The 42,394-nt window shown below is 67.0% G+C and carries 44 protein-coding genes and 1 tRNA gene (1 of these 45 cut by a window edge); 31 read left to right on the forward strand and 14 right to left on the reverse strand.

Going from position 1 to position 42,394, the window contains the following annotated elements; all coding sequences use genetic code 11:
- Positions 1-261, reverse strand: the 5' end (the start) of a protein-coding gene (locus ACIA76_RS23635; RefSeq protein ID WP_397154111.1) for a Zn-ribbon domain-containing OB-fold protein. It extends 702 nt beyond the left edge of the window; only the first 261 of its 963 coding nucleotides appear in the window; its start codon is at positions 259-261; the stop codon falls past the left edge of the window.
- Positions 262-367: 106 nt separating this feature from the next.
- Between ACIA76_RS23635 and ACIA76_RS23640 the strand changes: the two genes are divergently transcribed.
- The 4 genes from ACIA76_RS23640 (at position 368) to ACIA76_RS23655 (ending at position 5,884) form a co-directional block, all read left to right on the forward strand.
- The gene (locus tag ACIA76_RS23640; RefSeq protein ID WP_397154113.1) at positions 368-1,405 is read left to right on the forward strand and encodes an LLM class F420-dependent oxidoreductase; all 1,038 of its coding nucleotides are present in this window, start codon (positions 368-370) and stop codon (positions 1,403-1,405) included.
- Between the two features lie 30 nt (positions 1,406-1,435).
- A complete protein-coding gene (locus tag ACIA76_RS23645) occupies positions 1,436-2,977 on the forward strand; it encodes an acyl-CoA synthetase (RefSeq protein ID WP_397154516.1) in 1,542 nt (513 codons plus the stop codon).
- Positions 2,978-3,154: 177 nt separating this feature from the next.
- The gene (locus tag ACIA76_RS23650) at positions 3,155-4,807 is read left to right on the forward strand and encodes an acyl-CoA synthetase (RefSeq protein WP_397154115.1); all 1,653 of its coding nucleotides are present in this window, start codon (positions 3,155-3,157) and stop codon (positions 4,805-4,807) included.
- Positions 4,808-4,891: 84 nt separating this feature from the next.
- Positions 4,892-5,884, forward strand: a complete 993-nt coding sequence (locus ACIA76_RS23655) for a sigma-70 family RNA polymerase sigma factor (protein ID WP_397154117.1) — start codon at positions 4,892-4,894, stop codon at positions 5,882-5,884.
- Here the strand turns inward: ACIA76_RS23655 and ACIA76_RS23660 are convergent.
- The 5 genes from ACIA76_RS23660 to ACIA76_RS23680 form a co-directional block, all read right to left on the reverse strand.
- On the reverse strand, positions 5,881-6,288 hold the full coding sequence (locus ACIA76_RS23660) for a VOC family protein (protein WP_397154119.1): 408 nt from the start codon (positions 6,286-6,288) through the stop codon (positions 5,881-5,883). The two genes, ACIA76_RS23655 and ACIA76_RS23660, sit on opposite strands and share 4 nt — an antisense overlap.
- Positions 6,289-6,371: 83 nt before the next feature.
- A complete protein-coding gene (locus ACIA76_RS23665; RefSeq protein ID WP_397154121.1) occupies positions 6,372-6,776 on the reverse strand; it encodes a type II toxin-antitoxin system death-on-curing family toxin in 405 nt (134 codons plus the stop codon).
- Positions 6,773-7,012 (reverse strand): type II toxin-antitoxin system Phd/YefM family antitoxin, encoded by a 240-nt coding sequence (locus tag ACIA76_RS23670; protein ID WP_397154122.1) that lies wholly within the window; start codon positions 7,010-7,012, stop codon positions 6,773-6,775. Before ACIA76_RS23670 ends, ACIA76_RS23665 begins: the two co-directional genes overlap by 4 nt.
- 71 nt (positions 7,013-7,083) lie before the next feature.
- A complete protein-coding gene (locus tag ACIA76_RS23675; protein WP_397154124.1) occupies positions 7,084-8,184 on the reverse strand; it encodes an acyl-CoA dehydrogenase family protein in 1,101 nt (366 codons plus the stop codon).
- A gap of 21 nt (positions 8,185-8,205) precedes the next feature.
- Positions 8,206-9,399, reverse strand: a complete 1,194-nt coding sequence (locus ACIA76_RS23680; protein WP_397154126.1) for an acyl-CoA dehydrogenase family protein — start codon at positions 9,397-9,399, stop codon at positions 8,206-8,208.
- Positions 9,400-9,664: 265 nt separating this feature from the next.
- Here ACIA76_RS23680 and ACIA76_RS23685 point away from each other — a divergent pair, with 265 nt between their 5' ends.
- From ACIA76_RS23685 to ACIA76_RS23740, 12 genes are all read left to right on the forward strand, one after another.
- Entirely contained in the window at positions 9,665-9,853 is a 189-nt protein-coding gene (locus ACIA76_RS23685; RefSeq protein ID WP_397154128.1) for a ferredoxin, read from the forward strand.
- Positions 9,854-9,897: 44 nt separating this feature from the next.
- Entirely contained in the window at positions 9,898-10,803 is a 906-nt protein-coding gene (locus ACIA76_RS23690) for a 3-oxoacyl-ACP reductase (protein WP_397154130.1), read from the forward strand.
- A 278-nt stretch (positions 10,804-11,081) separates the two neighbouring features.
- Positions 11,082-11,846, forward strand: a complete 765-nt coding sequence (locus tag ACIA76_RS23695; protein ID WP_397154132.1) for an MlaE family ABC transporter permease — start codon at positions 11,082-11,084, stop codon at positions 11,844-11,846.
- 4 nt (positions 11,847-11,850) lie between these two features.
- Positions 11,851-12,702: an MlaE family ABC transporter permease gene (locus ACIA76_RS23700; protein ID WP_397154134.1), complete on the forward strand. Its 852-nt coding sequence runs from the start codon at positions 11,851-11,853 to the stop codon at positions 12,700-12,702.
- Positions 12,703-12,707: 5 nt separating this feature from the next.
- Positions 12,708-13,925 carry an MCE family protein gene (locus ACIA76_RS23705; protein WP_397154136.1) on the forward strand — a complete coding sequence of 406 codons (1,218 nt, stop codon included), beginning with the start codon at positions 12,708-12,710 and terminating at the stop codon, positions 13,923-13,925.
- Positions 13,922-14,953, forward strand: a complete 1,032-nt coding sequence (locus ACIA76_RS23710; RefSeq protein WP_397154138.1) for an MCE family protein — start codon at positions 13,922-13,924, stop codon at positions 14,951-14,953. Before ACIA76_RS23705 ends, ACIA76_RS23710 begins: the two co-directional genes overlap by 4 nt.
- Complete coding sequence (locus ACIA76_RS23715; protein ID WP_397154140.1) at positions 14,950-16,017, forward strand: MCE family protein; 1,068 nt, start codon at positions 14,950-14,952, stop codon at positions 16,015-16,017. Before ACIA76_RS23710 ends, ACIA76_RS23715 begins: the two co-directional genes overlap by 4 nt.
- Positions 16,014-17,267: an MCE family protein gene (locus ACIA76_RS23720; protein ID WP_397154142.1), complete on the forward strand. Its 1,254-nt coding sequence runs from the start codon at positions 16,014-16,016 to the stop codon at positions 17,265-17,267. The genes ACIA76_RS23715 and ACIA76_RS23720 overlap by 4 nt, the downstream gene beginning before the upstream one ends.
- A gap of 116 nt (positions 17,268-17,383) precedes the next feature.
- Positions 17,384-18,607 (forward strand): MCE family protein, encoded by a 1,224-nt coding sequence (locus ACIA76_RS23725; protein ID WP_397154518.1) that lies wholly within the window; start codon positions 17,384-17,386, stop codon positions 18,605-18,607.
- A complete protein-coding gene (locus ACIA76_RS23730; protein ID WP_397154144.1) occupies positions 18,604-20,010 on the forward strand; it encodes an MCE family protein in 1,407 nt (468 codons plus the stop codon). The genes ACIA76_RS23725 and ACIA76_RS23730 overlap by 4 nt, the downstream gene beginning before the upstream one ends.
- Positions 20,011-20,032: 22 nt before the next feature.
- Complete coding sequence (locus tag ACIA76_RS23735) at positions 20,033-20,728, forward strand: hypothetical protein (RefSeq protein WP_397154146.1); 696 nt, start codon at positions 20,033-20,035, stop codon at positions 20,726-20,728.
- Positions 20,725-21,213, forward strand: coding sequence for a h domain protein (locus ACIA76_RS23740; protein WP_397154148.1), 489 nt, complete (start codon positions 20,725-20,727; stop codon positions 21,211-21,213). Before ACIA76_RS23735 ends, ACIA76_RS23740 begins: the two co-directional genes overlap by 4 nt.
- 9 nt (positions 21,214-21,222) lie before the next feature.
- Here the strand turns inward: ACIA76_RS23740 and ACIA76_RS23745 are convergent, their stop codons facing one another.
- Both ACIA76_RS23745 and ACIA76_RS23750 read right to left on the reverse strand, forming a co-directional pair.
- Positions 21,223-22,761, reverse strand: coding sequence for a trehalose-6-phosphate synthase (locus ACIA76_RS23745; RefSeq protein WP_397154150.1), 1,539 nt, complete (start codon positions 22,759-22,761; stop codon positions 21,223-21,225).
- 44 nt (positions 22,762-22,805) lie between these two features.
- Positions 22,806-22,973: a hypothetical protein gene (locus tag ACIA76_RS23750; RefSeq protein WP_397154152.1), complete on the reverse strand. Its 168-nt coding sequence runs from the start codon at positions 22,971-22,973 to the stop codon at positions 22,806-22,808.
- 194 nt (positions 22,974-23,167) lie between these two features.
- Here ACIA76_RS23750 and ACIA76_RS23755 point away from each other — a divergent pair, with 194 nt between their 5' ends.
- The 5 genes from ACIA76_RS23755 (at position 23,168) to ACIA76_RS23775 (ending at position 26,943) form a co-directional block, all read left to right on the forward strand.
- Positions 23,168-24,007: an alpha/beta fold hydrolase gene (locus tag ACIA76_RS23755; protein ID WP_397154154.1), complete on the forward strand. Its 840-nt coding sequence runs from the start codon at positions 23,168-23,170 to the stop codon at positions 24,005-24,007.
- Between the two features lie 111 nt (positions 24,008-24,118).
- Positions 24,119-24,361 carry an MbtH family protein gene (locus ACIA76_RS23760; protein ID WP_019931522.1) on the forward strand — a complete coding sequence of 81 codons (243 nt, stop codon included), beginning with the start codon at positions 24,119-24,121 and terminating at the stop codon, positions 24,359-24,361.
- A 97-nt stretch (positions 24,362-24,458) separates the two neighbouring features.
- A tRNA-Thr gene (locus ACIA76_RS23765) sits at positions 24,459-24,530 on the forward strand.
- Positions 24,531-24,703: 173 nt separating this feature from the next.
- Positions 24,704-25,438: a response regulator transcription factor gene (locus ACIA76_RS23770; RefSeq protein WP_397154156.1), complete on the forward strand. Its 735-nt coding sequence runs from the start codon at positions 24,704-24,706 to the stop codon at positions 25,436-25,438.
- On the forward strand, positions 25,435-26,943 hold the full coding sequence (locus ACIA76_RS23775) for a sensor histidine kinase (protein ID WP_397154158.1): 1,509 nt from the start codon (positions 25,435-25,437) through the stop codon (positions 26,941-26,943). The genes ACIA76_RS23770 and ACIA76_RS23775 overlap by 4 nt, the downstream gene beginning before the upstream one ends.
- 114 nt (positions 26,944-27,057) lie before the next feature.
- Here the strand turns inward: ACIA76_RS23775 and ACIA76_RS23780 are convergent, their stop codons facing one another.
- The gene (locus ACIA76_RS23780) at positions 27,058-27,483 is read right to left on the reverse strand and encodes an HIT family protein (RefSeq protein ID WP_397154160.1); all 426 of its coding nucleotides are present in this window, start codon (positions 27,481-27,483) and stop codon (positions 27,058-27,060) included.
- 91 nt (positions 27,484-27,574) lie between these two features.
- Here ACIA76_RS23780 and purD point away from each other — a divergent pair, with 91 nt between their 5' ends.
- Complete coding sequence (gene purD, locus ACIA76_RS23785) at positions 27,575-28,852, forward strand: phosphoribosylamine--glycine ligase (RefSeq protein ID WP_397154162.1); 1,278 nt, start codon at positions 27,575-27,577, stop codon at positions 28,850-28,852.
- On the opposite strand, the gene ACIA76_RS23790 is transcribed toward purD, so the two are convergent.
- Positions 28,849-29,109, reverse strand: a complete 261-nt coding sequence (locus tag ACIA76_RS23790; RefSeq protein ID WP_397154164.1) for a hypothetical protein — start codon at positions 29,107-29,109, stop codon at positions 28,849-28,851. The genes purD and ACIA76_RS23790 overlap by 4 nt on opposite strands.
- A 5-nt stretch (positions 29,110-29,114) precedes the next feature.
- Entirely contained in the window at positions 29,115-30,080 is a 966-nt protein-coding gene (locus ACIA76_RS23795) for a M23 family metallopeptidase (RefSeq protein WP_397154165.1), read from the reverse strand.
- 124 nt (positions 30,081-30,204) lie between these two features.
- Here ACIA76_RS23795 and ACIA76_RS23800 point away from each other — a divergent pair, with 124 nt between their 5' ends.
- The 4 genes from ACIA76_RS23800 to ACIA76_RS23815 all read left to right on the forward strand — a co-directional run bounded on the left by ACIA76_RS23800 (position 30,205) and on the right by ACIA76_RS23815 (position 34,054).
- Positions 30,205-31,371, forward strand: coding sequence for a pyridoxal phosphate-dependent aminotransferase (locus ACIA76_RS23800; RefSeq protein ID WP_397154167.1), 1,167 nt, complete (start codon positions 30,205-30,207; stop codon positions 31,369-31,371).
- A gap of 174 nt (positions 31,372-31,545) precedes the next feature.
- Positions 31,546-32,190 (forward strand): TetR/AcrR family transcriptional regulator, encoded by a 645-nt coding sequence (locus tag ACIA76_RS23805; RefSeq protein ID WP_397154169.1) that lies wholly within the window; start codon positions 31,546-31,548, stop codon positions 32,188-32,190.
- A gap of 11 nt (positions 32,191-32,201) precedes the next feature.
- Positions 32,202-33,623 (forward strand): adenylosuccinate lyase, encoded by a 1,422-nt coding sequence (gene purB, locus ACIA76_RS23810; RefSeq protein WP_397154171.1) that lies wholly within the window; start codon positions 32,202-32,204, stop codon positions 33,621-33,623.
- A gap of 8 nt (positions 33,624-33,631) precedes the next feature.
- Positions 33,632-34,054, forward strand: coding sequence for an HIT family protein (locus ACIA76_RS23815; protein ID WP_397154173.1), 423 nt, complete (start codon positions 33,632-33,634; stop codon positions 34,052-34,054).
- Between the two features lie 49 nt (positions 34,055-34,103).
- Here the strand turns inward: ACIA76_RS23815 and ACIA76_RS23820 are convergent, their stop codons facing one another.
- The gene (locus ACIA76_RS23820; protein WP_397154175.1) at positions 34,104-34,319 is read right to left on the reverse strand and encodes a DUF397 domain-containing protein; all 216 of its coding nucleotides are present in this window, start codon (positions 34,317-34,319) and stop codon (positions 34,104-34,106) included.
- 574 nt (positions 34,320-34,893) lie between these two features.
- On the opposite strand from ACIA76_RS23820, the gene ACIA76_RS23825 reads away from it, so the two are divergent.
- Together ACIA76_RS23825 and ACIA76_RS23830 are read left to right on the forward strand one after the other, a co-directional pair.
- Positions 34,894-35,109, forward strand: coding sequence for a hypothetical protein (locus ACIA76_RS23825; RefSeq protein WP_397154177.1), 216 nt, complete (start codon positions 34,894-34,896; stop codon positions 35,107-35,109).
- A 71-nt stretch (positions 35,110-35,180) separates the two neighbouring features.
- Positions 35,181-37,316 (forward strand): S9 family peptidase, encoded by a 2,136-nt coding sequence (locus ACIA76_RS23830; protein WP_397154178.1) that lies wholly within the window; start codon positions 35,181-35,183, stop codon positions 37,314-37,316.
- Positions 37,317-37,319: 3 nt separating this feature from the next.
- Here the strand turns inward: ACIA76_RS23830 and ACIA76_RS23835 are convergent, their stop codons facing one another.
- The gene (locus ACIA76_RS23835) at positions 37,320-37,613 is read right to left on the reverse strand and encodes a hypothetical protein (protein ID WP_397154180.1); all 294 of its coding nucleotides are present in this window, start codon (positions 37,611-37,613) and stop codon (positions 37,320-37,322) included.
- Positions 37,614-37,756: 143 nt separating this feature from the next.
- Here ACIA76_RS23835 and ACIA76_RS23840 point away from each other — a divergent pair, with 143 nt between their 5' ends.
- From ACIA76_RS23840 to ACIA76_RS23850, 3 genes are all read left to right on the forward strand, one after another.
- Positions 37,757-38,458 (forward strand): DUF2334 domain-containing protein, encoded by a 702-nt coding sequence (locus ACIA76_RS23840; protein ID WP_397154182.1) that lies wholly within the window; start codon positions 37,757-37,759, stop codon positions 38,456-38,458.
- A 209-nt stretch (positions 38,459-38,667) separates the two neighbouring features.
- On the forward strand, positions 38,668-40,122 hold the full coding sequence (locus ACIA76_RS23845; RefSeq protein WP_397154184.1) for an APC family permease: 1,455 nt from the start codon (positions 38,668-38,670) through the stop codon (positions 40,120-40,122).
- 29 nt (positions 40,123-40,151) lie between these two features.
- Positions 40,152-41,522, forward strand: a complete 1,371-nt coding sequence (locus ACIA76_RS23850; protein WP_397154186.1) for a dipeptidase — start codon at positions 40,152-40,154, stop codon at positions 41,520-41,522.
- 6 nt (positions 41,523-41,528) lie between these two features.
- Here ACIA76_RS23850 and ACIA76_RS23855 read toward each other — a convergent pair whose 3' ends face one another.
- Positions 41,529-42,173: an MBL fold metallo-hydrolase gene (locus tag ACIA76_RS23855; RefSeq protein WP_397154188.1), complete on the reverse strand. Its 645-nt coding sequence runs from the start codon at positions 42,171-42,173 to the stop codon at positions 41,529-41,531.
- Between the last annotated feature and the right edge of the window lie 221 nt (positions 42,174-42,394).

The following is a 42,394-nucleotide window of genomic DNA, read 5'->3' on the forward strand; positions in this document are numbered from 1 at the left end:
CGGCAACGAGTCTCGCACCCACGACCAGGTCTGCACCGTGCCGACGTCGGCGACGTCGACGAATTCGGTGAGCCGCGCGGAGGTCCCCGGATCGAATTCGGCCGGTGGCACGAGCACTCGGCCGTCCGAGCCGCGGACCCCGACGATGCGCCCGGCTCGCAGGCCGGTGAGGAACCGCCCGATGGTCGGCCCGACCGAGCGGGTGTAGTCGAACTTCATGCGCAGTTCTGCGGCGAGGATATCGGGAATTGTGCCGGTCATGGTGTTCCCCTGAGTCACGATATCGAGTAGAACAGGTTCTTATTCTGGTGGCAAGACTACGCCCCGGCGAGGAGAATGCCGGGGACTGGACGTTGGGAGACCGGTAATGCGATTCGGATTGCAGCTCGGCTATTGGGGCGCGCAGCCACCGGCGAACGCGCCGGAATTGGTGGCCGCCGCCGAGGAGATCGGGTTCGACGCGGTGTTCACCGCCGAATCCTGGGGTTCGGACGCGTTCACCCCGCTGGCCTGGTGGGGTGCGGCGACGTGGCGGGTGCGGTTGGGCACCTCGGTGGTGCAGATGTCGGCGCGCACACCCACCGCGACCGCGATGGCCGCGCTGACGCTGGACCATCTCAGCGCGGGACGGGCCGTACTCGGCCTGGGCGTCTCGGGTCCGCAGGTGGTCGAGGGCTGGTACGGGCAACCGTTCGCCAAGCCGTTGCAGCGGACGCGCGAATACGTCGATATCGTCCGGCAGGTGCTGGCCCGCGAGGACAAGGTCACCAGCGCGGGGCCGCACTATCCGCTGCCGTATCGAGGCGCGGGCGCGACCGGACTCGGTAAGCCGCTCAAGCCGATCACCCATCCGCGACGTGCCGATATCTCGATCTGGCTGGGTGCCGAGGGTCCGAAGAATGTCGCGCTGACCGCCGAGATCGCGGACGGCTGGCTGGCCATCTACTACACGCCGCGGCTGGCGGGCATGTACGACGAATGGCTCGACGAGGGCTTCGCCCGGCCGGGTGCCCGTCGTTCGCGGGAAGACTTCGAGATCGCCGCGAGCTGTCAGGTCGTCATCACCGACGACGCCCGCGGCGAGCTCGATCGAATGAAGCCGGTGCTGGCGCTCTATATCGGCGGCATGGGCGCGGAGGAACTGAACTTCCACGCTCAGGTGTATCGGCGGATGGGCTACGGCGGCGTGGTCGACGAGATCACCGGGCTGTTCCGGTCCGGCCGCAAGGCTGAGGCCGCGGCGGCGGTGCCGGATGAGCTGATTCTGGACACCACGATCATCGGCGACGAGGCGCAGGTCCGCTCCCAGCTTCGGGTCTGGGAGAAGGCGGGGGTCGGCATGCTGCTCGTATCCGCTCATTCGGCCGAACAGTTGCGCGGGCTCGCCCCCCTTGTTCATATGTAGAACGCGTTCTAGATTCGAGAGGTGACTTCGATGGAGCCGGCGCAGCAGCTGGGACTGTGGAATATCGCTGCCACTGCACCCGAACGGATCGCGGTCGTCGATCCCTCGGGGCGGGAGATCAGCTACGGAGATCTGGCCGGACAGGCCGATCGCATCGCAAGGGGGTTGCAGGCCAAGGGATTACGTCCCGGAGACGTACTGGTCTCGATGGTGCACAACTGCGTCGAGGCGCTGGCGGTGTACTTCGCGGCCTTCGAATCGGGGTTGTACATCGTCGCGGTGAACTGGCATCTGACCGCTCCGGAGATCGCCTACATCCTCGATAACAGCGAGGCCAAGGTGTTCATCGCCGACGAGCGCTTCGGCCAGGCCGCCCGGCTCGCCGCGGATGAGGCGAAAGTGCCTGTCGCGGACCGGTATTCGGTGGGATCGATCGAGGGCTTCCGTCCGCTGGCGGAGTTGGGAGCGGGGGAGACCGGCCGCCCGGACATCCGTACCACCGGCGCGCCGATGCTCTACACCTCCGGAACCACGGGGCGCCCCAAGGGAGTTCGGCGACAGCTCACCGGCGCGGATCCGGATGTCGTCGCGCAGGCGGCGACCGGCTACTTCGGCCTGTTCGGCCTGAAGCCGTTCGACGACCATGTGCATATCTGCGGTTCGCCGCTGTATCACACCGCGGTGCTGAACCATTCCGCCATCTCGATCCAGTTGGGGCACACGGTCGTTCTGATGGACAAGTGGGATCCGGAGGAGATGCTGCGGCTGATCGACAGGTACCGCGTGACCCACAGTCATGTGGTGCCTACCCAATTCCATCGGCTGCTGGCGCTGCCGGGGGAGGTGCGGGCGAAATACGACGTCTCGTCGCTGCGCTGCATGATCCACGGCGCCGCGCCGTGCCCGCAGGAGACCAAGCGCAGGATGCTCGAGTGGTGGGGCCCGGTCGTCACCGAGTACTACGCGGCGACCGAGGGTGGCGGCACGATGATCACCGGCGCGGAGTGGCTGCGCAAACCGGGTTCGGTCGGTAAGGCGTGGCCGTATTCGGTGGTCAAGGTGCTCGGCGACGACGGGCAGGAGTTGCCGCCCGGCGAGACAGGCCAGGTCTACATGAAGATGGGCGGCTCCAGCTTCGAGTATCACAAGGACAAGGCCAAGACCGACGACTCCCGCGTCGGTGACCTGTTCACCGTCGGCGATATCGGGCATATGGACTCCGACGGCTACCTGTTCCTGCACGACCGTCGCTCGGATCTGATCCTGTCCGGCGGGGTGAACATCTATCCGGCCGAGATCGAGGGCGAGCTGATCACCCATCCCAAGGTCGCCGATGTCGCGGTTTTCGGTATCCCGCACGCGGATTGGGGTCAGGAGGTCAAGGCGGTCGTGCAGCCGGCCCCCGGTGTCGAGGGCAGTGCGGAGCTCACCCGGGAGCTGCTGGAATTCGCCGCCTCGCGGCTGGCCAAGTACAAGCTGCCGCGCAGTATCGACTATCTGGCCGAGCTGCCGCGCGATCCGAACGGGAAGCTGTACAAGCGCAAGCTGCGTGAGCGGTATGTGACCGCATAGGGGTGGTAAACCCCTCGCCCGCCTGGCATGCCAGGCGGGCATTCGGCGTTCGGCGGCAAATGCTTTCGCCATTTCCGGGACGCGGGGATCTGTCAACGGTTATGTTTGTCTGTTGAGATTCGTAAACGGTGTGAATTGAGGCTTGTCAGCCATGAGAACGCGTTCTATTTTTGACCTGTGAGCTACAACATAGCGGACCTTGTCGAACACACCATCGACCTCATGCCCGACCGCGTCGCGCTGGCCGACGACACCCGCTCGGTCACCTACGCGCAGTTGGAGGACCGGGCCAACCGCCTCGCGCACTACCTGCAAGAACAGGGTGTGCGACCGGGTGACAAGGTCGGTCTGTACTCGCGCAACACCCTCGCGGCCGTCGAGGCCATCGTGGCGATCTTCAAAGCGCGCGCCGTGATGGTGAACATCAACTACCGATACGTCGAGAACGAGTTGCAATACATCTTCGACAATTCGGATATGGTCGCGCTGATTCACGAGCGTCGATACAGCGATCGAGTCGCCGGCGTGCGCCCGAACACGCCGAAACTGAAGACGGTCGTCGTCATCGACGACGGTACCGAGGATCGGTTCCCGACCGCAGCCGATTCGGCGGAATACGAAGGGGCGCTGGCCGCCTCGTCGGGCGTGCGGGACTTCGGCGATCGCTCACCCGACGACATCATCATGATCTACACCGGCGGCACCACGGGCATGCCCAAGGGTGTGATGTGGCGCCACGAGGACTGGTGGCGAGTCCTCGGCGGCGGAATCAACTTCTACAACGGCGAATTCATCTCCGATGAATGGGAACAGTCGAAGAAGGGCGCGGGCAATCAGCAGATGGTCCGCTATCCGATTCCGCCGATGATCCACGGCGGCTCGCTCACCGCGACGTTCCACAGCCTGTTCGACGGCGGTAAGGCGATCATGCTGCCGGAGTTCAGCGGGCACGGCGTGTGGCAGGCCATCGACCGGCACGGCGTGAACATGGTCTTCATCACCGGCGATGCGATGGCCCGGCCGATGCTCGACGCATTGAAGACGGGTAACTCGGAAACCGGTGAGCCGTACCAGCATTCGAGCCTGTGGTCCTTCGCCAGCAGCGCCGCGCTGTTCTCGCCCGCGCTCAAGGACGAGTTCATCGATCTGCTGCCGAATACGATGATCGTCGACTCCATCGGCGCCACCGAGACCGGCTTCGGCGGGCTGGCCGTGGCCACGAAGGGCGCCACACATACCGGCGGGCCGCGCGTGAAGATCGATGCCTCCACCGAGGTTCTCGACGACGACGGCAATCCGGTCGTGCCCGGCTCCGGTCAGGTCGGATTCCTCGCCCGCCGGGGCAACATTCCGGTCGGCTACTACAACGATCCCGTCAAGACGGCCGCGACCTTCAAGGAGTTCAACGGGATTCGATACTCCATCCCCGGCGACTACGCCCGCGTGGAGGAGGACGGGACGGTCACCATGCTCGGCCGGGGTTCGGTGAGCATCAACAGCGGCGGCGAGAAGATCTATCCGGAGGAGGTCGAGGCCGCGCTCAAGGGGCATCCGGATGTGTTCGACGCCTTGGTGATCGGCGTTCCGGACGAGCGCTGGGGTCATCACGTGGCAGCGGTGGTGCAGTGCCGCGGCGATAAGCGCCCCACCCTCGACGAGCTGCGTCCGGTGCTGACCAAGGAGATCTCGTCCTACAAGCTGCCGCGCAGCCTCTGGTACGTCGGCGAGATCAAGCGCTCCCCGGCGGGTAAGCCCGATTACAAGTGGGCCCACGCCCATGCCGAATCGCGTCCGGCCGACGAGGCCGCCCCCGCGCCCGCGACGAAGTGACGTTAGGTTCCAGCTGGTAGGACCCGTTGCGGGACATCAAGTTCGGACTGTTTCTTGTCGGTGCCCTATGCCATGGTGTGTGGCATGAGCAAGTCGGGCGGTTCCGCCGGCGCCGTGGACGAGGTGCTGGTGCGGTTCGAGGGGTACCGGCGGGAGCTGTGCGCTTACGCCTACCGGATGTTGGGGTCCTCGTTCGAGGCCGAGGATGCCGTGCAGGAGACGTTCACCCGGGCGTGGAAGGCCTACGACTCGTTCGAGGGCCGGGCCAGCGTGCGTTCCTGGTTGTACAAGATCGCCACGAACGTCTGCTTGGACATGCTGGACGGGCCGCAGCGCCGCGCCCGGCCGATGGATCTGTCCGGACCCTCCACCCCGGACAGTCCCATGCCCCCGCCGCAGCCGGACTACGTCTGGATCGAGCCGATCCCCAACGGCCTGGCCTTCGGCGCGGATCCGGCCGAGCACACCTCGACCAAGGATTCACTGCGCCTGGCGTTCGTGGCCGCGGTGCAGCATCTGCCCGCCACCCAACGCGCGATCCTGATCATGCGCGAGGTGCTGCGGTTCTCGGCCAACGAGACCGCCGACATGCTGATGATGTCGCCCGCCTCGGTGAACAGCGCCCTGCAGCGGGCGCGCGCCACGATGTCGAAGGTGCGCCCCAGCGAGTCGGGCGCCTACGACGAGCACGACGAGCGGCAGCGTGAACTCGTCGACGGCTTCGTGCGGGCCTTCGAGTCCTACGATATGGACGCGCTCACCACCCTGTTGAAACAGGATGTGGCGCTGTCCATGCCGCCGCTCGAGCTGTGGATCTCCGGTCCCGACAACGTGGCCGCGTTCATGCTGTCGGAGGGCCCGTCGGCCTGCCGCGGCTCGCGCCTGATTCCACTGGATGGCGCCAACGGTCTGCCCGCCTTCGGCCAGTACAAGCCCTCCGCGGTGCCGGGTGTCTTCACGCCCTGGTCGATCACCGTGCTGGAATTCGACGGCGACAAGATCAGCGGCCTGAACTTCTTCCTCGACGCCGAGCGCCTGTTCCCGCTGTTCGGTCTGCCGCCGGAACTACGGGCCTAACGGGCCATCCAGAAGGGTTCCCAGTGATGCCCGTCCGGATCGCGGAAGGCCCGCCCATACATGCCTACAGCGGCCTCCTGAGAACGCTTGTCCTCGTTGACCAGTTCGTCGCCGCCCGCCCGCACGGCCGCCGCGGTGAGCTCGTCGACCTCCCGCGCGCTGCCCAGCGCCAGCGCGTAGATCGACCCGGTGCCAGCGGCGGTATCGGCGATCGGCCGCTCGGTGAAGGTCGAGAAGAACCCCTTCACCAGCAGCATCACGCAGATATTGTCATCCACCACCACACACGCCGCGTTCTCGTCGGTGAACGCCGGATTCACCTTCCACCCCAACGCCTCGTAGAAGCCCGTGGACCGCTCCAGATCGTCGACGGGAAGATTCACGAAGATCATCCTGCTGGCCATGCCCGATCCTCTCGACTGCGCAGTCGCGTACAGGTACGCCGATACCGACGAACTGGGCGGCCCAAACTCATCGGCCGCCTACGTCAAGAGGAGGGAGGCGTGTGCGCGAGGACGGAAACGAGGCGTGCGGCGATCTCGGCCACTTCGCGCAATTCCCCCTTGGCTACCTCGATCATCAAGTCGTAGGCCAGATCTTCGTCCAGAGTGTCGACGTCGATTCCATTGCGTGCCAGGAACACGATCGCTGCGGCGATCGCCAGCCGCTTGTTCCCGTCGATGAGAGGGTGGTTGCTCGCAATCGAATGCAGTAGCGCGGCAGCCTTCTCCCAGATCGTCGGATAGGCATCCATGCCGAAGACCGTTGCCTGCGGGCGTGCTGCAGCCGACGCGAGTAGGCCCGGATCGCGTAAAACGACATTGCCCACGGCATCGATGGCTATGACCCGCAGGTCTGTGACGGTCAGGTAGTACACCGCCGGTTCCGTCATTCGGCAAGCCGATCGAGCAGCGAGCGGTGCCTTTCGCTGAATCTCTTCGAGAGCGCTCGAACCTCGCTGTCGGCGGTCTCAGCCATCTCCTCCGGCACCACCGCCGCTACCCTGCGACCGTGGCGCGTCAGATGGACTATCGTGCCGGCCTCGGCCGCAGCGATCACCTCGGCCAGTCTTTCTCTGGCTTCGCTCACCGGTACTTCCCAGTACTCAGGCCTCGATGCTGCAGTCATGGAAGAACTGTACATCTGATCTGAGAAACTGTACAAAACTGCATTCAGGCGGCGATCGGCCCAAGGGTGGACTATCCGGCCAGTAGGGCGCCCAGGGCGCGCAGATGGTCGGTGGCACCACCCAACGCGAATTCGCTGTGCTTCGCCGCGGTGAAGTAGTTGTGGACGATGTGGTCTCGGTCGATGCCTACGCCGCCGTGGATGTGGACGACCGAGTGGGCGAGGTGGTGGCCCGCCTCGGCCGCCCAGAACTTGGCGGTGTGGATCTCCTGGGCCGCGGTCAGGCCCTCCGAGAGCCGCCACGCGGCCTGGGTGACGGCCAGGCGTAGGCCCTGCAGGTCGATGTAGCCGTCGGCCAGGCGCTGGGCGACGGCCTGGAAGCCGCCGATCTTACGGCCGAATTGCTCACGCTCGCGGGCATATTCGGCGACCAGGTCGAGGGCGCGTTCCAGGGTGCCGAGCTGCTGGGCCGCCAGGCCGAGCCAGCCGCGTTCGAGCAGCCAGTTCAGGATTTCGCCGCCCGATTCGATCGTGCCCACCAATTCCGCCGGGGTGCGATCGAATTCGAGTTCGGCGTCGGGGGAGCGGTCCACCACCTGCTGGGCCGAGATCCGCACGCTGGGGTCGGCCGGATCGACAAGGAATACCGCGGGTACTCCGGATGTCCTGGCGGGCACCAGGATTCGCTCGGCCAGACCGGCGAACGGCACGGTCGTCTTGGCCCCGGTCAGCGTCCAGCCCGTGCCGTCGTCGGTGGCGGTCGTGACGGGATGGGCGGGCTCCCAGTTGCGCTCCTCCGCCAGCGCCACGGTCAGAATCGTCTCGCCCGCACCGGCTTTCGCGGCCAGCTCGCGCTGCGCCACGGAGCCGAATCGGGCCAATGCGCCCGCGCCCAGCACAACGGACCACAGATACGGCACCGCCGCGACGGCCTTACCCAGCTCGCGCAGCACCGCGGTCTGTTCCAGCGGGCCCAGCTCGCTGCCACCGACCGCCTCCGGAAGCGTCGCCGCCAGCACGCCGGTCTCGGCCAGCGACCGCCACAGCGATTCGTCGAAGCGGACCTCGGCGCGGTCCAGCTCGCGCAGCCGGTCGGCGGTGACCAGTTTCTCGCAGACCTCGCCGGTCAGGCGGGCCAGATCCTGTTGCGCCTCGGTGGGAGTGAAATCCATGGTGACTAACCAGCTTTCGAATCAGCGCGCGGCGGCGGGTTGCTTCAGGGCGGTCATGGCGATGATGTCGCGCTGCACCTCGTTGGTGCCCCCGCCGAAGGTGAGGATCAGACAGGCGCGATGCATGCGCTCGAGCCGTCCGCGCAGCGCCGCACCCGGCGAATCCTGCCTCAGATACGCCTGCGGGCCCAGCACCTCCATCAGCGATCGGTATGCCTCCGTGGCCAATTCGGTGCCGAGCACCTTGCAGGTGGAGGCGTCCCAGGGCCGCGGCGCTCCGTCGCCGCCCGCATCGGCGCGCGCGGCGATCTCCCAGTTGAGCAGCTTCAGGTATTCGACCTTGGCGTGCACGCGGGCCAGATTGATCCGCACCCATTCACTGTCGATCACCCGGGAACCGGTGGAGTCCTCGTTGTTTCGCGCCCAGTCCAGGGTCTGGGCCAGCGCCAGTTGCAGCGGCGCGGCCGAGGTGAGCGCCACCCGTTCATGATTGAGCTGATTGGTGACCAGCGACCAGCCGCCGTTCTCCGGCCCGACCATGGCCGAGGCTGGCACTCGCACGTCCTGATAATAGGTCGCGCTGGTGTCCGGTCCGGCCATCGTGTGCACCGGGGTCCAGGAGAAGCCCTCGGCCGTGGTCGGCACGATGAACATGCTGATGCCCTTGTGCTTGCGGACATTCGGATCGGTGCGCGCGGCCAACCAGATGTAGTCGGCGTATTGGATGAGGCTGGTCCACATCTTCTGTCCGTTGATGATCCAGTCGTCGCCGTCGCGCACCGCGGTGGTGCGCAGCGAGGCCAGATCGGTGCCCGCACCCGGTTCGGAATAGCCGATGGCGAAGTGCAGCTCCCCGGCGGCGATCTTGGGCAGGACGAACCGCTTCTGCTCCTCGGTGCCGTAGTGCATGATCGTCGGCGCCACCGAATTGATGGTCAGGAACGGCACCGGCGCACCGGCGACCGCGGCCTCGTCGGTGAAGATCAGCTGATCCAGCATCGGCCGATCCTGCCCGCCGTATTCGGTCGGCCACCCCAGCGCGAGCCACCCGGCACGGCCCATCTCCCGCACGACATCGCGGTAGACCGTGCCGTGGCCGTATTCGCCGGTCTGCGCGCTCAGTGCCGCACGCCGCTCGGGGGTGATCAGCTCGGCGAAGTACTCACGCAGCTCGGCCCGCAGCCGCTCCTGCTGCGAGTTAAAGGCAATCCGCATCGCGCGCTCCTGTGTCTTTGGCGTCGCCTCCGGCGCCGCGGGTTCGCGGCCCCTGAGGCTCGTGTTTCAGCGCCCGGCGCTTGCTCCTTCGTCGCATCGCGCCGGGCGCTGAAACACGAGCCGGGCCGCGAACCTTTTCCGGTTAGGCGATCATTGCATAGTGGGTGGAACATGTTCCAGTATGAGGGGTGGATCCGGTTGTTTCGGCCGCGGCGACCGGTGCTGGCTTGTTAGTCTCGCGATATCTGCGGCGAAGGAGTCATCTATGAAGCTCAGTGTGGATTTCGATCAGTGTGAGGCGAACGGGATCTGTGTTGGAATCGCCCCGGACGTCTTTGAACTCGACGATGAGGATCAGCTGCACCTCGGGCTGACCGAGGTGCCCTCCGACCGGGTCGACGATGTGGCGACCGCGGTCGCGCAGTGTCCGAAGGCCGCGTTGCGGCTGGCGTGAATCGGCCCTTGCCAGTGAACTGGAACACGTTCTAGAGTCGCGGCGTGGGAGACAACGAACTGAGTCTGTCCGGTCGAGTGGCGATTGTGACCGGAGCCGGGGCCGGGCTGGGGCGGGCCGAGGCGCTCGCGCTCGCCCGTGCCGGGGCCGCGGTGGTGGTCAACGATCTGGCCGAGAGCGAGGCGGTCGCGGCGACGCTGGCCGAGATCCGGGCCCTCGGCGCGAAGGCGGAATTCGTCGGCGGTTCGGTGGCCGAACGGACCACGGCCGATGCGCTCATCCGCACCGCGGACGAGGCGTTCGGCGGCGTCGACATCGTCGTCAACAATGCCGGAATCGTCCGGGACAGAATGTTTTTCAACATGTCCGATGAGGAGTGGGACGCGGTCATCGCGGTCCACCTGCGCGGGCATTTCCTGCTCTCCCGCAATGCCGGGGCCTACTGGCGCGGTAAGTCCAAACAGGCCGGCGGCCCGGTGTACGGGCGGCTGATCAACACCTCCTCCGAGGCGGGTCTGCTGGGTCCGGAGGGGCAGGCGAACTACGCGGCCGCGAAGGCGGGCATCACCGCGCTGACGCTGTCGGCCTCGCGCGCCCTGGCCCGGTATGGCGTGCGCGCCAACGCGATCTGCCCCCGGGCACGCACCGCGATGACGGAGCAGGTGTTCGCCGACGCGCCCGCGGACGGTCCGGATCCGCTGTCGCCCGATCATGTCGCGCGCCTGGTCGCCTATCTGTCCGGACCGGCCGCCGATGCGATCTCGGGTCAGGTGTTCGTCGTCTACGGACCGATGGTCGCGCTCATGGCCGCGCCCGAGGTCGAACGGCGCTTCGACGCCGACGGCGCGGAATGGACACCGGCCGGCCTGGCCGACACGCTCGGAAATCATTTCGCGCAGCGGCCTTCCGGGCGTACGTTTTCCGCGTCATCACTGCTCGATCTCGGCTGAGTCGCGACGCGTGCCTACCGACCGCGACAATCTGTTGATCGGTGGTCCGGTAGTTGGTAGACATGGGGGTCGGTTGTGCTCTGCCTCACAAAGGCGATTCATATCTGCTATGAACACGTTCCAGCTTCCAGTGCATGTCTGGAAGAAAATTGCAGTTCAAAACCGGTCAATGTGTGAACCTGAGTACCAGTAACGTGTTCTAATCTTCGGGACGGGCGGGGCTGCTGAGGCTCGCCGTCGCAGGCTGTACCGTAAGGCAGGGCAAGGAGGAATCGCGTATGAACGAGGTTCTTGCCGTGCCGCTACGGGCGGTCGGCGGGTTCTTCGAACTCACCGCCGCCGTGGCCAGAGCCACTGTGCGGCCCCCGTTTCAACGACGCGAATTCGTCGACCAGGCCTGGTTCGTCGCCCGCGTATCCATCATTCCGACTCTGCTGGTGGCCATTCCGTTCACCGTGCTGGTGAGCTTCACGCTCAACATCCTGTTGCGTGAGATCGGCGCGGCCGATCTGTCCGGCGCCGGTGCGGCTTTCGGCGCGGTGACCCAGGTCGGCCCGATCGTGACGGTTCTGATCGTCGCCGGTGCGGGGGCGACCGCCATCTGCGCGGATCTCGGCGCCCGGGCCATTCGCGAGGAGATCGACGCGATGCGGGTGCTCGGCATCGATCCGGTGCATCGGCTGGTGGTGCCGCGCGTGCTGGCCTCGATGTTCGTCGCGGCGCTGCTCAACGGTCTGGTCTGCACGATCGGTATCGTCGGCGGCTTCTTGTTCTCGGTATTTCTGCAGGGTGTCAATCCCGGATCGTTCGTCAATGGCATCACGCTGCTGACTCATTTGCCGGAATTGGTCATCTCCGAGGTCAAGGCCACGCTGTTCGGCCTGGTGGCCGGATTGACGGCCTGCTATCTGGGCCTGAACGTCCGGGGCGGGCCCAAGAGCGTCGGCGATGCGGTCAATCAGACGGTGGTGTTCTCCTTCATGGCCCTGTTTGTGGTCAATGTCGTGGTCACCGCCGTTGGGATCAAGTTCACGGCTCGGTGACGGTATGGCGTTCGTGATCGAATCCCGGTTCCCGCGTACTGTTCGACGGGTGCGCCGGATGTCCGACTCGCTCGACAATGTCGGAAGACATGCCCTGTTCTACGCACAGTCACTGGCCTCGGTGCCGCGTGCGCTGACCCATTACCGCACGGAGACGATCCGGCTGATCGCGGAGATCAGCATGGGCACCGGCGCGCTGGCGGTGATCGGCGGCACGGTGGTGATCGTCGGATTCCTGACCCTGTTCGCGGGCGGCACGATCGCCGTCCAGGGCTACAGCTCGCTCGGCAATATCGGCGTCGAGGCGCTGACCGGCTTCTTCGCCGCCTTCATCAATGTGCGCATCGCCGCACCGGTGATCTCCGGTATCGGCCTGGCCGCCACCATCGGCGCGGGCTCGACCGCGCAACTGGGCGCGATGCGGGTGGCCGAGGAGATCGACGCGCTGGAATCGATGGCGATCCGGCCGGTGCCGTTCCTGGTCGGCACGCGGGTGCTGGCCGGCATGATCGCGATCGTGCCGCTGTACGCGCTGGCGGTGATCGCCTCGTTCATCGCCAGCCGGTTCGCGACCGTGGTGATCTACGGGCAGTCGGCCGGTGTGTACGACCACTACTTCTCGACGTTCCTGATCCCCAGTGACATTCTCTGGTCGTTCGTCCAGGCGATCTTCATGGCCCTGGCGGTCATGATGATCCATACCTACTACGGCTACCACGCCTCCGGCGGTCCCGTCGGCGTCGGCGTGGCGGTGGGCAACGCGGTGCGCGCCTCACTGGTCGCGGTGGTGACCGTGACCCTGCTGGTCTCGCTGGCCATCTACGGCACCACCGGCAATTTCCATCTCTCCGGGTAGGCGGTATGGCGGCAAACACACTGGTCGAAAAGGATGGCGCCGGAAAGATTTTCGGCGCGGGGTGGGGCGTCAAACTGGCCGGGCTGGCGATGGTGCTGAGTCTGGCGGCCGTCGTGGCGGTCGCGCTGACGATGTTCGCCGGCGGCTTCACCTCGACCGAGACCGTGTATATCGACGCCCAGCGGGCCGGATTGGTCCTCGATCCCGACGCCAAGGTGAAACTGCGCGGCGTGGAAATCGGCCGGGTGAAGGCGATTTCGTACACCGGCGACAATGCCCGCCTGAAACTGGCGATCGACCCCGACCAGATGAAGATGCTGCCCGCCAACGTCGGCGTCGATATCAGCTCCACGACGGTATTCGGCGCGAAGTACGTGAATTTCGTTGTGCCGCAGCATCCGTCGTCGAAGCAATTGACCCCCGGCGTGACGGTGAACGCGCAATCGGTGACCGTCGAGTTCAATACGCTGTTCCAGCATCTGTCCGATGTGCTGTCGAAGGTCGCGCCCGAGAAGCTGAATGCCACCCTCACCGCATTGGGCACCGCGCTGCAGGGCCGCGGCGACAAGTTCGGCCGACTGCTCGCCGATTCGGATCAGTATCTGCGAGATATCAATCCGAGCCTGCCGGATCTGCAACGCGATCTGCAAACCTCGGTGGGGGTGACCAATCTGTATGCCGATACCGTGCCGGATCTGTTGCGTACCACCGACAATGCGGCGGTGACGAGTGGAACGATCGTCGATCATCAGGGCGATCTGGACGCGATGCTGCTGAACCTGATCGGCCTCGCCGATACCGCCGGGGGAGTGCTGCGCGACAACGAACAGCAGATCGTGACCGCCCTGGATCTGTTGCGGCCCACGGCAACCCTGCTCAACGAGTACAGCCCCGCGCTGTACTGCCTGATCGTCGGCGCCGCCGACGCGCTGCCGGTCGGTAACCGGGTCTTCGGCGGCGACGGACCGTACGTGAAGCTGAACGCGAGTTTCATGCCCGGCGGCACCCCGTATCACTATCCCGAGGATCTACCGAAGGTGAATGCCACCGGCGGACCGCACTGCGAGGGCATCCTCGATCGGGTGCCGGGCAGCCACGCCGACTACCTCGTGACCGACACCTCCCAGGGCGAGGTGTGGCAGCCGACGACGGACACCCATCTCAACGGGCCCAGGGTGTTCCAGCTGTTGTTCGCCGGATTACCGGGGGTGCCCAACCCATGAGGATCAAGGTGCATGCCAGCACGGTGAAGCTGGCGATCTTCACGCTGGTGATGGTGCTGGTGCTCGCCGGACTGGGCGTGGTGTTCAGCCAGATGCGCTTCGCCCGGGAGAACGGATATCACGCGATCTTCACCAGTTCCTCGGGGATGTTGCCGGGGTCGAAGGTGCGCATCGCGGGCGTGCCGGTGGGCACGGTGCAGCGGGTGTACGTCGGCGAGGACCATCTGGCGCATGTCGATTTCGCCGTCGACCGGCAGTACCGGATCTACGCCAGCACGCAGGCGACGATTCGGTACGAGAATCTGGTCGGCGATCGGTACCTCGAGCTGATGGACGGGCCCGGCGCCGCGCAGGCGCTGTCCAACGGTGCCACCATCGGGGTCGACCGGACCAAACCGGCCCTGGATCTGGATCTGTTGCTCGGCGGTTTCAAGCCGCTGCTGCGTGGATTGGATCCCACTCAGGTCAACGATCTGACCAGCGCGCTGCTGCAGGTGTTCCAGGGGCAGGGCGGCACGCTGGTGGCGCTGCTGAACAGCTCCGGATCGTTCACCAGGACGCTGGCCGATCGAGATGCCTTGATCGGCAGCGTGATCGAGAACCTGAAGACGGTGCTGTCCACCATCGATGATCGCAACAAGGAGTTCACCACCACGCTGGACGAATTGCAGCGGCTGGTGAGCGGCCTGGCCGCGGACAAGGATCCGATCGGCGCCGCCCTGCCCCGATTGGCCGGGGCCACCGGCGATCTCACCGATCTGCTCACCCAGGCCCGCCCGGACCTGAAGCAGACCTTCGATCAGCTGGGTCGGCTGTCGGCCAATCTCGACGGTCAGTCCGACGATGTGCAGTACGTCCTGTCGAAACTGCCCGACACCTACAAGAAGCTGATCCGGATCGGTTCCTACGGCTCGTTCCTGAACATGTACATCTGCGGGACCAACTTCCTCGTCGACGGCCCCAACGGGCAGCCGTTGCATGTGAACATGCCGGGCATGCAGGTGACCGGAAGGTGTTCGAACAAATGAACGGAAACCGCATCTCGCTGACCAATGTCGGCGTCGTCGGCCTCGTGCTCGCGGTGGCGATCGCGCTGTCGGCCCTGCAGTTCGACCGGCTGCCGTTCATCCGTTCCGGCGCCGAATTCAGCGCCTACTTCGCCGACGCGGGCGGCCTGATGCCCGGGGATCAGGTCCAGGTGGCCGGGGTGCGCTCGGGTCGGGTCGAACAGGTGCGCCTCGACGGGGCCAAGGTCAAGGTGTTGTTCAGCCTGGACGAGGCGATCGTGCTGGGGCGCAAGACCTCCGCGGCGATCAAGACCAATACCGTGCTGGGCCGCAAGTCCCTGGCGGTGACGCCCTCCGGCGACGGCGTCCTGCACGGTGATGAGCCGATTCCCTTGGAGCGCACCACCTCTCCGTATTCGCTCGAGAGCGCCCTCGAGGATCTGTCCTCGACGGTCAAGGGACTGGACACCGATCAGGTCGACAAGACACTGGATACGCTGTCGCAGTCCTTCGCCGATACGCCCGCGCCGCTGCGCTCGGCGCTCGACGGCGTCACCGCGCTCTCGCGCAGCCTCAACGCCCGCGACAAGGCGCTGATCGATCTGCTCTCGCATGCGCAGAACGTGACCAAGGTACTGTCCGATCGCGCGAATCAGATCGATGCGCTGCTGCTCGACGGCAACAATCTGCTCGGCGAGCTGAACGACCGGCGCACCGCGCTCAGCCAGCTCATCGTCTACATCAACGGCCTCGCGCAGCAGCTCACCGGCTTCGTCAACGATAACGAGGCCCAGCTGAAACCGACACTGGACAAACTCGATTCGGTCCTGGCGCTGCTGCAGCGCAACCGGGACAACCTCGCCAAGGCTCTCGATGAGCTCGGCCCGTTCGAGGCGGCGCTGGGCGAGCAGGTCGGCAGCGGGCCGTACTTCCAGGCGTATGTGGCCAATGCGACGAGTAAGGGTCTGCAGATCCTGGTGGACGCCATGGTCTGGCCGCAGCATGTGCCCGACTCGCTGCGCAACTTCTTCCTCGACCCGGCGCCGCCGTCGGCCGAACCCTCGGTGCAGGAGCCGCCACGATGAACGCCGTCCGCAAGGTGCCGCGCTGGGCCAAGATCATCGCTGCCGCACTGGTCGTCGCACTGGGTGCGTGGGTGGTCTACGGCGCGGTGACCAAGATCGGAAAGACCCGTATCACCGCGTATTTCCCGGCCACCACCGGTTTGTACGCCGGTGACGATGTGCGCGTACTCGGGGTGAAGGTCGGCAGGATCGATGCGATCGAGCCGGGTAAGGACCGGGCGAAGGTCACCCTGACGGTCGACCGGGGTATCGACCTGCCGGGCGACGCGCGTGCGGTGATCATCTCGCCGTCGCTGGTGTCGGCGCGGTTCATCCAGCTGGCCCCCGCCTACACCGGCGGGCCGAAGATGCACGACAACGCCGAGATTCCGGTGGAGCACACCGCGATTCCGGTGGAGTGGGACGATATCAAGGCCGAGCTGACGAAGCTGTCGGTGGCGCTGGGCCCGGTCGGCGAGGATAAGCAGGGTTCGCTCGGGCGGTTCGTGAACACCGCCGCCGACAACCTCGGCAACGGCAATGCCCAGGCGTTCCGCGACACTCTGAAGGAGCTGTCCAGCACGCTGAACACGCTGTCGGACGGCCGCACCGATCTCTTCGGAACCGTGCGCAATCTGGCGCAGTTCGTCGATGTGCTGTCCAAGAGCAATGAGCAGATCGTGCAGTTCGGCGGTCGGCTGGCCTCGGTGTCGTCGGTGCTGGCCGGCGTCTCCGATGATCTCGGTGCGGGCCTGGACAATCTGGATTCGGCCGTGGCCGATATCAAGCGCTTCCTCGACGAACGCGGCGGACAGCTGACCGAGAGTGTGCAGCGGCTCGCCGATGCGACCCAGGTGCTCGCGGATAAGCGCCCCGAGCTGGAGCGGATCATGCATTCCGGCCCGACGGCACTGGTGAACTTCTATCAGCTCTACAAACCGGCACAGGGCACGCTGACCGGATCGGTGGCCGCACCGAACTTCGCCAACCCGTTCGCCTTCCTGTGCGGCGCGGTGGAGGCCGAGGAGGACAACCAAGCCCAGCGCAGCGCCGACCTGTGCAAGCAGTATCTCGCGCCGATCATCCAATCCCTGATGATGAATTACCCACCGCTGCTGGCGAATCCGGTGACGGGACAGATGGCCTTCCCCAACCAGCTCACCTACAGCACGCCGGATGTGGCCGCGCAGGCCCAGTCGCAACAGAGCCCGCCGCCGGTGACGGTGCCGAAAGGCCTTGCCGGACTGGCAATGCCGGGAGGTGGGCAGTGACTATGGCCTCGCTTCGCTCGGCGGGTTCGCGGCCCCTGAGGCTCGTTTCTTCCCTCCTCCGCTCCTCCGCTTCGCTCCCCCGCTCCGTCAGCCCAGAAACGAGCCGGGCCGCGAACCTGCGGGGTTTACGAGCTTTCACTGCCGCAATTGGTCTGGCGCTCGTGCTCGGTGTGTCGGGGTGTCAGTGGGATGGGCTGAACACCCTGCCCATGCCGGGTGCGGCCGGAACCGGTTCGGGTTCCTGGCAGGTGAAGGTGCAGATGCCGAATGTGACCACCCTGACCCGTAATTCGCCGGTCAAGGTGGACGACGTCACGGTCGGCACGGTGACCGGCATCGAGGTGCAGGGCTGGCACGCGCTGGTGACCGTGAGCCTGGACAAGGGGGTGAAGCTGCCCGGGAACGCGATCGCGCGGATCGGCCAGACCAGCCTGCTCGGCAGCAATCACCTGGAGCTGGCGGCGCCGACGGATGTTCCCGCGGCGGGCGAGCTGCGGGGCGGCGACCTGATACCGCTCGATCGCGCGGGCGCCTATCCGACCACCGAACAGACCCTCTCATCGCTGTCGGTGGTGCTGAACGGCGGCGGTATCTCGCAGCTGGAAACCATTACCCGCGAACTGAATGCGACCTTCATCGGCCGCACCGACGCCATCCGCGATCTGCTGCCGCAGCTGACCCAGCTGACCAGCACCCTGGATCAGCAGACCGGCGACATCATCGCCGCGATGAACGGTCTCGACCGGTTCGCGGGGCAGCTGGCGCAGCAGAAGGATCAGGTGACCACGGCCATCACGAAGCTGCATCCCGCACTGACCGTGCTCGCCGATCGCCGCGAGAACATCACCAAAACCCTGACGGCACTGGGTGATCTGAGCGATGTCGTGCAGCGCATCATCGATCGGGGCGGCGACAATCTGAAGGCCGATCTGGCGAATCTGCATCCGACGCTGAAGACGCTCGCCGATACCGGTACCAAGCTGGCCGATTCGCTGCAGTGGCTGCTGACCTTCCCGTTCCCGATGAAGAACATCCCGCGGGTCATCAAGGGCGACTACATGAATCTGCTCATGACGGTCGATGCCACCGGCGCCCGGCTGGATTCGAACTTCCTGACCGGTACTCCGCTGGGCGGTCGTTTCGGCGGCGTCGAGGGCGCGCTGGGCACCTTCGCCGGAACCGCCGAGGGTAAGGGCGATCCCGTGACCGGACCCCTGCAGACCCCGCCGGCCACACCGGCACCGACGCCGAGTATCCCAGGGCTGCCACCGATTCCGGGCCTGCCCGCCATTCCCGGGATCACGGTTCCTGGTCCGCAGCAGGGGGGCCCGGGCCGATGAAGCTCACCAAGTTCGTCCGGGTTCAGCTGATCATCTTCTCGCTGGTGACCGTGGTCGGTCTGGTCGTGATGGCGGGCAGCTATGTGCATCTGCCCGCCATGTTCGGCATCGGCCGCTATGGGGTGACCGTCCGGCTCACGGCCACCGGCGGGCTGTATCCGACCGCGAATGTCGCCTATCGCGGCACCAATGTGGGCAAGGTGCAACAGGTCCGGCTCACCTCGGACGGGGTGGACGCCAAGCTGCTGATCAACAGCGACTACAAGATTCCCGGCGATGTCGAGGCCTATGTCCGGAGCGTCTCCGCGATCGGCGAGCAGTACGTCGACCTGGTTCCGGCGCAGCATCCGCAGGGCGGCGATCTGCGCGACGGATCGGTGATCCCGGTCGAGCGGACGAAGCTTCCCCAGGATGTCGGCGCCATGCTGGATCAGGCCGATCGACTGCTGTCCTCGGTCGCGGACACCAAACTGCGCCAGGTCATCGACGATGCGTTCGTCGCGTTCAACGGGGCCGGACCGGATCTGCAGAAGTTCATCGACTCCGCATCGCTGCTGGTGCAGGAGGCCCAGAAGAACACCGCGCCGACCAAGGATCTGCTGACCAAGCTCGGCCCACTGCTCGACACCCAGAACCGGTCCGCCGATGCCATTCGATCGTGGACCCATGACCTCGCCACGGTGACCGACCAACTGCGCCAACATGATCCGGCACTGGGCCGGCTGCTGGCGCGCACGCCCTCGGCGGCGCAGAAGGTGAGCCAGACCTTCCAGGATCTGCGCCCGACGCTGCCGCTGCTGCTGGCGAATCTGATCAGTGTCGGTCAGGTCGGGGTGACCTATCACGCGGGCCTGGAACAGATCCTGGTCGTGTATCCGCCGCTGCTCGCGGCGCTGCTCACCGTCATCCGTGGGCCCGCCGAATACGGTGCGATGGTCGACTTCATGCTCGGGCTCAACGACCCGCCCGGATGTACCACCGGATTCCTGCCGCCCGATCAACGGCGGTCACCGGAGGACGACTCTCCGATCGACACGCCCGGCAATCTGTACTGCAAGGTGCCCCAGAACGCGCCGGAGGCGGTGCGCGGCATCCGCAATACCCCGTGTCAAGAGGTGCCGGGTAAGCGGGCGCCCACGCCGGAGATGTGCCGCGACGCCAATGGCTATGTGCCCGAGGGGGACAACCCGCCGTTCGGCCCGCCGCGGCCGGTCGACAACTCCGGCCGCCCGGAAACTCCGGGGCAAACCCATCCGGCGGCCGTGATCGAACACTACGATCCCGGCAGCGGGACGTTTCTCGGACCCGACGGCCGGACCTACCGGCAAGGGGACGTCACGGCCGGAGGTTCGGCCAAGGTACCGTCCAGTTGGCAGGCGATGCTCGAGGAGCAGCAGCAATGAGCACATGCGGCGAGCGGATCACATGAGCGAATCAACAGCGAGCGGACGAATTCGGCGGCGCGCGGTGCGGCGGCCCGGCCCACCTGTCGACGAGCCACCGGCGGTCGAGATCCGGGTGGCCGTCGACGAGGTGGCCCCGGTGGCGCCACTCGACAAGGTCGATGCGGTCGCGGAACCGGAAACGGTCCGGGCGGCAACCGAATCCGAGGATGTGGCCCGGCCCGTGCGGCTGGGCAGGCTGGGCTGGGCGGCGGCCGTGGTCGCGGTGCTCTCGGCCCTGGTGCTCATCGGATCCGGTGGCTTCTACCTCGTCCATCAGCATCGCGTGGACGCCGAGAACGACCGGCGCGCGGACTATCTGCAGACCGCCAAGCAGGCGATCATCAATCTGACCACCATCTCCGACGATACGGCCGGCAAGGACCTCGACCGGACCCTGGCGACCCTGTCCGGACAGCTGAAGAACGATCTGACGCAGAACAAGGACGCGTATCAGAAGGTCGTGCAGCAGATCAAGGTCAAGTCCACCGGTGAGGTCCCCGAGGCGGCGATCGAATCCGACGACGCCACCTCGGCGCGCGTACTGGTGGTGGCCAAGCAGACGGTGACCAATTCCGGCACGAATGAGCCGCAGGAGCACAACTTCCGCTTCCGCGTGACCGTCACCCGCGACGACAAGGGCGGTCTCACCGCCTCGGATGTGGAGTTCGTGCCATGAGAATCAGGCTGCGTCCCCTCGTATTCGCCACCGCGGCGGTGCTTTTCGTCGCGGCCGCGGTGGCCGGTTCGCTGACCGGCTATCGGTACTGGTCGGATCGGCAGACCGAACAGGCCCGCACCGATTCGGCGGCCGCGGCCCGGCACACGATGGAGGCGATGTTCTCCTACGACTTCCGCAGTGTCGACACCGAACTGCCGAAGGTCGTCGACAACCTCGACGGCGGCTTCCGCGATATCTACGCGAAGATCATCCACGACGAGATCATCCCCGGCGCCAAACAGAAACAGCTCACGGTCCAGGCCACCGCCCAGGCGGCCGGCGTCATCTCCGCCCAGCGCGACCACGCCGTGATCCTGGTCTTCCTGAATCAGGTCACCACCAGCAAGGACGCCCCGAAGGGCACCGTTACCTCCAGCCGCGTCCGGGTGAATATGGATAAGGCGGGCGGCCGCTGGCTGGCCGCCCAGGTGACCCCGATCTGAGGCGAGCGCTCAATGCCCGCCCGGATCCACATCGTCGTCGGTGAGCAGTGCGCTGCCCGCCACCCGATCCTGGGCCAGCGCGTCGAGAAATGCTCGGGCCCAACGGTCCACATCGTGGGTGAGGACCTGGCGGCGTAGGGCACGCATGCGGCGGCGCTTGGTGTCCGGCTCATCGGACAGGGCGTGGGCGATGGCGTCCTTGACGTTGTCGAGATCGTGCGGATTGCACAGGTAGGCCTGGCGGAGTTCGGCTGCGGCACCGGTGAATTCGCTCAGCACCAGCGCGCCGTTGAGGCCGCTGTGACAGGCGACGTACTCCTTGGCGACCAGATTCATGCCGTCGCGCAGCGGGGTGACGAGCATGACATCCGCGGCGACGAAGAAGGCGATCAGCTCCTCGCGGGGGATCGGCCGATGCAGATAGTGCACGACCGGGAAGCCGACCCGGGAGAACTCGCCGTTGATGCGGCCGACCTGACGCTCGATATCGCCGCGCATCTGGATGTAGCTCTCCACCCGCTCGCGACTGGGGGTGGCCAGCTGCACCATCACGGTCTCGGTCGGATCGATGCGCTCCTCCTGCAGCAGCTCCTCGAGTGCCCCCAGGCGGATATCGATGCCCTTGGTGTAGTCCAGACGGTCGACGCCGAGCAGGATGTTCTTGGGATTGCCCAGCTCCGAACGGATTTGGGCGGCGCGCTCGCGCACCGACCGCCGCCGCGACAGCTCGTCGAGTTCGGCCGAGGCGATCGAGATCGGGAACGCGCCGACGCGGACGGTGCGGAAACCCACCTGAACCACACCGAGTTTCGAGCGGATGCCCACATTGCCCCGCGAGGTCGGCTGTCCGGCAAGCCGTCTCGCCAGATACAGGAAGTTCTGCGCGCCGCCGGGCAGGTGGAAGCCGATCAGATCGGCGCCCAGCAGACCCTCCACGATCTCGGTCCGCCACGGCAGCTGCATGAACAGCTCCACCGGCGGGAACGGGATGTGCAGGAAGAATCCGATGGTCAGATCGGGACGCAGCATGCGCAGCATCTTCGGGACCAACTGCAGCTGATAGTCCTGTACCCAGACCGTCGCGCCCTCGGCGGCCACCTTGGCGGTGTGCTCGGCGAAGCGGCGATTGACGTTCACATAGGCCGACCACCACTCGCGGTGGTACTCCGGCCGGACGATCACATCGTGATACAGCGGCCACAGCGTGCCGTTGGAGAAGCCCTCGTAGTAGTCGCCGACCTCCTGGGCCGTCAGCGGTACCGGGTGCAGTTCCAGGCCGTCCTCGATGATCGGATCGAGGTCGACATCGGGCACGCCGGCCCAACCGACCCAAGCGCCGTTGTTGTTGCGCAGCACCGACTCCAGCGCGGTCACCAACCCGCCGGGGCTGCGCTTCCAACGCTTGGAGCCGTCGGGTAGTCGTTCCAGGTCGACGGGTAGTCGATTGGCGACGACGACGAATCCGGAGCCCGCGCCCTCGCCCTGATACCCCTTCGGCTCCCTCTCGGGTACAGCGCGCTCGGGTCTGTCGGTATCGGGTTCGGTCACTGGATCCTCCGCTCGGGCCCGCTGTAGTTGTGGACGGTGACCCGCTAGTCGCTCCGGTTGATCGGAGCGATGCCGAGCATCGAGAGCAGCATGCGGCACTCGTCTGCGTCCGTGGCGTAGGCGGCGACCACGCGCTGCGCCTGCCGTGCGGTCTCGTCGGCGAGCGGTTCCAGGTCGTCGTCCGCGATGTCGTTGGCGCCCTTCGCGGCCATCATCGTGTCCTCTCGGCTCGGGTGTTTTGTCACGGTTACCGGAAGTCAATGGTATCGGTCGCGGTCTCCGGGGCCTTCGCCTCGGTGCCGACCGCGCCCTAACCGCAATATCCACTCGACACCGGGAAGCGTCCTCGTACGGCAAAGCTATACCGTGGAGGGCAGTCTAATGTCGCGGGAAAGGGATCAGCATTATGCCGTTGGCCACGGTGAATGGAATCGCGCTGAACTATCAGGTGAAGGGTGACAAGGCCAAGGGCACCGACACCAAGGGCGCGGCGCCGCTGGTCGTGCTGATCATGGGTACGGGCAGCCCGGGGCGGGTGTGGGAGCTGCATCAGGTGCCCGCGTTGCTCGCGGCCGGGTACCGGGTCTGCACCTTCGACAATCGCGGCATCGCGCCCTCCTACGAGGCCGCGACCGGCATGCACATCGATGACATGGTCCGCGATACCGCCGCGCTGATCGAACTCCTCGACGAGGGTCCCGCGCTGGTGGCGGGCACATCGATGGGTGCGCGGGTGGCGCAGGAACTCGCGCTGGCCCGGCCCGATCTCGTGCGCAAGGCGGTGTTCATGGCCGGGCACGGGCGGCTCGACCTGTTCCAGAAGACGCTGTCGCTGGGCGAACACGAACTCGACGCGAGCGGGGTGAAGCTGCCGGCGAAGTACGAGGCGTCGATGGCCGCGGCGCTGAACCTGTCCCCGGCGACCCTGGCCGATCCGCACGCCGCGCGCGATTGGCTGGATCTGTTCGAGTTCACCGGCGGCCCGGTCCCGCCCGGCGTCCGGGCGCAGCGGCGGATGGATCACGACTTCGATCGGTTGCAGGCCTACCGCGGCATCAAGGTGCCCAGCCTGGCGATCGGGTTCGCCGACGACCGGATGATTCCGGCGTATCTGGCCCGCGAGGTGGCCGAGGCCATCCCGGGCGCCCGGTATCAGGAGATTCCCGATGCCGGGCACTACGGCTACCTGGAGCGGCCCGAGGCCGTGAACAAGGTTCTGCTCGATTTCTTCGCGGTGCCCAGGTAACCGCCCAATCGTAACGTCGGCCTTGCTAGGGTCGACACAACGCTGAAGGGCTCCGGCTGAACGGCCCACCCGAGCGTTTCCCTACCCAGCGCCAGTATCCAGTGAGGTGAAATGAGCACCAACCCCTTCGACGACGAGGACGGCCGCTTCTTCGTCCTGGTCAACGACGAGGAGCAGCACTCCCTGTGGCCGGCCTTTGCCGAGGTCCCCGCAGGGTGGCGAGTGGTGTTCGGCGAGGACAGCCGCGCTGCCTGCGTCGAATACGTGGAGAAGAACTGGACCGATATGCGGCCCAAGAGCCTTCGTGACGCGATGGCCGCCGACGATGCGGCCCGCCAGGCTGCGCAGTCCTGAACCTTCGATAGTTCCGATACTGCGCGCCACCGGCTGTGCGGGGAAGCTGCGGCTTTCCGCATAGCCGGTGCGCCCGGCTATGATGGCTCCGTTTTCCGCCTCCTTAGCTCAGTGGTAGAGCACTCGCCTTGTAAGCGAAAGGTCGTCAGTTCAATCCTGACAGGGGGCTCGATAGAGGCGTGTCGGTCACGCCGCCCGACAAGGGGCTCCAGTTGTGCTTGCCGGACCACATTTCGATCATGATCGAGACGGTAGGGGTCAGCGCGTGAGGATCAATCGCTCCCAGGAAACTCCCAGCGAAGGCTCAGCGAGCTACCCACCCCAGGGGGGACCATGGGCATCATGAACGGTGTGCCGGATCGGATGCCCGAGGCTCGGGTGCTGGTGGTCGACGATGAGCCGATGATCGTGGAGCTGCTCTCGGTCAGCCTGCGATATCAGGGATTCGAGGTGGCCAGCGCGGGTAACGGTGCCGAGGGCTTGGACAAGGCCAAGACCTTCCGGCCGGATGCGCTGATCGTCGATGTCATGATGCCCGGTATGGACGGCTTCGGCCTGTTACGCCGGCTACGCGCCGACGGGATCGAGGCGCCGGTACTCTTCCTCACCGCCCGCGACGAGGTCGAGGACAAGGTGACCGGACTGACCCTGGGCGCCGACGACTACGTCACCAAACCCTTCAGCCTGGAGGAGGTGGTGGCGCGGTTGCGGGTGATCCTGCGCCGCTCCGGTCACGCGGTGACCGAACGGAAGTCCTCGCGGTTGTCCTTCGAGGACATCGAATTGGACGACGACACCCACGAGGTGTGGAAGGCGGGCGAGCCGGTGTCGCTGTCGCCGACGGAGTTCACGCTGCTGCGGTACTTCATGGTGAACGCGGGCACGGTGCTGAGCAAACCCCGCATCCTCGATCACGTGTGGCGCTACGACTTCGGCGGCGAGGTCGGCGTGGTCGAGACCTACGTGTCCTATCTGCGCAAGAAGGTGGACACCGGACCGGATCGGCTGATCCATACGCTGCGCGGCGTGGGGTATGTGATGCGCGCGCCCAGCCGCAGCCGAACGACGGCCAAATGAGCGGTGCCCGTCGGGCGATCGCGCATCGTTTGGCGTCGGTGCCGCTGCGGGTGACATTGGTGGTCGCGCTGGTCTTGCTGGCGGCGCTGGGTCTGCTGGTGTCCGGGGTCGCGGTGACCTCGGCCATGCATCGGGTGCTGCTGGACAGCGTGGACCGGCAGATCATGCAGGTCGCGCACGGCGTGGCCGACCCCAATCGGCCGCCGTCGCCCCGCCCGGCCTTCGATCGCGGCTTCATCCCGTTCTACATCGATGTCAAGGATGCGGCCGGGAATCAGCTCCGGTTGGAGGCGCCCGATCGCAACTTCGCGCCCCAGGTGCCCGCCGATCTGGACCGCTATCCGAAGACGGTCGGCTCGATCGGTGATCCGGATCTGCATTGGCGCGCGGTCCGGATCGTCTCCCCGAAGGGCACGACGGCCATTGTGGCACAACGACTCAACGAGACCGAGAACATCGTCGACCGGCTCGTCGGCCTGGAGGTGGTGGTCGGCGCGCTCGTGCTCGCGGCGCTGGGGGTGGTGGCGCAGTTGGTGATTCGGCGCAGCCTGCGTCCGCTGCGCGAGGTGGAGAAGACGGCCGCGGCCATCGCCGGGGGCGATCTGGATCGCCGAGTTCCGGTGCAGGGCACCAATACCGAGGTGGATCGGCTGTCCCAGTCGTTGAACGGCATGCTCACCCAGATTCAGCACGCCTTCGCCACCACCGAGGCCTCCGAGGAGGCGGCGCGGCGCTCGGAGGCGAAGATGCGCCGCTTCATCGCCGACGCCAGCCACGAGTTGCGGACCCCGCTGACCACCATCAAGGGTTTCGCGGAGCTGTATCGGCAAGGGGCGCTGGCCGATCCGGCGATGTTCATGGATCGCATCGAACGCGAATCCAATCGGATGGGCCTGCTGGTCGAGGATCTGCTCATGCTGGCGAGGCTGGACGCGCAGCGGCCGCTGGAGCAGCGGCCGGTGGATCTGCTCGCGCTGGCCAGCGATGCCGTGCACGGTGCGCGGGCCGTCGACACCGCCCAGCGGCCGGATGGACCAGGGCGGCCGATCGACCTCGAAATCCGGCCCGGCCGAGGGACTTTGGAGATCTCGGGCGATGCGGCGCGGCTGCGGCAGATCTTGGCCAATCTGATCAACAACGCCCTCATCCACACCCCACCGAGCGCCTCGGTGGCGGTGCGGCTGACCCCGGCCGCGGATCATGTGCTGGTCGAGATCGCCGATACCGGCCCGGGGCTGCCGCCGGATCAGGCCGAGCGGATCTTCGAACGCTTCTATCGCACCGACACCTCACGCAGCCGCGACAGCGGCGGCACCGGGCTGGGCCTGTCCATCGTGCAGGCCCTCGTCGCCGCGCACCACGGCATCGTATCGGTGTCGAGCATGGTCGGGGAGGGCACCGTCTTCACCGTGCGGCTGCCCCGATCGACGGCCGCCCCGGGTACCGGCTTGTCAACGGCCGCCCCGGATCCTGACTTGTCGACGGCCGCCCCGGGTTCCGGCTGAATCAACGGCCACCCCTGGTCTCGGCTGATCAACGGCCAGCCCAGGTCTTGGCTGATCAACGATCACCCCTGGTCCCGGCTGATCAACGATCACCCCTGCTCCCGGCTGACGAAGTCAGTCGGGAACGTTGGTCCCATAACCCAGATCCCGCAGGGCCTGCTTGATCTTGGCCTGGGCCTCGTCGAGGGATTCCTTGCTCGGCTCGGGATCGGCTCCGGAGATATCGAAGTTGCCCATTTCGAAGGCCGGGAAGACATGCACGTGCAGATGCGGAACCTCGAGACCCGCGATGAGCAGACCCGCGCGCGGTGCGTCCCACGCGGCACGCACCGCCTGTCCGATCTTCTGGGCCACCCCGTTCAACCGCGCGAACGCCTCGGGATCGATGTCCTGCCACTGATCGATCTCGGCGCGCGGCACCACGAGCGTATGTCCCTGGGTGACCGGCGAGATGGTCAGGAAGGCGACGAATTCGTCGTCCTCCCACACGAACCGTCCCGGAAGTTGGCCGGCAATGATCGCGCTGAAAACGGAAGCCATGGGGTGAGTCTATGGGCGCGAGCCGATGACATCGGGTTGTCCGGTCGGTACCCGCGGTCGGCCGGGATGCGCGTCTTCTAAGCTGTCGTGCGTGCGCGTACTCGTGATCGGCTCCGGAGCCCGTGAACACGCCCTGGTGGAAGCCCTGCGCAGGGATCCCGGGGTGAGTGATATCTGGGCCGCGCCCGGCAACCCCGGGATCGCCCAGCACGCCCAGGTGCGGCCGGTGGATCCGTGCAGCGCCGAGGCGGTGACCGGGCTGGCCCGTGAGATCGATGCCGATCTGGTGGTGATCGGGCCCGAGGTGCCGCTGGTGCTCGGCATCGCCGATGCGGTGCGCGCGGCGGGCTTCGCCTGCTTCGGGCCGTCGGCGGCCGCGGCCCGGATCGAGGGGTCCAAGGCGTTCGCCAAGGATGTGATGGCGGCGGCGGGTGTGCGCACCGCGCACAGCGAGGTGGTCGATCATCCCGGCGAACTCGATGCCGCACTGGACCGTTTCGGCCCGACCTGGGTGGTCAAGGACGACGGTCTGGCCGCGGGTAAGGGCGTGGTGGTGACCGCCGACCGCCTGGCCGCGCGCGATCACGGCGCCGAACTGCTGGAGCAGGGTCATCCGGTGCTGCTGGAGTCGTTCCTGGACGGCCCGGAGGTCTCGCTGTTCTGTCTGGTCGACGGCGCGACCGTGGTGCCGCTGCTGCCCGCGCAGGATCACAAGCGCGTCGGCGACGGCGATACCGGACCCAATACCGGCGGCATGGGCGCCTACACCCCGCTGCCCTGGCTGCCCGCCGAGACACTCGAGGAGATCGTCACCGGTGTGGTGGAACCCGTTGCGGCGGAGATGGTCCGGCGCGGGGTGCCGTTCTCCGGACTGCTGTACGCCGGGCTGGCGATCGGGCAGGCCGGCCCCGCCGTGGTCGAATTCAATTGCCGCTTCGGCGATCCCGAGACCCAGGCCGTGCTGGCGCTGCTGGAGAGTCCGCTCGGCGCGTTGCTGTACGCCACCGCCACCGGCACCCTGGCCCGGGCCGAGCGCCCGCGCTGGAAGGACGGTTCGGCCCTGACCGTCGTGCTGGCCGCCGAGAACTATCCGGCCCGCCCCCGCACCGGCGATGTCATCTCCGGCACCGACACCGCGGCGGCGAATACCGAAGTGCTGCACGCGGGTACGTCCCTGCGCGAGGACGGCGCGCTGCAGTCCGCGGGCGGCCGGGTGCTCAACGTGGTGGCCACCGGCTCCGACCTCACACAGGCGCGCGCCCGGGCCTACGAGCGCATCGCCAAGGTCAAACTCCCCGGCGGCCACTACCGCACCGATATCGCCCTGGCCGCCGTCGAGGACCGCATCTCGATTCCGGCCCGCGTCTAGCGGACCAGGTCGTAGACGTAGCAGCGGTCGCCCTTGCGCCCGACCCAGGTGCCCTCCGGCGGCAGATCGCCCAGGCCGGGATCGTCGAAGGGGCGACTGAACACCTCGCCGGTCGGGGCGCAGACGCACCAGCCGAAGTCGGGTAGTCGCCGGCACCACAGTTCGGCGTCCACGCGCTTGTACGAAGGATAGCCGGAATACATTCCCTCGCGGGCGAATTCGTAGGTCAGGCCGTCGACGCGGCGGACGAATCGCATGGCGCTCACCCCAGTTTCAGGCCGTGCAGCGCCAGCCAGGGCTGGGGGTCGACATGCTGGCCACCGATCAGGACCTCGAAATGCAGATGCGGGCCGGTGGAATCGCCGCGGTTGCCGACGCGGGCGATCTGCTGGCCCGCGCGGACCCGCTCGCCGACCGAGACCGAGAAGTCGTACATATGGCCGTAGACGGTGATGGTGCCGTCGTTGTGCCGCACGCGAACCCACAGCCCGAAGCCCTGCGCGGGGCCGGCATCGATGACGGTGCCGTCGGCCACGGCATAGATCGGTGAGCCGATGGGCGCGGCGATATCGATGCCGTAATGGAAAGAGCCCCAACGCTGTCCGTAGCCCGAGGTGAACACGCCGCGCGCCGGGAGCACGAAACCGCCTGCGCCGGGCAGGATTCCGCCGGGCAGCGTCGTGACGGGCCCGGTCAGCCAGGGTTGCGGATCGCCCGCCACCGCCGCGGCGGCCTCGGCCTTGGCCCGGTCCAGGGTCGTGCGGGCGGCCGCGGCGACGACCTGTGCCTCACGCAGACGCTCGCCGTTGTTGATCGCGTTGAGATAGCGCTTACTCAAGTCCGAGGCCGCCAGCACCTGCAGCGGATAGGAGACGGGAACGCGCTGCGCGGTCCCCGGTGCGGGCGAGCCGTCCAGTGGACGGGGTGCGACGGTGTCGGCCGCCGCGAACAGGGCGATCACGACCATGCCCGCGAGCAGCACCCGATGCTGAAACATCCACGCGCGCAGCATCGGCCACTGTTCTCGCGGATAGGTGCGCCAGTCGATCCGGGCCGCTCGCCGCACCAGGATTCGGGCCCGCGCCACCGGGCGCAGCGCTCGCTGTCGAACTCGCCGCGCCCGTTCGAGGCCGGATTCCCGGTCCCGCCGCAGCTCGCTGCGCCAGTCGGGCCGGATCACCGTCCAACCCCCTTCGGACAGCCTCGGGCGGCGCGCCTGGTCAGGCATTCTGCCGACGATAACAGGACGATTGCCCAAGTGGCAGTCGGCCCGGACAGAACTCAGGGTGGTCTCAGGAAATGGCTCGAGATACCTCGGGCGCGTCGGCGGCGGGTGTTCTACCGTCGTCGACGTGCGCAGTGAATCCGGCCGGTCGACCGTGCCCGCCTTCTATGTCATGGATGTCTGGAAGGCGGCCGCCGAACGCGCCCGCACCCACGGAGATGTGATCGTGCTGGCCGCGGGGCAGCCGTCCACCCCCGCGCCGATTCCGGTGCTGCGGGCGACGAAGGCCGCGTTGGACGACGAATTACTCGGCTACACAGAGACTTTCGGCATCCTGCCGCTGCGGCAGGTGATCGCCGGCCATCACCGCGACACCTACGGCTACGACGTGCACGCCGACGATGTGGTGATCACGACCGGTTCGTCGGGCGCGTTCACCCTGATCTTCCTGGCCGCCTTCGATCCGGGCGATGCCGTGGTGGTCGCCCGCCCCGGCTACCCGGCCTATCGCAATACCCTGACCGCGCTGGGCTGTGATGTGATCGAACTCGACTGCGGCCCCGAGACCCGCTTCCAGCCGACGGTCGCCATGCTCGAGGCCCTGCCCGAACCGCCCGCCGGTCTGATCGTCGCGAGCCCGGCCAATCCCACCGGAACCATGATCGCCCCGGCCGAACTCGCCGCCCTGGCGCGCTGGTGCGACGAGCACGGCACCCTGCTGATCTCCGACGAGATCTACCACGGCGTGGTCTATCCGGGCCTGGATACCGAATCCACCTCCTCGGCCTGGCAGACCTCGCCCGAGGCGGTGGTCATCGGCTCGGTGTCGAAGTACTTCTCGATGACCGGCTGGCGGCTGGGCTGGATGCTTGTCCCGCCCGGCCTGCGCCCGGCCCTGCAGCGGCTGGCCTCGAATATGACGGTCTGCCCGCCCGCGATCTCGCAGTACGCCGCGTTGCACGCCTTCGGCCCGGAGGCCCGCCGCGAGCTAGACGGCCATGTCCGCCGCTACGGCGAGAACCGGGCCCTGCTCCTCGAGGGTCTGCCCAAACTCGGCATCACCGAGCTGGCCCCCGCCGACGGCGCCTTCTACGCTTATGCCGATATCGCGCATCTGACCGATGATTCGACGCGCTGGTGCGCTGATCTGTTGGCGCACACCGGCGTGGCGCTGGCGCCCGGCGTCGACTTCGACACCCGCAATGGAAACCATACGGTCCGTATATCGTTCGCGGGCGCGACGGCCGATATCGAGGAGGCACTGGTCCGTTTGGGCCGCTACCTCGAGCCCTGAGCCGGATTGTCTCGCAAAGACTTTCCGTTCTGGCCCACCCAGCGCTCCGGAATGCGGTAGAAAAACGTAGGTTGTTATTTCAACCGGTCCGATGTTTGCCCGAGCGAACTGGATTTCCCATAGATCGCACCGATTTGGCACGGATGAACCGATGATGACTGGCACGATGACACGGTGATCACCGCGACGACCCCGAAAGGTGAACGGCGTCGCCAAGCTCTGGTTGCGGCTGCCGCCGAACTGCTCCTCGAAGGTGGTTTCGACGCTGTGCGGCACCGCTCGGTGGCCACGCGCGCTGATCTGCCCCTGGCGTCGACGACCTACTACTTCGAGTCGCTGGAGGATCTGATCGCCCGCGCGGTCGAGTTCAGCGGTCACGCCGAACTCGAGGCCATGCGTCGGCGAGTGGGCGAGGTGACCCATCGCCGCCGCGGCGCCGAGGCGACCGTCGACCTGGTGCTGGACCTGTTGGTCGGCACCGACGGTCACGACGAGCGCGGCCGCCTGATCGCGCGCTACGAGCGGTCGGTGGCCTCGGCCCGCCATCCCGAACTACGCGATGTGCAGCTCCGACTACGCAGCCAGCTCGATGAGCTGCTGGCTGATGTGCTGCGCCGGTCCGATCGGGCGGTACGGACCGAACAGTTACGCCGGCTGGTGGCGGTGGTCGACGGCGCGGTCGTGGCCGCCCTGACCGAACAGGATCCGCAGCCCCGCCGGGTCGCGCGGGGCGCGCTGCTCGAGCTGATCGACGTGATCGCGCCCCCGGCCCGCGGTCCCGAACCGGTCGGCGTCAGCCTGGACAGCCTGCGGCACTAAACTGGCTGCTCGTGACCCTCGTTCCGAATGTCCTCGCCACCCGTTACGCCAGCCCTCAATTGGTGCGGCTGTGGTCACCCGAACACAAGATCGTGCTCGAGCGACGGCTGTGGCTCGAGGTGCTGCGGGCGCAGGCCGAACAGGGCGTGGACGTCCCCGCGGGCGTCGTCGAGGATTACGAGCGCGTGCTCGAACAGGTCGATCTCGCCTCGATCGCCGAGCGCGAGCGGGTCACCCGCCACGATGTGAAGGCCCGCATCGAGGAGTTCAACGCGCTGGCCGGACATGAGCACATCCACAAGGGCATGACCAGCCGCGACCTCACCGAGAACGTGGAGCAGCTGCAGATTCGGCTCTCGCTCGAGCACGTCTACGGCCACGGCATCGCGATCGCGGCGCGGCTGGCCGAACGGGCCGCCGAATATCAGACCCTGGTGATGGCGGGCCGCTCGCACAATGTCGCCGCCCAGGCGACCACGCTCGGCAAGCGATTCGCCTCGGCCGCGGATGAGGTACTGCTCGCGTTGACCCGGCTGCGCGAGCTGATCGATCGATATCCGTTGCGCGGTATCAAGGGTCCGATGGGCACCGCGCAGGACATGCTCGATCTGCTCGGCGGCGATGCGGGCAAACTGGCGCAGCTGGAGCAGAAGGTGGCGCGGCACTTGGGTTTTGCCAGCGTGCTGACCAGTGTGGGGCAGGTGTACCCGCGCTCGCTGGATCACGATGTGCTCTCCGCTCTCGTCCAGATGGGTGCGGGCCCTTCGTCTTTCGCGCACACGGTGCGGTTGATGGCCGGGCACGAACTGGTCACCGAGGGTTTCCAGCCGGGCCAGGTCGGCAGTTCGGCCATGCCGCACAAGATGAATACGCGCTCGTGTGAGCGCGTCAACGGCCTGCAGGTGGTGCTGCGCGGCTACGCCTCGATGGCCGCGGAACTGGCTGGGGCGCAATGGAACGAGGGCGATGTGTTCTGCTCGGTGGTGCGCCGGGTCGCGTTGCCGGACGCTTTCTTCGCCATCGACGGCATGATGGAGACATTCCTGACGGTGCTGGCCGAATTCGGCGCCTATCCGGCGGTGATCGATCGCGAACTGAACCGCTACCTGCCGTTCCTGGCGACCACTCGCATCCTCATGGCTGCCGTGCGCGCCGGAGTGGGCCGCGAGACCGCGCACGAGGTCATCAAGGAGCATGCCGTCGCCGTCGCCCTGGCGATGCGCGAACAGGGCCGCGAACCCGATCTGCTGGATCGCCTCGCCGCCGATGAGCGCCTGCCGCTCTCGCGCGCGGATCTCGATGCGGCCCTTGCCGATAAGTCGGCCTTCATCGGTGCGGCGCATGCGCAGGTCGCCGACGTCATCGCCCAGGTGCAGAAGCTGGTGGAGGCCGATCCCGAGGCCGCCCGCTACACCCCGTCGCCGATCCTGTAGCCCGGAAGATGAACCCGTACACGATCTTCGCCGACATCATCGCCGGCCGGGCGCCCTCGTCGAAGGTGTACGAGGACGAGGATGTGCTGGCGTTCATGGACATTCGGCCGTGGACGCCCGGACATCTGCTGGTGATCCCGAAGACGCCCGCGCGCAGCCTGGCCGAACTGGATCCGGCGATCGGCGGCAAGCTGTTCCAGGTGGGGCAGCGGCTGGCCGCGGCGCTGCGGGCCGCGGAGGTCGGCTGCGACGGGGTGAACTTCTTCCTCGCCGACGGTGTGACGGCCGGGCAGGAGGTCTTCCACGTCCATCTGCACGTCATTCCGCGCACGCCGGGCGACGGCTTCGGGCTGCGTGGACGGCCGACCACCCCGCCGCGCGCCGATCTCGACTATCTGGCGGCCTCGGTCCGCGGCGCGCTGGACGAGTGATCCGCCCCTTGCTCCCGCCTGCGAGGACGTGAGCGAGGGGCGCGAATCCCTATGCCCCCGGCCGGTTGAACTCGCCGTCCTTGGCGCCCAGGACGAAGGCGCGCCACTCGCCCGGGGTGAAGATCAACGTGGGGCCGTCCGGCTTCTTCGCATCGCGCAGGCCGATATTGCCGCTGGCGAGGAAGGCCACCTCGACGCCCCCGTCGCCGTCGCCGCTGCGATGCCACACCGCGTCGGGCTCGATCTCACGGTTCTTCTGTTCCACGCGTGCTCCTTCTCGGTTGCGGTCGTCTCGAGCGGGGAGCGATCAGCGGTGCGGCCCCCGTGCACGACAGTAGTCATGGGAAACCGGGCGTGCGGGGCGTTCCGGAATCGCGATATTCGACCGCATTCGGTTATCGGGTTTCACGAATTCCGCGGCCATTCCGAAACGATCGCCGAATTGATCCGAACCACACCCGTCATGCGCGGCGCATCGAGGCGAGCGATGCGCTGTGGCGATGGACACAACGCCATCCCCTCGAGGCCCTCGGACACTGCCCGGCACGCCCGCGCGCGAGCTGCCGGGCGGCGCCCACCCGCCCCGACCTGGCCCGGCCGACGTACCGGCGGTCCGGGAAGACCCCCTCGAACCAGCCGGCCCTGGCCCCGGCAACCGGCGTTCGGGCATTTACCTCGCGATCGCGACAATTCTCGTGGTTTACCCGGCAACCGAATCGGAAACACACATCACTGTGGCTGATTTACGGCGTCGAGCGGACCGGCAGGATCGCTCCGATCCGACGTCCGGGAATTGTGCGACGAGCCACACTGTACGCACGACCAGGATGGAGCACCGCATGGCACCCGTCTTCGACAGTTGCGCGGTGGTGCCCCGGCACCTCACCGTCGAGCAAGCTCACAACATCTTGCACATCCACAGCGGCTGTCCCAGGGATCAATGTCCGCGGCGTAAGGCCGCACTGTATTTCCTGATGGCCGCGCGCCGCGTGCCGCGCGACAAGGGGCGCGGCACCGGCCGGTCCGCGTCCCGCAACTCGACCGGATTGACGTAGCGGCCGACCCGTCGGCGCGACTCGGGCGGCCTGACCACGAACGGCGCGGCGCGCCGGTTACGGTGGACCGCATGGCTCTCGACAGTGGTACCGGAACGATCCCGATCGCCAAGCAGGTGCCGACCCGGCGCGTGCATCACGGCGACACATTCGTCGACGAGTACGAGTGGCTGCGCGATAAGGACGATCCGCAGGTGATCGCCTATCTCGAGGCGGAGAACGCCTACACCGAGGCGCAGACCGCCCATCTGCAGCCGCTGCGGGACAAGATCTTCGACGAGATCAAGTCGCGCACCCTCGAGACCGATCTGTCGGTACCGGCCCGGATGGGCGATTACTGGTACTACTCCCGCAGCTTCGAGGGTAAGCAGTACGGCGTGCACTGCCGCCGCCCGATCGACGATCGGGACGACTGGACGCCTCCGCCGCTCGAGGCCGGTACCGAGGTCGCGGGCGAGCAGATCCTGCTGGACAGCAATGTCCTGGCCGAGGGCCACGACTTCTTCGCGCTCGGCGCGTTCTCGATCAGCCACGACGGCACGCTGCTGGCCTTCTCCGTCGACAACGTCGGCGATGAGCGATATGTGCTGCGGTTCAAGGATTTGCGCACCGGCGAACTGCTCGGCGACGAGATTCCGGGGACCGCGCCGGGGGCCACCTGGTCGCTGGACGGCACCCACGTCTTCTATCAGACCGTCGACGAATCCTGGCGGCCCGACACCGTATGGCGGCACCGGCTGGGCGCCCCGCAGGACTCCGATGTCAAGGTCTTCCACGAGCCGGACGAGCGCTACTGGGTGAGCATCGGCGCGAGCCGTTCCGAGAAGTACCTCATGATCTGGGTGGGTTCGAAGATCACCAGCGAGGGCTGGGTACTCGAATCCGATGATCCCGAGGGCGAATTCCGGCTGCTGCTGCCGCGCCGCGAGGGCGTGGAGTATTCGGTCGAACACGCCGTGATCGGCGGGCAGGACCGATTCCTGGTGCTGCACAACGATGTCGTGGACGGTGTGAAGGCGGAGAACTTCGTCCTGGCCGAGGCCCCGGTCGACGATCCGGCGGCCCTGACGATCCTGATCCCGCACCGTGACGACGTCCGGCTCGAGGATATCGACTGCTTCGCCGACCATCTGGTGCTGTCCTATCGACGCGAGGCGCTGCCGCGAGTCGCGGTGTGGCCCTTGACCTCCGACGGTTACGGCGAGCCGAAGGAACTCGAATTCGGGCTGGAGCTGTTCTCCGCCGGCGTGGGTTCGAATCCGGAATGGGAGCAGCCGACACTGCGTATCGGGGTGACCTCGTTCATCACGCCGATGCAGGTATTCGACTATGTGCCCGCCACGGGCGAGTTGCTGCTGCGCAAGGAGCAGCCGGTGCTGGGCGGCTATGACGCGAACGACTATGAGCAGCACCGGGATTGGGCGGTCGCGCAGGACGGCACCCGGGTGCCGATCTCGATTGTACGGCGCAAGGATCTGCCCCCCGGTCCGAAACCGTTGCTGCTCTACGGATACGGCTCCTATGAGGCGAGTATCGATCCCGGCTTCTCGGTGTCGCGGCTGTCGATGCTGGACCGCGGCATGGTGTTCGCGATCGCGCATGTGCGCGGCGGCGGTGAGATGGGCCGACTGTGGTACGAGCACGGCAAGACGCTGACCAAGAAGAACACCTTCACCGACTTCGTCTCCTGCGCACGGCATCTCATCGATGCCGGGGCGACCGCGCCGGATCGGATGATCGCCGACGGTGGCAGCGCGGGCGGGCTGCTGGTGGGCGCGGTCGCCAATCTCGCGCCGGAGCTGTTCGCGGGCATCCTCGCCAATGTGCCGTTCGTGGATCCGCTCACCTCGATCCTCGATCCGTCGCTGCCGCTGACCGTCATCGAATGGGACGAGTGGGGAAATCCGCTGGCGGACAAGGAAGTCTACGAATACATGAAGGCCTATTCGCCGTACGAGAACGTCGAGGCGAAGGACTATCCGGCGATCCTGGCGATCACCAGCCTCAACGACACCCGGGTGCTGTACGTCGAACCGGCCAAGTGGGTCGCCAAGCTGCGCGCCACCAAAACCGGTGACTCCCCGCTACTTCTGAAGACCGAGATGAGCGCCGGGCATGGCGGCGTCAGCGGTCGCTACGAGAAGTGGCGGGAGGTCGCCTTCGAATACGCCTGGGTGCTGGACACACTCGGCCTCGGCGCGGCGTAGGGATCAGAAGCCGCAGGTGGCGATGTTGTCCAGCAGGAACTGGCGATCGCGCTCGCGGGCGGATTCGATGCCGTTGTAGGCGCCGTGCGAGTCCATGATTCGAGTGTAGGCATCGGCGATCTGCTCCGGTGTGGCATCGGGACGCTGCTTGCGGACGGCATCGACGAACGATTTCGTGGTGTCGCACTGCTCCTGCCGGGTGAAGATCGGCGGCGGATCGCCCTCGTCGGCGTGGGCGATCGCCGGAGCCGCGATCATCAGCGGAACGGCCAGGGCGGTCAACAGGGCTGCCTTCATCCGGCCGATCCTACGGGTTATGTGTGCGGTAGCTCGAGTTCGTCGCGCCGTCACCCGATCAGCACGAGGTGGACATCTCGCGCCCGCACAGTGGGTTTATGACCAGTTCGGGGTCGGTGAACAGCACGAACAGGGGATCGCTCATGCATGCGCGACTGATCGTCTCGGTGTCCGGTATCCGCGATATGACCCGCGAGGCGGCGATGGCCTTCGCCGCGGAGATGGATCGGCGAGAGGTTCCGCTGTCCCTGCTGGTGGCGCCCCGGCTGAAGGGGAAGTACCGGCTCACCGACGATCCGCAGACCCAGCAGTGGCTGCGCGAGCGCCGGGAGTCCGGCGATGCGATCGTGCTGCACGGTTACGACCAGGCCGCGACCCGCCGCCGCCGGGCCGAATTCGCCGCACTGCCCAAACATGAAGCGCGGCTGCGTCTCATGGCCGCCGACCGCGTGATGGAACGGGTGGGCCTGCGCACCCGGCTGTTCGCCGCCCCGCGCTGGAATGCCTCCGAGGGCGCGATGGCCGCGCTGCCCGATGTCGGTTTCCGCCTGGCCATGGGCCTGACCGCCGTCTACGACCTGGAACGCGGCACCTCCCAGCGCTCCTGGGTGCACGGCATCGGCGAGGGCTTCCGCGCCGAACCCTGGTGGTGCCACGCCCTGGTCCTGAGCGCCGCTCGCACCGCCCGCCGCGGCGGCCTACTCCGCCTGGCCATCTCGGCCGCCCAACTCTCCCGCTCCGGCCCCCACCAGGCCCTCCTCGACGCCATCGACCTGGCCCTGTTCCACGAGGCCACCCCCGACACCTACCGCTGGGAGCCCCTCGCCCCCGCCCGCGCCGCCTAACCCCTCGCACCCTTTCCCGCGCCTCGCACCCTCTGCGGGCGCCTGGAACGGGTGCGAAGCATCAGAAAGGGTGCGGCTCTCTCGGGGCCGCTTCGGTTCTGCCGCACCCTTGGCGATTGGACTCCTCGGCGCTGAGTGCCGTCGCGGCCACCATCGCCGCCGTGGCCGCCGGTTCGCTCCGCTGAATCGCGATTGCGGATGATTAACGAATGACCTCCCGATCGGCGACCACCACCGCACCGGCCACGACCCATCTGTCCTGGATCACCCTGGCCCTGATGACCACCAGTTCGGTGGCCAGCCTGCGGTCCGCGCCGACGATGGCCGTCTACGGATTGGCCTGCGTATTCCTGTACCTGCTGCCCGCGCTGCTGTTCCTGCTGCCCACGGCGTTCGTGGCGGCGGAACTGGCCTCGGGCTGGGAGGGTGGGGTCTACCGGTGGGTCGGCGAGGGCCTGTCGAAGCCTCTCGGATTCCTGGCGGTGTGGTGCCAGTTCGCGATGACGATCTTCTACTACCCCAGCCTGCTGGCCTATGTGGCGAGCACCTTCGCCTACCTGATCGATCCCGCGCTGGCCTCGAACGGGCCGTATGTCGCCCTGGTCATCGTGGTCGTCTACTGGGCGGGGGTCTACATCTCGGCGAAGGGGACGAAAACGGTTGCGGGACTGTCGAGTACGGGCCTGATCATCGGCACCCTGATCCCGGGTGTGCTGCTGGTGGCCCTCGGCATCGTCTTTCTGGCACAGGGCAATTCACCGGCCGCCCCGATGGACGGAGGCCATCTGCTGCCCGCGTGGACCGGAGTGGCGAGCCTGGTGCTGATCGTCGGCAACTTCCTCAGCTACTCGGGCATGGAGATGAACGCCGTGCACGTCTCCGCGCTACGGGATCCGGGTAAGCAGTATCCGCGGGCGATGACGCTCGCCGTGCTGCTGGTGCTGTCGATCTTCATCGTGCCCGCGGTGGTGATCAGCTGGGTGGTCCCGGCGCGGGATATCGGCCTCACCGCCGGGGTGATGCAGGCCTTCGACGGATTCTTCACGCATTTCGGAATCGGTTTCCTCACACCGGTTCTCGGCGTGCTGCTGGTCGCGGCCGCGCTGGGCGGAATGCTGACCTGGCTGGCCGGACCGTCCAAGGGGCTGGTGCTGATCGGCCGCACCGAGGGGTATCTGCCGCCGCTGCTGACCCGGGTCAACGCGAACGGCGTGCAACGCAACATGCTCGTCGCCCAGGGCGTACTCACCACGATCCTGGCGCTGCTCTACGCGTTCATTCCCGATGTGTCGAGCGCGTACTGGATCCTGTCGGTGATCACCACGCAGGTCTATCTGATCATGTACGTGCTTATGTTCGCGGCCGCGATTCGGTTGCGCCGCAACCGGCCCGATCATCCGCGCGGCTATCGCGCACCGGCGCTCGTCACCCTCTGCGGGCTCGGCACGGTGTCGTCGGTGGCGGCGTTCCTGATCGGCTTCATCCCGCCCGACCAGTACGGCAGCGGCAACCGGCTCGGCTATATCCTGCTGGTCGGCCTGGGCCTGGGCGTGGTGGGCCTGTTGATCCCGTATCTGTTCTTCCGATTGCGTAAGCCGCACTGGAAGACCGAGGAGATTACTCCGATAATCCGCCCGCACAGCTTCGACGAGTCGATAGATTGAACCCGGGCAATACGACGAAATGAGTTGATATGACCGAAGATTCCCGTGCGGACGCACTGCGTGACAAGGTGCGGTCGCTGATGCCGAAGGCCGAAACCGATCTGGCGGAGCTGGTTTCGTACAAATCGGTATACGACCCGCGAGTGTTCCCGATCGAGGAATGCCATAAGGCGGCGCAGTGGGCGCTCGACGCATTCGTCGAGGTCGGGCTCTCCGATGCGGGCCTGTACGAGACGCCCGACGGCAGTCAGGCCGTCGTGGCCCGCTATCCGGCCCCCGCCGGTGCGCCGACGGTGCTGCTGTACTGCCACTACGACGTACAGCCGCCGATGGACGAATCGGCCTGGAAATCCCCGGCCTTCCAGCTCACCGAGCGCGACGGCCGCTGGTACGGGCGCGGCGCCGCGGACTGCAAGGGTAATCTCGTCGCCCATCTCACCGCCCTGCGCGCGGTACGGGACAGCCTGGGCGGCAAGGGATTTCCGGTCGGCATCACGGTGGTGGCCGAGGGTTCGGAGGAGCAGGGCACCGGCGGCATGGAGGCGTTCGTCCCGCAGAACGTGGACCTGCTGCGTGCCGACGCCCTGGTGATCGGCGACTGCGGCAATGCCGAGGTCGGCATCCCGACCTTCACCCAAACCCTGCGCGGCACGGTCAATGTGATCGTCACGGTGGAAACTCTTGCGGGACCGCTGCATTCGGGTCAGTACGGCGGCGCCGCGCCCGATGCGCTGGCCGCGCTCATCCATGTGCTGGCCACACTGCGCGACGCGCACGGCAACACCACCATCGCGGGCCTGCCCGGCGACGGGATCTGGGACGGCCAGCAGTACGCGCCCGAACAGTTCCGCGCCGACGCCGATGTGCTCGACGGGGTGGATCTGCTCGGCGACGGCACGATCGCCGACATGATCTGGGCGCGCCCGGCGCTGACGGTGCTGGGTATGGACGTGCCCCCGGTCGTCGGCTCCACCGCCTCGATCCAGCCCAAGGCGCGGGCCCGGCTCAATCTGCGCATCCCGCCGGGGATCGAGCCGGAGCAGGCCCTCAAAGCGATTACCACGCATGTGGAATCGAATACGCCCTGGCACGCACGGGTCACCGTGGAGACCGAGGGCCTCGCCTCCGGATTCCGCTCCGGTACCGACGGCCCCGCCCGCCAGGCCATGGAGGCCGCCTTCCACACCGCCTACGGTCGCGAATCGACCACCCAGGGCCAGGGCGGCTCCATCCCGCTGTGCAACACCTTCGCCGAGACCTACCCCACCGCGGAGATCATGCTCATCGGCGTCGAGGAACCCAAATGCCTCATCCACGCACCCAACGAGAGCGTGGATCCCAGCGAGATCGAGCGCATCGCGCTGACCGAGGCACTGTTCCTCACCAGTTACGGGGCCTAGAACGGCCTAGAACTCCGCATGGTCCTCCGGCTCGATGACCGTGAATTCGGTGTCGGCCGGCCGCATTTCGGACAGTCGGCCGAAGTAGATGCCCTGCGCGGCGTCGGCGATGATCCCGTAGTGGATCGGCACCGCCGTGCGGGGCGCCACCGCGCGCAGATAGTCGACGGCCTCGCTGATCCGCATCCACGGCGCGGCCGCGGGCAGCGCCAGCACGCCGACGCTGGTCGGCGGCACCCACAGCGAATCGCCCGGATGGACGAATTGCGTGGGATCGTCCGGGGTGCCGAGCTGGAAGACCGTGTTGTCGACCACCGGAATCTCCGGATGGATCACCGCATGCCGTCCGCCACCACCGGTGATCCGCACCTCGCCGACGGTGAGGACATTGCCCGCATGTACGGCTTCCCAAGGCCCGCCCCGCAACTGGGCGGTCTGCGGATCGCACAGCAGGCGGGCGCCCGGATTCTTCTCGATCAGCGCGTCGATGCGGTTGGCATCGATGTGATCGGGATGCTGATGGGTGACGGCGATCGCGTCGAGTCCGTCGATCCCCTCGAACCCGTGCGAGAAGTTACCCGGATCGAACAGGATCTTCGTGCCGTGCAGCTCGACGAGAACGCAGGAGTGGCCGAAGTGGGCTATGCGCATAGGCTGAGTCTATTTGCGCTGATGTCTATTTGCGCCGCCTGCGGCGGCGCGGGTTTGCGGCCTCGTAACCCCGTCGGGGGGGGGGGGGGGGGGGGGGGGGGGGGGGGGGGGGGGCGGGGCCCCCCCCCCCCCCCCCCCCCCCCCCCCCCCCGGCGCGGGGGGGGGGGGGGGGGGGGGGGGGTGGGGGGCGGCGGGGGGCGGGACACAAACGATATGGGGGA

Origin of the sequence: Nocardia sp. NPDC051570, assembly GCF_044454005.1 — a bacterium.
In the GTDB taxonomy this organism is placed as follows: domain Bacteria; phylum Actinomycetota; class Actinomycetes; order Mycobacteriales; family Mycobacteriaceae; genus Nocardia.

What these genes read in the sequence shown, in the direction of transcription:
- ACIA76_RS23640 (WP_397154113.1), top strand. Translation starts at nt 368, where the DNA reads ATGCGATTCGGATTGCAGCTCGGCTATTGGGGCGCGCAGCCACCGGCG.
- ACIA76_RS23645 (WP_397154516.1), top strand. Translation starts at nt 1,436, where the DNA reads ATGGAGCCGGCGCAGCAGCTGGGACTGTGGAATATCGCTGCCACTGCA.
- ACIA76_RS23655 (WP_397154117.1), top strand. Translation starts at nt 4,892, where the DNA reads ATGAGCAAGTCGGGCGGTTCCGCCGGCGCCGTGGACGAGGTGCTGGTG.
- ACIA76_RS23660 (WP_397154119.1), bottom strand. Translation starts at nt 6,288, where the DNA reads ATGGCCAGCAGGATGATCTTCGTGAATCTTCCCGTCGACGATCTGGAG.
- ACIA76_RS23665 (WP_397154121.1), bottom strand. Translation starts at nt 6,776, where the DNA reads ATGACGGAACCGGCGGTGTACTACCTGACCGTCACAGACCTGCGGGTC.
- ACIA76_RS23670 (WP_397154122.1), bottom strand. Translation starts at nt 7,012, where the DNA reads ATGACTGCAGCATCGAGGCCTGAGTACTGGGAAGTACCGGTGAGCGAA.
- ACIA76_RS23675 (WP_397154124.1), bottom strand. Translation starts at nt 8,184, where the DNA reads ATGGATTTCACTCCCACCGAGGCGCAACAGGATCTGGCCCGCCTGACC.
- ACIA76_RS23680 (WP_397154126.1), bottom strand. Translation starts at nt 9,399, where the DNA reads ATGCGGATTGCCTTTAACTCGCAGCAGGAGCGGCTGCGGGCCGAGCTG.
- ACIA76_RS23685 (WP_397154128.1), top strand. Translation starts at nt 9,665, where the DNA reads ATGAAGCTCAGTGTGGATTTCGATCAGTGTGAGGCGAACGGGATCTGT.
- ACIA76_RS23695 (WP_397154132.1), top strand. Translation starts at nt 11,082, where the DNA reads ATGAACGAGGTTCTTGCCGTGCCGCTACGGGCGGTCGGCGGGTTCTTC.
- ACIA76_RS23700 (WP_397154134.1), top strand. Translation starts at nt 11,851, where the DNA reads ATGGCGTTCGTGATCGAATCCCGGTTCCCGCGTACTGTTCGACGGGTG.
- ACIA76_RS23705 (WP_397154136.1), top strand. Translation starts at nt 12,708, where the DNA reads ATGGCGGCAAACACACTGGTCGAAAAGGATGGCGCCGGAAAGATTTTC.
- ACIA76_RS23710 (WP_397154138.1), top strand. Translation starts at nt 13,922, where the DNA reads ATGAGGATCAAGGTGCATGCCAGCACGGTGAAGCTGGCGATCTTCACG.
- ACIA76_RS23715 (WP_397154140.1), top strand. Translation starts at nt 14,950, where the DNA reads ATGAACGGAAACCGCATCTCGCTGACCAATGTCGGCGTCGTCGGCCTC.
- ACIA76_RS23720 (WP_397154142.1), top strand. Translation starts at nt 16,014, where the DNA reads ATGAACGCCGTCCGCAAGGTGCCGCGCTGGGCCAAGATCATCGCTGCC.
- ACIA76_RS23730 (WP_397154144.1), top strand. Translation starts at nt 18,604, where the DNA reads ATGAAGCTCACCAAGTTCGTCCGGGTTCAGCTGATCATCTTCTCGCTG.
- ACIA76_RS23735 (WP_397154146.1), top strand. Translation starts at nt 20,033, where the DNA reads ATGAGCGAATCAACAGCGAGCGGACGAATTCGGCGGCGCGCGGTGCGG.
- ACIA76_RS23740 (WP_397154148.1), top strand. Translation starts at nt 20,725, where the DNA reads ATGAGAATCAGGCTGCGTCCCCTCGTATTCGCCACCGCGGCGGTGCTT.
- ACIA76_RS23750 (WP_397154152.1), bottom strand. Translation starts at nt 22,973, where the DNA reads ATGGCCGCGAAGGGCGCCAACGACATCGCGGACGACGACCTGGAACCG.
- ACIA76_RS23755 (WP_397154154.1), top strand. Translation starts at nt 23,168, where the DNA reads ATGCCGTTGGCCACGGTGAATGGAATCGCGCTGAACTATCAGGTGAAG.
- ACIA76_RS23760 (WP_019931522.1), top strand. Translation starts at nt 24,119, where the DNA reads ATGAGCACCAACCCCTTCGACGACGAGGACGGCCGCTTCTTCGTCCTG.
- ACIA76_RS23770 (WP_397154156.1), top strand. Translation starts at nt 24,704, where the DNA reads ATGAACGGTGTGCCGGATCGGATGCCCGAGGCTCGGGTGCTGGTGGTC.
- ACIA76_RS23775 (WP_397154158.1), top strand. Translation starts at nt 25,435, where the DNA reads ATGAGCGGTGCCCGTCGGGCGATCGCGCATCGTTTGGCGTCGGTGCCG.
- ACIA76_RS23780 (WP_397154160.1), bottom strand. Translation starts at nt 27,483, where the DNA reads ATGGCTTCCGTTTTCAGCGCGATCATTGCCGGCCAACTTCCGGGACGG.
- ACIA76_RS23790 (WP_397154164.1), bottom strand. Translation starts at nt 29,109, where the DNA reads ATGCGATTCGTCCGCCGCGTCGACGGCCTGACCTACGAATTCGCCCGC.
- ACIA76_RS23795 (WP_397154165.1), bottom strand. Translation starts at nt 30,080, where the DNA reads ATGCCTGACCAGGCGCGCCGCCCGAGGCTGTCCGAAGGGGGTTGGACG.
- ACIA76_RS23815 (WP_397154173.1), top strand. Translation starts at nt 33,632, where the DNA reads ATGAACCCGTACACGATCTTCGCCGACATCATCGCCGGCCGGGCGCCC.
- ACIA76_RS23825 (WP_397154177.1), top strand. Translation starts at nt 34,894, where the DNA reads ATGGCACCCGTCTTCGACAGTTGCGCGGTGGTGCCCCGGCACCTCACC.
- ACIA76_RS23830 (WP_397154178.1), top strand. Translation starts at nt 35,181, where the DNA reads ATGGCTCTCGACAGTGGTACCGGAACGATCCCGATCGCCAAGCAGGTG.
- ACIA76_RS23835 (WP_397154180.1), bottom strand. Translation starts at nt 37,613, where the DNA reads ATGAAGGCAGCCCTGTTGACCGCCCTGGCCGTTCCGCTGATGATCGCG.
- ACIA76_RS23840 (WP_397154182.1), top strand. Translation starts at nt 37,757, where the DNA reads ATGCATGCGCGACTGATCGTCTCGGTGTCCGGTATCCGCGATATGACC.
- ACIA76_RS23845 (WP_397154184.1), top strand. Translation starts at nt 38,668, where the DNA reads ATGACCTCCCGATCGGCGACCACCACCGCACCGGCCACGACCCATCTG.
- ACIA76_RS23850 (WP_397154186.1), top strand. Translation starts at nt 40,152, where the DNA reads ATGACCGAAGATTCCCGTGCGGACGCACTGCGTGACAAGGTGCGGTCG.
- ACIA76_RS23855 (WP_397154188.1), bottom strand. Translation starts at nt 42,173, where the DNA reads ATGCGCATAGCCCACTTCGGCCACTCCTGCGTTCTCGTCGAGCTGCAC.